A 57,096-nucleotide genomic window follows, 5' to 3' on the forward strand; every position below is an offset into this window, starting at 1 on the left:
GGCCGTTTGCTCGACCTGTTCCGCCAGAACGCACTCAAGTTCAACCAGTTGCAAACCCTGGTGCTGGACGAAGCCGATCGCATGCTCGATCTGGGCTTTTCCGAAGAGCTGGGGAACATTTACAAGGCGCTGCCTTCGAGACGTCAGACGCTGCTCTTCTCTGCGACTTTCTCCGATGCGATCCGCACGCTGGCCGGGCAAATGCTCAACGACCCGCTGAGCATCGAAGTCAGCCCGCGCAACGTGGCCGCCAACACCGTCAAGCAATGGGTGGTGACGGTGGACAAGAAGCGCAAGCCGGAGCTGTTCATCCACTTGCTGCGCAAGAACCACTGGAAGCAGGTGCTGGTGTTCGCCAAGACCCGTAACGGCGTAGACGCGTTGGTGGAAAAACTCCAGGGCCTGGGTGTCAATGCCGACGGCATCCACGGCGACAAACCTCAGGCAACGCGTCAGCGGGCGCTGGATCGTTTCAAGGCCAGTGAAGTGCAAATCCTTGTGGCCACCGACGTGGCCGCCCGTGGTCTGGATATCGAAGATTTGCCATTGGTGGTCAACTTCGACCTGCCGATCGTGGCGGAGGACTACATCCACCGCATCGGTCGTACCGGCCGCGCGGGGGCAACCGGGCAGGCGATTTCGCTGGTCTGCGCCGATGAGGTGAATCAGCTGTCAGCCATCGAGATGTTGACCCGTCAGACGTTGACCCGCCAGATGGAGCAGGACTTCGAACCCGAGCACCGCGTGCCGGATACCGATGCCAGCGGTCAGGTGATCAAGAAGCCGAAAAAACCGAAGAAGCCCAAAACCTCCGGTGGCGGCAAGCGCAACCTGGGTAAATGGGTCGAGAGCGGTGAGGTGTCGGTGCCGGAGCCTTCGATCAAGCCTGTGCGTAAAGTGCCGGTGTTTAACACCGGGCCGCGTAAGCGTAAGCCTTGATCCTCTGAAGATCGTTCCCACGCTCTGCGTGGGAGTGCAGCCCGGGACGCTCCGCGTCCCAAAAAGCGTGACGCGGAGCGTCACAAGAGGCATTCCCACGCAGAGCGTGGGAACGATCAGTGGCGGTGCTGCAACCACTCCACCATCCCCAATCCCGCCGCCCGCCCACTGGCGAAACACGCGGTCAGCAGATAGCCGCCGGTCGGCGCTTCCCAATCGAGCATTTCCCCTGCGCAGAACACGCCGGGCAGTTGCTTGAGCATCAAACGTTCATCCATCGCCTCGAACATCACGCCTCCGGCGCTGCTGATGGCTTCGTCCAATGGCCGGGTCTTCACCAGCGTCAGGGGCAATGCCTTGATCGCTTTGGCCAGCAGCGCCGGATCGGCAAAGCAGTCAGCCGGTGTCAGTTCCCGCAACAACGCTGCCTTCACGCCATCAAGCCCAAGCTGACTGTGCAAGTGTTTGGCCATGGAACGTGAGCCGCGCGGTTTGCTCAGCGCCGCTTGAACTTTATCCACAGGCTTGCCCGGCATCAGATCGAGGTGAAGGGTGGCCGAGCCGTGTTGATTGATCGTTTCGCGGATCGCTGCCGAGAGGGCGTAGATCAGGCTGCCTTCAATCCCCGTGGCGGTGATCACACATTCCCCGAGTCGCGGCACGTCGTCATTGAGGCCAATGGCGATGTTTTTCAGCGGGCTGCCGGCGAATTTGCTGACCATCAATTCGCTCCAGGCCTGCACCTCGAAGCCGCAATTACTCGGTTGCAACGGCGCCAGTCCTACACCGCGCTGTTCCAGCGGCAGCATCCAGGCGCCGTCCGACCCCAGGCGCGACCAACTGCCGCCGCCGAGGGCCAGCAGGGTCGCGTCGGGTTGAACGGTTTTTTCGCCTTCAGGGCTGTCGATGCGCAAGTCACCGTTGTCATCCCAGCCGATCCAGCGATGGCGGGTGTGGATTACTACGCCGGCATCGCGCAGGCGTTTGAGCCAGGCACGCAACAGGGGCGCGGCTTTCATGTCGGTAGGAAACACTCGGCCGGAGCTGCCGACAAAGGTTTCGATACCCAGGTCATGAATCCATTGGCACAAGGCTTCGGCGCCGAAGGTTCGCAGCAGCGGTGCAATCTGCGGCGCCCGTTCGGCATAGCGCGAGAGAAATGCCGGGTAGGCTTCGGAATGGGTGATGTTCATGCCGCCGACCCCGGCGAGGAGGAATTTTCGCCCCACTGAAGGCATGCCGTCATACAGATCGACCTTGACTCCGGCCTGGCTCAACACTTCAGCCGCCATCAAGCCGGCGGGGCCGCCGCCGATGATGGCGACGTGAGGGGGAAGGGACGTGGAGGGCTGGGTCATGGCGAGAGCTGCGGCGTGGCGGGATAGGGCGGGCATTCTAGCAGTGCATGATTGTGGAAAATACCGAACCCGTAGGAGCCGGCTTGCCGGCGAAGGCGTGTTCATGAGAACTGCAAGGCTCGAGACCGTCTTCGCCAGCAAGCCAGCTCCCACAGGGATTCTGGGTGGATTTGAGGGTTGGTTAAAAAACAACCACCGTCCTCTAGCCTATACCCCGCATGGGCTGCAGGCCCTTTCACTCAGGTTATCCACAGACGGTTCCACAGGCATTGTGGGTAAAGACCCACACATCAATGACAACCTGATGACTGCCAGACCCGTCGGGCACTGTGATGGAGGATGCCATGACGGCGCGCCAGGGCCTTGCGATCCTTGCTGTAGCCGCCGCCAATCACGCCGACCACCGGAATATCCCGGCCCAGGCAATGGTGCATCACGCGTTCATCGCGAGCGGCGACGCCTTCGTCGGTCAGCTTCAGATAACCCAGGGCGTCATCCTTATGCACGTCGACACCGGCGTCGTACAGCACCAGGTCCGGTTGGTAGAGCGGCAGCAAATAGTTGAGTGCGTCGTCCACCACCTTCAGGTAATCGGCATCGCCCATGCCCATCGGCAACGGGATGTCCCAGTCGCTTTCGGCTTTGCGTGCAGGAAAATTCTTTTCGCAATGCAGGGAAACGGTCACCGCCTCCGGGGTGTTGTGCAGGATTCGTGCAGTCCCGTCGCCCTGATGCACATCGCAGTCGAATATCAGCACCCGATTCACCCGGCCACTTTCCAGCAGGTAATGGCTAATCACTGCCAGGTCATTGAAGATGCAGAAGCCGGCGGGATGATCGTAATGCGCGTGGTGGGTGCCGCCGGCCAGGTGACAAGCCAAACCATGTTCCAGCGCCTGTTCGGCCGCCAGCAGCGAACCGCCGACCGCCCGCACGGTGCGCCGGGCCAGTGCTTCGCTCCAGGGCAGGCCGAGGCGCCGCTGGTCTTCGCGGGACAACTCGCCGCCCATGTAGCGTTCGATATACGCAGGGTCATGGGCGAGGGCGAGAATATCCGCCGGGCACAGGTCCGGGCGCAGCAGGTCGATGTCCCGGGTCAGGCCACTGTCCACCAGGTGATCGCGCAGCAGGCGAAACTTGTCCATGGGGAAGCGGTGATCCGCCGGGAACTCGGGACTGTAGTCTTCGTGGTAGATCAGAGGCAGGGGCATGGCTGATTTATCGGGGAAGGCAGGTAGGAATGAGTGAACGATCCTACCAGCGATGTAGACTTGCGGCATGGAAACAGAGGGGAGGGCACGATGGAGCCGATACTGGAACTCGAAAGCGCGCGGCTGTCGTTACGGCAGTGGCGTGATGAGGATTTGCCGGCGTTTGCGGCGATGTGCGCCGATCCACAGGTAATGCGCTATTTTCCAGCGCCCTTGAGCCGGCTGGAAAGTGCCTCGATGATCGGGCGGGTTCGCGGACATTTTGCCGAGCACGGTTTTGGCCTCTGGGCGCTGGAGCGCAAGGACACCGGGGCGTTTATCGGTTTTACCGGGTTGGGTGTGGTCGGTTTCGATGCGCCGTTCACGCCGGCCATCGAAATCGGCTGGCGCCTGGCGCGCGAGCACTGGGGCCTGGGTTATGCCAGTGAAGCGGCGTGGACCGCTCTGCGTTGCGGGTTTGATCGGTTGGCGCTGCAAGAGGTCGTGGCGTTCACCAGCGAAACCAACCTGCCTTCGCAAAAAGTCATGCAGGCGATCGGCATGCATCATGCCCCCGCCGATGACTTCGAGCACCCCAGGCTTGCAGCCGATCATCCGCTGCGCCCGCACGTGTTGTACCGGATCACCCGTGAGCAATGGCTGCAAACCTTGCATGGATAAGCAGGCGCGGATGTTTACAATGGCCCTCATGTTGAACCGGGCTATAAATTGAATCGACCGCCGCAGCCAAGACTGCGCGGCAGTGCTTTGTGTGAGGAGAGTCTGAATGAGCCAAGTGTTGGAAGATCTGGTGGACCTGCTGACCCTGGAACCGATTGAAGAAAACCTGTTCCGTGGCCGCAGCCAGGACCTGGGTTTTCGTCAGTTGTTCGGCGGCCAGGTGCTCGGCCAGTCCCTGTCGGCGGCCAGTCAGACAGTCGAAGCGGCGCGCCATGTGCACTCGATGCACGGTTACTTCCTGCGTCCGGGCGATGCGAAGTTGCCGGTGGTGTATCAGGTCGATCGGGTACGCGATGGCGGCAGTTTCAGCACGCGCCGGGTCACGGCGATCCAGAAGGGCAACCCGATTTTCACGTGTAGCGCCTCGTTCCAGTACGACGAAGAAGGCTTCCAGCATCAGAGCCAAATGCCGCAAGTGGTCGGCCCGGAGAACCTGCCGTCAGAATTGGAACTCACCCAGCAACGGGCGCACCTCATCCCAGAGCACATGCGCGAAAAGCTGCTGTGCCCGAAACCGATCGAATTCCGCCCGGTGACCGAGAAGGATCCCTACAACCCGCAGCCTGCCGATCCGGTCAAATACGTCTGGTTCCGCGCCGACGGTGCGTTGGCCGACACCCCTGCGCTGCACAAATACCTGCTGGCCTATGCGTCGGACTTCGGCCTGCTGACCACCTCGATGCTGCCCCATGGCAAATCGGTCTGGCAAAAAGACATGCAGGTCGCCAGCCTTGATCACGCATTGTGGTTCCACGCCGACCTGCGCGCCGATGACTGGTTGCTGTACGCCATGGACAGCCCGTGGGCCGGCAACTCGCGTGGATTCTCCCGTGGCAGCGTGTTCAACCGTGCCGGGCAACTGGTGGCCTCGGTCACTCAGGAAGGCCTGATTCGTCATCGCAAGGACTGGATATGAGCCTGGCCGAGGTGCGGCACTGGGTGTTCGACATGGACGGCACCCTGACCGTCGCTGTGCATGACTTCGCGGCGATCCGCGTGGCGCTGGCGATCCCCGCCGAACACGACATCCTCACCCATCTCGCGGCGCTGCCGGCCGATGAAGCCGCGGCCAAGCACGCGTGGTTGCTGGAGCATGAGCGGGATCTGGCACTGGGTTCGAAACCGGCGCCGGGTGCGGTGGAACTGGTGCGTGAGTTGGCCGGGCGCGGTTATCGGCTGGGCATTCTCACGCGCAATGCTCGCGAGCTGGCCCATGTCACGCTGGAGGCCATCGGCCTGGCCGACTGCTTTGCGGTGGAGGATGTGCTGGGCCGCGATGAAGCCCCGCCCAAACCGCATCCCGGCGGTTTGCTGAAACTGGCCGAAGCCTGGAAGGTGCCGGCGAGCGAAATGGTGATGGTCGGTGATTACCGCTTTGATCTGGATTGCGGCCGGGCGGCAGGGACGCGGACAGTGCTGGTGAATCTGCCGGATAATCCGTGGCCGGAATTGGCCGATTGGCATGCGCGCGATTGCGTGGAGTTGCGGCAGCTGCTTTCGGCTTGAGGGATTGGTCGTCTGGTTAACCGCTATCGCGGGCACCACAAAAGCTCACTGCCCGAACAACGCCTTCTGCCCCTCAGGCGAGGTAAACATCCCGTCTTCATTGTGCCCGACCCCAGGCACTTCAATGAGCTGCTGACTCAACCCTTGAGGATGGCGCCGTTTCAGATAATTGAAATAGTTGCGTCCGCGAATCAATCGAGACGCGCCCTGGGCTTTGGCCTCACAACTTTTATCCAGCGCCGGATGATTGGGGTCGGTGTCCTGCTGGCCAAGTAAATAAACCACGTCTCGTTTGACGTAGTTTTCTTCGAGTTGCGCGGGCGTTTGTCCATCGGCATAAGCGGGTAAATCCGCCAGTCCATACTTCCAGCGATTGAAATTCGTACACTTCGCGTGACTGAATGCCACTGGCCGTTGCTCATTGAAGTAGGCGTACGACGAAGCATTGGCGATCACATAGCGCACCTTCACCCCCTCCGCGTCGAGGGCTGGTTGAGGGTGGCTCAACAAGGCGTAACGCTGAACCACCTGAGCGCCGCCGGAGTGACCGGCGATGACGATTTGCTTCACGTCCGGAAACTGTTGCCGATCGCCCAGGCGAGCGACGATTTCGTCGAGCGCCGCGTAGGAACTCAGCATGAACGGCGCGGTGGACAAGCCGCCCGCCATCCAGTCATTGCCCTGCCAGCGTAAAACGCTGTCGGGTACCGGATGGCTCGCGATGTCGGTTTCATTGAGAAACTGCGGGGCGAGCACCAACGTGTTTGCGCTTTGCCCGGCCTGCTCGGCGGCGTGCTCGGCGCTCTGGCGATAGGTGTCGGCATTGCGCAAACGACCGTGGACGATGATCAGCACGCGTTCGATTTTCGCCGGGGTCGGGCCGATGCCCACCGCGATTTCGCCTGCGCTCAACAGCAGGCGCCCGGAACTGATCGCCTTGACCCCCTGCTCGGCAGCCTGGGTGCTTGTGCAGGTGATCAACAGAGCCAACAACCACTTGTGCATTACAGATTCTTCGCAGCAAAGGTATCGCACTGGCCAACCTGGCCTTGTGCAAATCCGGTTTTGAACCAGCGCACCCTTTGCGCTGACGTGCCATGAGTAAACGAGTCCGGCACCACGCGGCCCTGACCTTGCTGCTGCAAGCGGTCATCACCGATGGCGTTGGCGGCGTTCAAGGCTTCTTCGATGTCACCGGGTTCCAGCCAGTTCAGACGTTTCTGCGCATTGTTGGCCCAGACCCCGGCCAGGCAATCGGCCTGCAGTTCCTGACGCACCAGCAAACCACCGTCGCCCTCCATTTGCCGGCCCTGCTGCCGAGCGGTCTGAATCTTCGCCGAAACGCCGAGCAAGGTCTGCACGTGGTGTCCGACTTCGTGAGCGATCACGTAGGCCTGGGCGAAGTCACCCGCGGCAGAAAAGCGCTGGGACATTTCCTGGAAGAAACTCATGTCCAGATAGACCTTCTGGTCTGCCGGGCAATAGAACGGACCGGTCGCCGACGTCGCCAGGCCGCACGCCGAGTTCACCTGATTGCTGAACAACACCAGGGTCGGGTCTTTATATTGCCGACCGGCCTGCTGGAAAATATTGCCCCAGGTGTCTTCGGTGTCGCCGAGGATCGAGCGCACGAATTCGGCCCCTTCATCATTGGCCGGTGGCGCCTTGCGGGTTTGCGTGGTGGCCGGGGTCGATTGCTCGCTCATTTGCCCGGTCAGTTGACCGAGGATCTGCAACGGGTCCTGGCCGGTGATCCAGCCGATCCCGACGATCAACAGGATCGCCGTCAGGCTCAGGCCCTTGCCGCCACCGAAACGCATCCCTGCGCCCCCACCGCCGACATCATCGCCACGGGCATCGACCACGTTGTCGCTGCGTCGGCCTTTTTTCCATAGCATGGGGGCAATCCTCTGTTTGAACCTGGTGATGAGTGTTGCTGGTGAGCAGGCGTGGCGCCAGTCCGATCGTCCGTCTTTTACCTGGCCCGAAGTGTTTCAGACTGGTATTGAACATGGATCGCCCATCGAATTCCCTCAGGCGATGATTTTTTATCGATTCGGCGAGGACTTGTCTCACGGGCGACTGATCACGTCCGCTCCGCAGCGGCGATATGCCGTGCAGCGATGTAGCCGAAGGTCAGCGCCGGGCCGAGATTGATGCCGCCAGCGGGATAGTGCCCACCCATGATGCTGGCCATGTCGCCGCCCGCCGCGTACAACCCGGCGATGGCCTGCCCCGATTCGCCGAGCACCTGGGCATGTTCATTGACCTTGAGCCCGGCAAAGGTGCCGAAGCAGCCAGGCTGGACCTTCACGGCGTAGAACGGGCCTTGTTCAATCGGCGCGACGCAAGGGTTGGGCTGCTGCAACGCATCTCCCTGTTTGCGGTTGTAGGGCGTCGAACCACGACCGAACAACGGGTCTTCACCGTTGCGCGCGTGCCGATTGTATTCCTCCACCGTACTGCGCAAACCGTTCGGGTCGATGCCACAGGCCTTGGCCAATTCCTCGATCGTGTTGCCGGTTTTCAGATAACCGCTGCGGATAAAGGATGACAACGGCACCGGAAACGGCCGGGAGATTCCCAAGCCATAACGCCGCTGAAAACCATGGTTGCAGATCAGCCAGGAGGCGACTTCTTCACCCTGTGGTGCGGCGGCGACCATGGCCGTCACGTAGTCGTAGTAGCCGTTGGCTTCGTTGACGAAGCGCTGGCCATTGCTCAGTACGCCGATGATCCCCGGTTTGCCGCGCTCGATGATGTGCGGGAAGTGGCCGATGCTGCCGTCACTGTACGGCACTTGCGAAACCGGCGCCCAAGCCACGGGCGATGCCATGTCGGTGTTGACCCGCGCACCGGCGCTTTCGCCCAACCGCAAACCATCACCTGCGACGCCCAGAGGTGGCAGCGCCAGGTGTTCATGGCCGGTCGGTGTGCGAGGGAACAGCGCCTTGCGCCGTTCGATGTCATTGGCAAACCCACCGGCGGCGAGTACCACGGCCTTGCGTGCATGGAGGCGGAGTTTGCCTTTGGCGGTGCTGACTACCGCGCCTCGCACCTGATCGCCTTCGCGAAGCAACTCGGTCACCGGCGCCGATTCCCAGAGCAATACACCCAGGTCTTCGGCGGACTTTGCCAGCCGGGCGATCAGCGCAACACCGTTGACCAGTTGCATCGCCCGGCCATGAACCGCGAGGTCGAACAAGTGCCGGGTGAAGCGCCGGGTCACGTGCCACGCTGCGGGCAAAGAGCGGGTCAGGTTGAGAAATGCGCTCAGGTCCGCACCTGCCATGATCGGCATGCCCATGAACGAAGTTTCCCGCATGGTTCTGCGAAGACGCTTGAGTAGCTTGCCGACTTTTCGCCCGTCATAAGGCGCAGCGATCACCGAACGTCCGCCGGTACCGGCGCCTGGTGTGTCGCCATGAATGTCGGCAATGGCGTTGCCGTCGGCGAATTGCAGGGAGGTGTGCTGCTCGAAGAACGCGACCATTTGCGGGCCGTTTTCGAGGAACGCGTCGATCATCGCCGGATCGTAGCGCTCGCCCAGTTCGTGCTTGAGGTAAGTGCGCGGTTGTTCGACGTCTTCGACGATGCCGGCGCGACGCGCCAGGGCATTGCACGGCACCCAGGCCCAGCCGCCGGACCAGGCCGTGGCACCGCCAAATACCGGGTCTTTCTCGACCACGATCACTTTCAAGCCATGCCAGGCCGCGGTGACGGCTGCGGACAATCCGGCCGCGCCGGAGCCGACAATCAGCACATCGCATTCGATGTCCGCAAGGGGGTGAGATTCGGCAGGCATCGTCTAAAAGCTCCGGTTTGTTTTTGGAATTTGATTCCAGAAAATATAAAGACTTGATTGGCCTCGGCAACCATTCACGGTGTAAAGAGGGCGGTTATCGGACAACGGGTTCCAGATTTCGCATTACGCGGTTTGTCTTCTAGAATCGGCAAAATTTCAGGTGGAGCCTTCCATGGCCGGCAGTCAGATCGAACGTGTTTTCAGCGTGCTGGAAAGCCTCACCAGTGACCCTCGCGGCCTGCCGATGCAGACGCTGGCGGAGCAACTGGACATCCCCAAAAGTGCGACTCACCGGCTGCTCGCCGAGCTGGTTCGGCTGGGTTACGTGCGGCAGAATCCGGAGAACCTGCGCTATCACCTGTCGACCAAACTGGTGGCGATGGGTTTCCGTTACCTGTCGAGCAGCGGCGCCGATATCGTGCAGCCGGTGCTGGATCGCCTGGCCGAGGAAACCGGTGAGCTGGTGCGCCTTGGGGTGATTGAGGGCGAGCGACAGATCTGGATCGCCAAGTCGCAAGGCGCCCGCTCGGGGCTGCGTTACGACCCGGACATGGGCCGTGATGCGCCGTTGTTCTACACCGCCTCGGGCCACGCATGGCTGGCGTGCATGAGCGATGCCGAAGCGTTGTCGCTGGTGGAGCGTCAGGGGAGCGAACGGCCGAAAGACCTGGGGCCGAACGCGCCGCGTTCCAACATTGAGTTACTGGAACGCCTGCGTCTGGCGCGCGAGCAGGGGTACGCCTGGGTCGAAGAGAGTTCTGCCGTGGGCACCTCGGCGATTGCGGCGGTGGTGCGCCACCCCGGCGATGGTCGAGTGATCGGTGTGCTGAGCATTGCCGGGCCAAGCGCACGGATGCCGGGGGCGCGGTTGCATGAGTTGGCGCCGCTGTTGCTGAAGTTTACCGAAGAGCTGTCCGACGCGAGTCTGGCTTCTGAGTTGTTCAGCTGACGCTTTAAAAGATCGTGTGCGCTGTTCGCACACTTTTTCGGTTCGCTTGTGTAAGAATCTGGAACCAGGTTCTAAATTATTGGAATTCATCCTTCCAACAATAATCACAAGAGGACCGCACCATGACTTCGCCCCTTCGCATCGCCCTGATCGGTGCCGGCAACATGGGCCAGCAGCATTACCAGCATCTGAAAACCCTGGCGCAAGCGACGTTGTGTGCGGTCGCCGATCCTGGCCCACAAGCGGCAGGCCTCGCGGCCGAATGGGGCGTGGGGTATTTTGCCGATCACCGTCAGATGCTGGAGCAGGCGAAGCCAGACGCAGTGATCGTCGCCAACCCGAACACGCTCCATGTCAGCACTGCGCTCGATTGCCTCGCCGTCGGCGTGCCGGTGCTGCTGGAAAAACCGGTCGGGGTGCACCTGGATGAAGCGCGCGAACTGGTGGCCGCCTCGAAAGCCACTGGTGTTCCCGTGCTGGTCGGCCATCACCGCCGGCACAATCCGTTGATCGTCCGTGCCCATGAACTGGTGCAGGGCGGTGCTTTGGGTCAACTGACGACGGTGACGGCACTTTGGCAGTTGCGCAAACCTGACAGCTATTTCGAAACGCCGTGGCGCCGCGAGCCCGGTGCGGGGATGTTGCTGACCAACCTGATTCACGACCTCGATCTGCTGCGGCACTTGTGCGGCGAAGTGCGTCAGGTTCAGGCGATCACCAGCAATGCGGTGCGCCGGTTTGCCAACGAAGATTGCGCGGCGGTGTTACTGCAATTCGACAATGGCGCACTGGGCAGCCTGACCGGGTCCGATGCTGTCGCAGCGCCGTGGAGCTGGGAGCTGGATTCCGGGGAGAACCCGGTCTATTCGCGCCAGGCCGATCAGCCGTGTTACCTGCTGGCCGGGACGGGCGGTGCGCTGAGCATTCCGCAGCTCAAGCGCTGGCACTACGCCGACGTCGATGGAGGATGGCATCAACCATTGCTGGCGGTGCAGGAACGCTTCAGCGCCGATGAAGCGTTGCGTTTGCAGTTGCAGCATTTCGTGCGTGTTGCGCGCCGGGAAGTCGAACCCTTGGTGAGCGCTGCCGATGCTGCGCGGACCCTGGCGCTGGTTGAAGCGATTCGCGAGGCCGCTGAAACCGGTCGCGCCTGCACCCCGATGTTGATCGAGGAATGAATATGAGTGAGCGGATCTTTTCCCTGGCCAGCCTGACCGTGCTGGAATTGTCTCCGCCGGAGATGGTGGACGTTGCGGCGCGTGCCGGTTACAGCCATGTCGGACTACGCCTTGAACCTGCGACCCCCGAAGAACATCACTTTGCGCTGGTAGCCGATGTCGGTCTGCGGCGTGAGACGCTGGCGCGGCTGCGCGACACCGGCATTCGTGTGTTGGATGTTGAAATCCTGCGTCTTAAACCGCAAACCGTCGTCGCCGACTTCGAAAAGATTCTGGCGGTCGGAGCGGAGTTTGGTGCCAGTGAATTGCTGGTGGCCGGTAACGATTCTGACGAGCAGCGACTCACCGAGAACTTCGCCCGATTGTGCGATCTGGCGGCACCTTACGGGTTGCATCCGCACCTGGAGTTCATGCCGTGGACCGATGCGCGCAATCTCGAACAAGCGGTGCGCATCGTCGAAAACGCTGACCGTGAAAACGGCGCGGTGTTGGTGGACGCATTCCATTTCGACCGATCGGGTTCGCGGCTGGAAGACCTGGCCAAAGTTGCCCCGTCACGGTTACGGTACACACAGTTATGCGATGTCGCGGGGCCACGGTCGACGGACATGGCGGAGATTTTGCGTCAGGCGCGTAACGAGCGGCGTTTTCCGGGTGATGGCGATTGTGATCTGGCGGGGTTGTTGCAGTGTTTGCCGACCGATATCGCGTTAAGCCTGGAGATTCCCACCGTGAAGCTGCTGGAGCAGGGCGTGAGCGGGTTGCAGCGGGCGCAGATGGCATTGGATAAGACCCGGGAATTGTTGGCGCGGCGCTAAGCGGTGCTGCGCACCAATCGCGGGCAAGCCTTTGACTTTCGATGTAAAAAAGGATCGCTAATGACCGTCAGCACCCCGCTCTCCGGCGTTAACCAACCCTTCAAAGGGATTCTACTGATCGTCGTCGCGACCTTCCTGTTTTCCAGTCACGACGCTTTGTCGAAATATCTATCGGGGCTCTATCCGATCGTCATGGTGGTCTGGGCGCGCTATGTGGTTCACACCTTGCTGATGGCCGGGATTTTCCTGCCGCAATCCGGGCTGCGAGTCCTGCGTACCAAACGGCCGTTGCTGCAGTTGCTGAGGGCGTTGTGCCTGTTGGGCACCAGTTTGTTTTTCACCACCGGTTTGCAGTACATCCCGCTGGCCGAAGCCACGGCAGTCAACTTTCTCGCCCCGGTTCTGGTCACCGCGCTGTCGGTGCCACTGCTGCGTGAGCGGGTCACCCGCGGCCAATGGGTCGCGGTGATTTGCGGATTTATCGGCGTATTGATCATCGTCCACCCCGGCGGTGATCTGTTCACGCCAGCGGTCTTACTGCCGCTCTGCTCGGCGCTGTTTTTCTGCTTCTATCAATTACTCACCCGCAAGCTCAGTGAAGTCGACAGCCCGACCACCAGCAACTTCTTCGCCGGCCTGTGTAACACCCTAGTGATGAGCGCGCTGGTGCCGTTCTTCTGGCAAGTGCCAAGCCTTGGGCATGGATTGATGATGGTTGCACTGGGCGCCTGCGGGATGACGGCGCACCTGTTTCTGACCCAGGCGTTCCGCCACGCCGCCCCCGCGCTGCTGGCGCCGTTCGGCTATTGCCAGATTGTCTTTGCCGGATTGCTGGGCTGGTTGCTGTTTTCTCACACGCCGACCCTGACCACGGTGGTCGGGATCGCCGTGATTTGCTGCAGCGGGTTGGCGGCGGCGTGGCAACAGAGTCGTCGGTAGGAAGGTGCTGTCGGCAGGAAGCTGCTAAGGCAGGCCTGGAATCAGGCCTGCCGGGGGAGGAAGTTTTACTCGGTGACAGTAGGAATCTTGCGCGGCGCCATGAAGTACATCCAGGTCAGCGCGATGAAGTACATCGCCGGAATCATGGTGAACAGCACGGTGTAGTTGTTGTTGGTGATGGTCAGGATGTGGCCGACCAACTGGGTCATGAACATCCCGCCGATCGCCGCGCACATCCCGCCGAAGCCGAACACCGTACTCATCATGTGCTTGGGCGTGTAGTCCATCACCAGGCTCCAGATGTTCGCGGTCCAGGCCTGGTGCGCGCCGATGGCCAGGGAGATGGCGAACACCGCGAGCCACAGGCTGCTCGAGCCGGCGGCCATGACCACACCAATGATGCAGCAGGCGAACAGGAACATGGACATCAGTCGCGCCTTGATCGGGTTGATCCCGCGACCGATCAGGAACGAAGACAGAATCCCGCCGCCGACACTGCCGAAGTCAGCCGTGAGGTAGATGATGATCAGCGGGATACCCATCTGGGTCACGTTGATCCCCAGGTTGTATTGCTGATTGAGGAACGGCGGCAGCCAGTACAAGTAGAACCAGAACACCGGCGCGGTGATCGAGTAGGCGAGGGCGAAGGCCCAGGTGCCACGCATGCGCAGGATTCTCGAGAACGGTACGCGGGATTGTTCCGGTTCGACTTCCTTCTGGATGTAGTCCAGTTCCGATTGTTTGACGCTCGGGTGATCTTCCGGGTTGAAGTACTTCAGACCCCAGAACAGCAACCAGATGCCGCCCAGCGCCGCCATGCACAGGAACGCGGCTTGCCAGCCCCAGGCGTGAAGGATCAGCGGCAGCAGCATCGGTGTGAACATCGCACCGACGTTGGTCCCGGCGTTGAAGATACCGGTGGCCACGGCGCGTTCGCCAGCGGGGAACCACAACCGCGTGGTTTTCACACAGGCCGGGTAGTTGGCGGCTTCGGTCAGGCCGAGAATGAACCGGCAGACCATGAAACCCACCGCCGAAGTGGCCAGGCCATGAGCGCCGGTGGCCAGGCTCCAGAGCAGTACCGCGAAGAAGAACACGCGCTTCACGCCGACCCGGTCGATCAACCGGCCTTGCAGCACGAAACCGACGGCGTAGCCGACCTGAAACCAGAAGTTGATGTTGGCGTAGTCCATCGCCGTCCAGCTCATTTCCTTGGCCAGAATCGGTTGCATCACGCCCAGGGCGGCGCGATCGATGTAGTTGAGGGTGGTGGCGAAAAACACCAGCGCCAGCATTCCCCAACGGGTTTTGCCGACGGCCATGGCGCCGCGGATTTTGTCGCCGATGCCGCCAGTGGCGACGCTTTGGGCCGAAGCCACGCGAGAGCTTTGAGAAGGAAACATGTGTGTGCCATCCGTTCAATGACTGACAAGCGAGGCTTGTCGGGACTTCAAGGGCGCGTGATCAATCAGCGGGCCAAAGGCGCGGGTGTGATTGATCGGCTGAGGTGTTTTCGTCAGGTGACGACAACGTTTTATTCAGCGAGCGGCACGGTTCGGCCGAGGGGGCGCAAGGTTCGGATGGACGCCAGGCCAGGCGTGAGATCGGTGGAGCAAGCAAACGAGGCGTTGAATGAGCGCATGAGCGTGTACCCGTTTTTTGAAATTGTTATGTGGTGTTCAGGGTCTTTGGTAACCGAGTCCATGGGTTCATGACCGGACTCAATGTGGTGTCGATGGTGCGCAGTGGACGAAAAATCGTCAATTCGCCAACCGCCATTTTGTTCGATAATCGCCCGCAAAACTAACTGGGTAGTACACTTTGAATTGCTGTGCGGATTCGTCAAGCCAATAATTTACCCAACAAGAATGTCCCCACCACCGGGAGTCGCCACATGCAGCGTTCCATTGCCACCGTTTCCTTGAGCGGTACCCTGCCGGAAAAACTCGAAGCCATCGCCGCCGCCGGTTTTGACGGGGTAGAAATTTTCGAGAACGACCTTCTCTACTATGACGGCAGTCCGCGGGAAATCAGACAGATGTGCGCCGATCTCGGGATCGCCATCACGCTGTTCCAACCCTTTCGGGATTTCGAAGGCTGCCGCCGCGATCGCCTGCCGCGCAATCTGGAGCGGGCCGAGCGCAAGTTCGATTTGATGCAGGAACTGGGCACCGATCTGGTGCTGGTATGCAGCAACGCCTCCGTCGACTCCATCGGCGATGAACAGATTCTGGTCGACGACTTGCGTCTGCTCGCCGAACGGGCCGGCGCTCGCGGCCTGCGGATTGGCTACGAAGCACTGGCCTGGGGCCGGCACGTGAACACCTGGCAGCAGGTGTGGAACATTGTTCGCCAGGCCGACCATCCGAGCCTCGGCGTGTTGCTGGACAGTTTTCATACACTGTCGCTCAAAGGCGACCCGAGCGCCATTGCCGACATTCCCGGCGACAAGATCTTCTTCGTACAAATGGCCGATGCGCCGATCCTGGCCATGGACGTGTTGGAGTGGAGCCGGCATTTCCGCTGTTTCCCAGGTCAAGGCGAATTCGATCTGCCGGGGTTCCTCGCGCCGATCATCAAGAGTGGCTACACCGGCCCGCTGTCGCTGGAGATCTTCAACGACGGCTTCCGCGCCGCGCCGCCACGGGCCAATGCCGCCGACGGTTTGCGCTCGTTGCTGTACCTGGAAGAGAAGACCCGTCAGCGTCTGGAGCAGGAGGCCACGCCTGCGGCCAACCTCGACATTCTGTTCGACACACCAGGCGCCAGCGAATACAACGGCATCGAGTTTCTGGAATTCGCGGTGGACGAAAGCCTCGGCGCCAAGCTGTCCCATTGGCTGGAGCGGCTGGGTTTCGTCAAGGCCGGGCAGCACCGTTCCAAGAGCGTCAGCCTGTTGCGTCAGGGCGATATCAACCTGATCCTCAACTCCGAACCTTATTCCTTCGCCCACAGTTTTTTCGAGGCTCACGGGCCGTCGTTGTGCGCCACTGCCGTGCGGGTCAAGGACAGCAACAGTGCGCAGGCCCGCGCCGTGGCTTATAAAGGCCAGCCCTATCGCGGGCTCGTGGGTCCCAATGAGCTGGAACTGGCAGCGGTGCGTGCGCCGGATGGCAGTCTGATTTACCTGGTGGACCAGAACGCCGACGTCTACGGCACCGACTTCAATCTGCAACCGACGGCCGTGGCCAGCGGCGGCCTCAAGCGCATCGACCACATGGCCATGGCGTTGCCCGCCGACAGCCTCGACAGTTGGGTCCTGTTCTATAAAAGCCTGCTGGATTTCGAAGCCGACGATGAAGTGGTGCTGCCCGACCCCTATGGTCTGGTGAAGAGCCGCGCCTTGCGCAGTCGTTGCAGTTCGATCCGTCTGCCGCTGAACATTTCCGAGAACCGCAACACTGCCATCTCACACGCACTGTCGAGTTATCGCGGTTCCGGCGTGCATCACATCGCTTTCGATTGCGATGACATCTTTGCCGAAGTCAGCCGCGCCAAGGAGGCGGGGGTGCCGCTGCTGGATATCCCGCTCAACTACTATGACGACCTCGCCGCCCGGTTCGATTTCGACGATGAGTTCCTCAGCGAGCTGGCGTATTACAACGTGCTCTACGACCGCGATGCCCAAGGTGGCGAGCTGTTTCACGTGTACACCGAACCGTTCGAAGGGCGGTTCTTCTTTGAGATCATCCAGCGCAAAAACGGCTATGCGGGTTACGGCGCGGCCAACGTGGCAGTGCGATTGGCGGCCATGGCCAAATCCCGAAGTGGTGGCGTACGTCAGGCAAAGTTGTAGGAAAATCGTAAACACGGGTACAAAACCGCTGCCGCACGGCTTCCTTCACTGTGCGCAGCGGCCCATAATCGCCCACTTGTGCAGTGATGGCCGTGAGCCCGCAATGACAATAATTCCAGAACTATCCGTAGCGCCCGAAAAGCCAATGGCCGAGCCTCGCAAGAGTCGCAAGAACAACCCGGAAAAAACCCGCGAGAACATCCTTCAAGAGGCCATTGTCGAGTTCGTCCAGCAGGGGCTTTCCGGTGCGCGCGTCGATGCGATCGCCGAGCGCATCCATACCTCAAAACGCATGATCTATTACTACTTCGGCAGTAAGGAACAGCTCTACGTCGAGGTGCTGGAAAAACTCTACGGGGATATCCGCAGCACCGAAAGTCGCTTGCACCTGGCCGAACTGGCGCCAGTGGAGGCGATTCGGCGGTTGGTGGAGTTCACCTTCGATCACCATGATCGCAACGTCGATTTCGTACGTATCGTCTGCATCGAGAATATTCACAACGCCGAGTACGTGAAGCGCTCCGATGCGATCAAGGCGATGAACAACACCATCCTCGATTCACTGGGCGAGATTCTGCGTCGCGGGGCCGAAGAGGGTGTATTCCGCGGCGGCCTTGATCCGCTGGATGTGCATTTGCTGATCAGTTCTTTCTGCTTTTATCGCGTGTCGAACCGTCATACCTTCGGTGAGATCTTTCAGATCGACTTGCCGGACGAAAGCATCAAGCAGCGTCATCGGGAGATGATTTGCGAGTCGGTTTTGCGCTATCTGCAGGCCTGACGCCTTCGCGGGCAAGTCGGCGATCCGACTTGCCCGCGAAGCTTTTCAACCATTCATGCTCTGAAAATGTGCCAGCATCCGCTGGGCATCCGGCACCACGCCGCTGAACAATTCAAACGCCTTTACCGCCTGAAACACTGCCATGTTGCCGCCATCCAGGGTTCGGCAACCCAGCGCGCGAGCGTGGCGCAGCAGTTCGGTTTCCAGCGGGAAGTAAACGATCTCCGCCACCCACAACTGTGCCCGAAGCAGCTCCACCGGCACCGGCATGCCCGGCAGTTTTTTCATGCCCATGGGCGTGGTATTTACCAGCCCGTCAGCCTGGCCCAGCGTGCCTGGCAAGTCATGACCGGCCACGGCGCGGCCAGCACCGAAATGCTGATTGAGGTTGTTCGCCAGCGACTGAGCCCGGCTGTGATCCACATCGAAAATACTCAGCAGTTGTACGCCTTCGCTCAATAGTGCGTGGGCCACCGCCGCGCCTGCGCCACCGGCGCCCATTTGCACCACACGCTCACGGGCAACGTCCTTCAGGCCGCGACGAAACCCTTCGGCAAAACCCAGGCAATCGGTGTTGTGGCCGATGCGTTTACCGTCCTTCAGCACCACCGTGTTCACTGCGCCAATGCCGCGGGCTTCCGGCGACAACTCGTCGAGCAACGGGATAATCGTTTGCTTGCACGGGAAGGTGATGTTCAGCCCGGTGAAATTCATCCGCTCGGCGGCCATCAGCAGGTCGGGCAGGGCGCCGCTGTCGAGTTTCAACTGATCCAGATCGATCAACCGATACAGGTAGCGCAAACCCTGCGCATCGCCTTCGTGCTCGTGCAGCGCCGGGGTGCGGGAAGCCTGAATGCCGGCGCCGATCAGCCCGGCCAGTACCACGGTGTTCTGTGTCATGACGCTTAACCTTTCAAACGTTGGCTGAAATGCTCCAGCGCCAAACGATAGCCGTGGCTGCCGAAACCGCACATCACCGCCGTGGCGATGGACGAGACAAAAGAGTGATGCCGGAAAGGTTCGCGGGCATGGACGTTGGACAGGTGCACTTCGATCACCGGCAGTTCGCTGGCGACCAGGGCATCGCGAATGGCGACCGAGGTGTGAGTCCAGGCGGCAGGGTTGATGATGATCCCGGCGCAGCGGCCACGGGCGGCGTGAATCCAGTCGAGCAGTTCGCCTTCATGGTTGGTCTGGCGAAACTCGACCTTCAGGCCGAACTCTTCGGCGGCGCGACCGCACAGCGCTGAAATATCCGCCAGGGTTTCGTGGCCATAAGTCGCCGGTTCGCGGGTGCCAAGCAGGTTCAGGTTCGGGCCGTTGAGCACCAGAACGATAGGGGACATCGGGTCTCTCCACTTATTATTTTTGGCATTGGCCGAGGGTCTCAGCCTGTGGAGATAAATTGTACTAACTGGTTAATAACGTCAATTAAAGAGGCGTCTGCCTCGGATTATTTGTGCGGTGATCGGACATTCAGCGCGGCAGACGCTCAACCAGAAAATCGATAAACGCCCTTAGCCGCAACGGCACATGGCGGCTTTGCGGATACAGCAAAGTGAAGGGGCGGGAGCGTCCGCCATAGGGCTTGAGCACTTCCACCAGCGAGCCGTCGGCCAGTTCGTTTTCGACGATGAAGCGATAGGTTTGAAACAACCCGGCGCCGTGTTTCGCCAGCGTCACCCCGCCCAATACGTCATCGGAACAGCAGTAATTACCCTCGGCCAGAATCTCCAGCGGGACGCCATTGTCGTTGAACAGCCAGGCAATCCGCCGTCCGCTGCTGGGCAGCTCGAACTGGATGCATTCGTGGCGCGTCAGGTCATCCAGGGTCTGCGGGGTGCCGGCACGCTTCAGGTAATCAGGGCTGGCAATCATCACCAGCGCCGCGTCCTCCAACGGCCGGGCAATCAGCCCGGAGTCGGGAATGGCCCGCACACGGATTGCCATGTCATAGCCTTCGCCGACGAAATCGATGTTGCGATTGCTGATGTGCGTCTCGACTTTCACGGCGGGAAAGCGCGCCCGAAACGCAGGCAGCAAAGGCAGGATTCGATGATGGGCATAGGTCGTCGGAATGCTGATGCGCAAGGTGCCGGAAGGTGCTTGCTGCTGCCCCATGACTTCGCGCTGGGCCTCGACCAGTTGTGCGAGAGCCTCTTGACACTCCTCGAAATAACGCCGGCCACTGTCGGTCAGCTTGACGCTGCGAGTGGTACGCGCAAACAGCCGCACACCCAAACGTTCTTCCATGCGCGACACCGAGCGGCTGACGGCGGCCGGGGTCACGCCCGCCACCAAAGCCGCGGCGGTAAAACTGCCGGCTTCGGCGGCCAGGCAAAACAGTTCGATGCTGCCCAGCTGAAGGTCGTCGAAATGTCGCTGCATGATTGATTACACCGGGAATCAAATGAAGGGCCTGAGTCGGTATTTATCAAATAAGGGCGCACAAATACAGGGCGTTGCAATCGCCCACAAAAAAGCCGTCCCGGGGACGGCTGATTTGTGTGGAGTCTGCAATCAACGACGGGTCAGCAACACGCCGGATTCCATGTGATGGGTCCACGGAAACTGGTCGAACATTGCGCATTGAGTGATGCGGTGGGTGTCGTGCAGTTGGGCGATGTTGGCCGCGAGGGTTTGCGGGTTGCAGGAAATGTAGAGGATGTTGTCGAAGCGCCGGGTCAATTCGCACGTGTCCGGGTCCATGCCGGCGCGGGGTGGATCGACGAACACGCTACCGAATTCGTAGCTCTTGAGGTCGATGCCATGCAAGCGACGGAACGGGCGAACCTCATTCAGGGCTTCGGTCAGCTCTTCGGCGGACAAACGCACCAGCGTGACGTTATCCACCGCGTTTTCGCTCAGGTTGCTGAGCGCCGCGTTGACCGAGGTCTTGCTGATTTCAGTGGCCAGCACTTTGCGCACACGGGTAGCCAGTGGCAGGGTGAAGTTGCCGTTGCCGCAATACAGCTCCAGCAAATCGTCGGAACGATCGCCGAGGGCGTCATACGCCCAGTTGAGCATCTTCTGGTTCACCGTGCCGTTGGGCTGGGTGAACGCACCTTCCGGCTGCCGATAGCTGAAGGTGCGGCCGCCGACTTCAAGTTTCTCGACCACGTAATCGTGGCCGATCACTTCGCGCTTGCCCTTGGAGCGGCCGATGATGCTGACATTCAGCTCGGCAGCCAGTTTCGACGCCGCCACGTGCCAGTGCTCGTCCAGCGGACGGTGATAACACAGGGTGATCATCGCATCGCCGGCCAGGGTGGTCAGAAACTCCACCTGAAACAGCTTATGACTCAGCGGTGCGCTCGCCTGCCATGCGGCCTTGAGCTGCGGCATCAGCTGGTTGATGCGCAGGCTGGCGATCGGGAACTCTTCGATCAGGATTGGCGTGCGTTTGTCTTCCTGGGAAAACATCGCGTAATGGCGCTCGCCGGCTTCACGCCACAAGCGGAATTCGGCACGCAGGCGGAAGTTTTTCAGCGGCGAATCAAACACCACAGGTTCGGGCGCATCGAACGGGGCCAGCAGGTCACGCAGGCGCGTGACCTTTTCTTCGAGCTGAACGGCGTAGGCCTGGGAATCAAAAGTCATGCGTTGAACCAACCTAACTTGATCACGAACAGAATCGACAGAATCACCAGCGCCGAATTCAGTTCACGGCCGCGACCGGACAACAACTTGGTGGCGGTCCAGGCGATGAAACCGAAGGCGATGCCATTGGCGATGGAATAAGTGAACGGCATGGCCAGGGCGGTGACCACGACCGGTGCGGCGACGGTGATGTCGTCCCAGTCTATTTCCGCCAGGCCGGATGTCATCAGTACGGCGACGAACAGCAATGCAGGCGCCGTGGCGAAGGCCGGAACGCTGGCCGCCAATGGCGAGAAGAACAGCGCCAGCAGGAACAGAATCGCCACCACGATGGCGGTCAGGCCGGTGCGGCCACCGGCACTCACGCCGGCTGCGGATTCGATGTAACTGGTGGTGGTCGAGGTGCCCAGCAGCGAACCGGCCATGGCCGCGGTGCTGTCGGCGATCAGGGCGCGGCCCATTTTCGGCATGTGGCCGTCCTTGCCCATCAGGCCGGCACGCTTGGCGACGCCGATCAGGGTGCCGGAGTTGTCGAACAGGTCGACGAACAGGAAGGCGAAGATCACGCTGACCAGACCGATGTCCAGCGCGCCCATGATGTCCAGTTGCAGGAAGGTTGGTGCCAGGGACGGCGGCATCGACATCACGCCGCCGAACGGGGTGAAGCCCAACAGGATGGAGACGATGGTCACCGACAGAATGCCGATCAGTACCGCTCCACGGATTTTCAGGGCCTCCAGGGCGACGATCAGGGCAAAGCCCAGGGTCGCGAGGATCGGTGCCGGTTGCTTCAGGTCGCCGAGGCCGACCATGGTCGCCGGGTTGCTGACCACGATGCCGGCGTTGTGCAGGGCGATCAGGGCCAGGAACAGGCCGATACCGGCGGCAATCGCCGAGCGCAGCGCCAGCGGGATGCTGTTGATGATCCATTCACGGATGCGGAAGATCGACAGCAGGAAAAACATCACCGCCGAGAGGAACACCGCCCCCAGCGCCACTTGCCAGGTGTGGCCCATGTGCAGGACCACGGTGTAGGTGAAGAAGGCGTTCAAGCCCATGCCCGGCGCGAGGGCGATCGGGTAGTTGGCGATCAGGCCCATGGTCGTCGAGCCAATGGCGGCTGCCAGACAGGTGGCGACAAACACCGCGCCCTTGTCCATGCCGGTCTCGCCGAGGATGCTCGGGTTGACGAACAGAATATAGGCCATGGCCAAAAAGGTCGTGACGCCCGCCAGAATCTCGGTCCGCACGTTGGTGTTGTGTGCCTTGAGTTGAAACAGCCTTTCCAGCATGTCTGCTCCCCGTGGCGCGCCCGGCGCCGTGAATGTATCGACCTCAACAGCAAAGCACAGACCACCGTAGGCGCCTGGGAATTTTCTGTGGGTCGGAAAAAGCCGCGCATCATACCAGCAGCGTGGGGCTATGGCTGCTTATGGCTGCGATCGTCGTCGATGTTTTGCCAAAAAGGGAACTGGGCCATACTGCGCGCTGCTTTTTTGGGGGCAGGCGAGGTGAATATGAAGTACATGAACAGGCGTGTGGTTGCCGCATTCGCAATAGGGGGCGCGTTGCTCTTCGGCGCACAAACCGTCTCGGCAGCGACGGCGCCACCGTTGAGTCAGGTCAAGGTGCTCAAGGTCGAGTCACCCAGCTGTGGCTTTGAAGATATTGCGGACAAGCAGGAGCAGACCCGTTGCGATCATAAGGGGCCGAACATCAAGGTTTACGTGCTGGAAGTCGGTTATGGTCGTGAGGCCCATGTCGCGCTGGACGGTTTCGAAGTGGATGGCACCCGGACCAAGGTCTGCGCCTTCGATAATGGCAACCTGACCGATTGCTCTGAACGGAGCAAAGTGGTCGGCTACTTGTACATCTTCGATCTGAAGGGCAAGCAGGACGGCATCTTCACGTTCAGCAACACCTCGATCAACGCGCCGGGCAATACGATGTCGACGCAGCTTTACATCAAGTAACGGCTGGGCTCGAACAAGGGTCAGGAAAGCTGACTACGCTTTAAGGATCATCCTGTGGACCGCGCCCATGACCTTTAGAGCCCTGATTACCCTCGCCGAGGGCATCGACGATCTGCAAACCGTGACCCTGATCGATGTATTGCGCCGCGCCAAGGTTGAAGTGGTGGTGGCCAGCATCGAGTCGCGACGCATGCTCACCTGCGCCCGCGGCACCCGCCTGACCGCCGATGCGATGTTGGTGGATTTGCTGGCCCAGCCCTTCGACCTGATCGTTCTGCCCGGCGGCGCCGTGGGGGCGCAGCATCTGGCAGCCCACCAACCCCTGCAACAATTGATCAAGGACCAGGTCGCCGCCGGGCGCCTGTTCGCCGGTATCGCCGAGTCTCCGGCGCTGGCGCTGCAAACTTTTGGCGTGCTGCGTCAGCGGCGCATGACCTGCCTGCCCACCGTCAGCCATCAACTGTCGGGCTGTAACTTCATCGATCAACCGGTGGTGGTCGATGGCAATTGCATCACCGCTCAGGGTTCAGGCGCCGCGTTGGAGTTTGCGCTGGCGCTGGTGGAGCACCTCTGTGGCAAAGCCACGCGGTCGACGGTGGCGGGGGAGTTGCTGGTTTAAAGTGCCCTGGACAACACGTCAGGCCCTGACCTCTTCCACCGGCACATGCATGCGGTCGCGGCTGGCCAGAGTCGGGAACAGTTTGACCCAGACCCCGGTCACCAGCAGCGTGCCGATACCGCCCATCACCACGGCCGGCACGGTGCCGAACCAGTGGGCCGTCAGGCCGGATTCGAATTCGCCGAGCTGATTCGAAGCGCCGATGAACAAGCCATTCACTGCACTGACCCGACCGCGCATCTCGTCGGGGGTTTCCAGCTGCACGAACGAGGCGCGGATCACCATGCTGATCATGTCCGCCGCGCCCAATACCACCAGTACGGCGAGGGAGAACCAGAACGAAGTCGACAGGCCGAACGCGATGGTCGCCACGCCGAATACGCCCACGGCCGTGAACATCACCCGCCCGACGTTGCGCTCCACGGCAAATCGCGCCAGAAACAGCGACATCAGCAGTGCACCCACCGCCGGGGCCGAACGCAACAGGCCCAGGCCCCAAGGGCCGGTCAGCAGAATATCTTTGGCGAACACCGGCAGCAGCGCGGTCGCGCCACCCAGCAAAACGGCAAACAGATCCAGGGAAATCGCCCCGAGAATGTCCGGGCGGCTGCGAATGAAGCGAATGCCGGCCAGCAGCGAATCCAGGGTGGCCTTGCCCTTGTTCAGCGGCGTCTGCCGGGCCGGTAGGTTGAGCATCAGCGCACAGGCGATGAGGTAGAGGATGACTGTCGGACCGTACACCCAGACGCTGCCGAAGGCATAAAGCAAACCGCCGAGGGCCGGGGCGACGATGGTGGCCGACTGTTGCGCGGATTGCGCGGCGGCCACCGCGCGGGGGAACAGTGCGCTGGGCACGATGCTCGGCAGCAAGGCCTGGGTGGTCGGCATTTCGAAGGAGCGGGCGCCGCCGAGCAGGAAGGCGAGGATGAAGATCATCTCTCGGGTGACATGGTTGGTTGCGCTGCCGATGGCCAGCGACAGGGCGATCAGCGCTTGCAGGGACTGACAGATTGCCGCGACTTTGCGCCGATCGTAGCGGTCCGCGACATGCCCGGTGTGCAGCATGAACAATACCCGCGGAGCAAATTCCACCAGACCCAGGTCGAGCACGTTGCCGGTCAGCTGATACAGATTCCAGCCGATGGCCACGGTCAGCATTTGAAAGCCGCTGGCGGTAAATACCCGAGCCAGCCAGAACGCGATAAACGGACGGTGATGACGTAACAGCAGGGGCGCTTGGCTGGGCATCTGAAGGCAGGTCTTGAGCGAGGGGAAGGGCGAGATTATCACCAACCTGTAACCAGAAGTTGCGAGCGCAAAAAAATAGTTAGCTAGACACTGATCTTCAGTCATGACCCCTCTGGCAGGGTGTGAGGCAACCTGTCACGCGGCAATAGACCACACCGTCCATCGGCAAAAATGCGACTACTCTTTCAACGTTGCTTGATCCAGATCAAGACCCCTCGTGGAATTGATCCGGCGGCCAGATGGCCAGATTCCCTACGTTGTGATGATGGTAGAAAAAGAACGAATTCAATTCGCCACACTCCATTTTCGTGGGGGCAGTGGGTGTAGGCCGCAAGCCTTCAGCCGGTATTACCTGACAGAGGAAAACTTATGTTCGGTTTGGAGGCACTTGATCTCGCCCGGATTCAGTTCGCGTTCACCATTTCGTTCCACATCCTGTTCCCGGCCATCACCATTGGCCTGGCGAGTTACCTGGCGGTACTCGAAGGCTTGTGGCTCAAGACGCACAACGATACTTACCGCGATCTGTACCATTTCTGGTCGAAGATCTTTGCCGTCAACTTCGGCATGGGCGTGGTGTCCGGTTTGGTCATGGCCTATCAGTTCGGCACCAACTGGAGCCGTTTCTCCGATTTCGCCGGTTCCGTGACCGGGCCATTGCTGACTTATGAAGTGCTCACCGCGTTCTTCCTCGAAGCCGGTTTCCTCGGTGTCATGTTGTTCGGCTGGAACAGGGTTGGGCGCAACCTGCACTTCTTCGCTACGGTCATGGTCGCCATCGGCACCTTGATCTCGACCTTCTGGATTCTGGCTTCCAACAGCTGGATGCAGACCCCGCAGGGTTACGAAATCGTCAACGGACAAGTCATTCCGGTGGACTGGCTGGCAGTGATTTTCAACCCGTCGTTCCCCTACCGCCTGATGCACATGGCCACGGCGGCGTTCGTGGCTACCGCCTTCTTCGTCGGCTCCTCGGCGGCCTGGCACTTGCTGCGCGGCAAGGACAACCCGGCGATCCGCACCATGCTCTCGATGGCCATGTGGATGGCCTTGATCGTGGCGCCAATTCAGGCCGTCATCGGTGACTTCCACGGCCTCAATACCCTCAAGCACCAGCCGGCGAAAATCGCCGCGATTGAAGGTCACTGGGAAAACCACGGGGATGAACCGACCCCGTTGATCCTGTTCGGCTGGCCGGACATGAAAGCCGAGAAAACGAAATTCGCCGTCGAGGTTCCCTATCTGGGCAGCCTGATCCTGACCCACACCCTGGACAAGCAAGTACCGGCGCTCAAGGAGTTTCCGCCTGAAGACCGGCCGAATTCGAGCATCGTCTTCTGGTCGTTCCGGGTCATGGTGGGGCTGGGCATGCTGATGATCTTCACCGGTTTGTGGAGCCTGTGGCTGCGCAAGCGCGACACGCTGTACACCTCGCGTCCGTTTCTGTACCTGGCGCTGTGGATGGGGCCGTCCGGCCTGATCGCGATCCTCGCCGGCTGGTTCACCACTGAAATCGGCCGTCAGCCGTGGGTGGTCTATGGCTTGATGCGCACGGCGGATGCGTCCTCCGGGCACAGCTTCATGCAAATGAGCATCACGTTGATCATGTTCGTTGTGGTGTATTTCGCGCTGTTCGGTGCCGGTCTTGGCTACATGATGCGCCTGGTGCGCAAAGGGCCGAAGATCGATGAAGGCAAGGAAACCAACGAAGGCGGTCCTGGCCAGAAACGCACGCCGGCCCGTCCGCTGTCCGCCGCCGACGACAACGGTGACGGCGATCACAACCACAGCCTGAACAAGGAGATTTGAGATGGGTATTGATCTTCCGCTGATCTGGGCCGTGATCATCATCTTTGGCATCATGATGTACGTGGTCATGGACGGCTTCGACCTGGGGATCGGGATTCTTTTTCCGTTCATCAAGGGCAAGAGCGACCGTGACGTCATGATGAACACCGTCGCCCCGGTCTGGGACGGCAACGAAACCTGGCTGGTACTGGGCGGTGCGGCCTTGTTCGGTGCCTTCCCACTGGCCTATTCGGTGGTGCTCTCGGCGTTGTACCTGCCGCTGATTTTCATGCTGATCGGGCTGATTTTCCGTGGCGTGGCCTTTGAGTTCCGCTTCAAGGCCAAGGACGCCAAGCGCCATCTCTGGGACAAGGCATTCATCGGTGGCTCGATCGCCGCCACCTTCTTCCAGGGCGTGGCATTGGGTGCGTTCATCGATGGGCTGCCGGTGGTCAATCGTCAGTTTGCCGGTGGCTCACTCGACTGGCTGACGCCGTTCACGATGTTCTGTGGCGCGGCGCTGGTGGTGGCTTATGCGTTGCTCGGTTGCACCTGGCTGATCATGAAGACCGAAGGCAAGCTGCAGGAACAGATGCATGACCTGGCGCGGCCATTGGCCTTCGTGTTGCTGGCGGTGATTGGCATCGTCAGCATCTGGACGCCATTGGCCCATGCCGAGATCGCCGCACGCTGGTTCACCCTGCCGAATCTGTTCTGGTTCCTGCCGGTGCCGATTCTGGTGCTGGTGACCCTGTACGGTCTGATTCGCGCGGTGGCCCGCAATGCGCACTACACGCCATTCCTGCTGACCCTGGTGCTGATCTTCCTCGGTTACAGCGGTCTGGGTATCAGCCTGTGGCCGAACATCGTGCCGCCGTCGATCTCGATCTGGGACGCTGCCGCACCGCCGCAAAGCCAGGGCTTCATGCTGGTGGGTACGCTGTTCATCATCCCGTTCATCCTGGGTTACACCTTCTGGAGCTACTACGTGTTCCGGGGCAAGGTCACCCACGAAGATGGTTACCACTAGCCCATACGACTACGGTGCAGAGGAGAACGCGATGATGGCTGGCAAACCTGATTTGCAGAAAATCGAAGCGGCCGAGAAAAAACCGCTCTGGCAGCGACTCGGCTGGCTGGCGATGATCTGGGCCGGCAGCGTCCTGGCCCTGTTCATCGTGGCCATGCTGATGCGCATGTTCATGAGTGCCGCCGGTTTGAGCACTCACTGAAATTCCCATCCCGTTGCCGTGTGGCACGGATTTATAACCCTCCTGCGATGGAGGGTTTTTTTTGCGCGTATTTATTTGCGTGCTTTGAGAATCACGAACTTGGGAGTGGACGCGACTTGCTCGACGCCGCGGAACAACCGCGCAAGCTTGCTGTGATAACCCAGATGACGGTTGCCGACGATGTACAGCGCGCCGCCCACCACCAACGCTTCGCGCGCCTGCTGGAACATCCGCCAGGCGAGGAAGTCGCCGACCACTTGCTGTTGGTGAAACGGTGGATTGCACAGCACCACGTCCAAAGATTGAGGTTCCTGCCCCGCCAAACCATCGCCGGCGCGCACGGTCACGTCACGATCACCCAACGCCGCGCGCCAGTTTTGCGCGGCCGATTGCACGGCCATGAACGACTCGTCCACCAGGGTGTAATGGGCCTCAGGGTTTTGCAGGGCACTGGCGATTGCAAGCACGCCATTGCCACACCCCAGGTCGGCGACCCGCGCTGCGCCGAGGTTCTTTGGCAAGTGCGGCAAAAAGGCCCGCGTGCCGATATCCAGCCCTTCGCGGCAGAACACATTGGCGTGATTGAGCAGTTCGATGGCAGGCGTGTCGAGTCGATAGCGGGTCGGGTAGGGCGAGACAGCGGGGGCTTTGGCTTCGGGGGTGGCGATCAGCAGTCGCGCCTTCTTTACGGCCAGCGAGGCTTGCACCGGGCCGATGTAACGCTCCAGCAGATCGCCCGCGGCGCGTGGCAGATGCTTGACCATCGCCGCCGCAATCACCTGAGCGCCGGGAGCCAATTGACCCTGCAGCCGGATCAGTTGCTCCTCCAGCAACGCCAGGGTTTTCGGTACCCGGATCAGTACCCGGTCAAACGGCCCGATGAATGCTTCGCTGGCAGGCACCTTCGGCACCGCATCGAACGCCTGGCCGTTGCGGATCAGGTTCTTTTCCAGCCCCTGAAAGGCCAGAAACGAATCGCCGCTGCTGGTCACCCGAACCTTGCCCACCAGGCTGGCGGCCAATGCGCCGAAGCTGTCATTGAGCACCAGCACTCGGGTATCGACCGCCGGTTGTTGTTCGGCCAGTTGATTGAGCAGGTATTCGTCTGCGGCATCGAACGCTTGCAGCGGTTCGTTCTGCTGTTCTGGCTGGCGGATCAGATCGAGTTGGGCGAAGGGGGTTTCGAGCAGAGGCATGAGGCGGGGGCTCTGGGTAATCAACGTAGGATAATCAACGAGTGGTCCGCCGCTCAGGGGCGTTGTTGCGGGCGCAACCATCTGAGCGGACGGCGTCGTGGAATTTCACACGGCATCACTCAGGATGGATCGCAGATGGTACGTTTTTTTGCTCTGAATTACTCGCAGGGATTGCCTGATTCGAACAGTTTCAGATAACGCCCGCTTTCGCTGCCTTGATCACCGCCGCAATCTTGTTGTTCACGCCGAGTTTACGAATCGCGCCCCGGATATGGAACTGCACCGTGCTTTCACTCAGGCTGAGGATTCTCGCGATTTCCCCTGCCGTCTTGCCGATGGATGAGTATTTCAACACCTCGATTTCTCGGAATGATAAATGCTCTGTGTCCGGCTTCGCGGGCGCAGGCAGGTCTTTCGCAACAAGCCCGTGCAGGTGGCGGGCAATGAACATCGTGTAGCCCAGATTTTTATACAGGTCGTACGCGGTTACCTCGCAGTGGCTTCGGGCCACGCTCAGCATGCTGCAGAGCCCGTTCTTGTCATGAACGGACAGGGACCAGCCATAACGCAAGCCCTGCTCTTGTTGGGCTTGCCACAGTGTCGGTGTCTTTGAGAAGACCTCTTTGGCCCAAAGAATCGGCCATTCGGATTGATTGCAATGGGCTCGTATTGGGTCGACCTCACTGAAATGCTCTTTTTCATATTCTTCGTTCCATTGGCAGGGATAATTATTCAGGTTGACCTTATGGCAATGTTTCCCTCTCGCTTGAGATGTTATTGAAAATGCACAGAAATTAAAGCCCAGGTTTTTAACGAAACTGAGAGACATTTCGTACGCGGTGTCTATTTTCTGAGCGTCAGAAAGCTGCGTTAACTGTGACTCCTTCCACACTTTCATCGGATAACTCCATGCGGACGTTTCTTGAGGTGGCGTTGATTGGATCCAAAATCTTGGCACGTCCGATAGTGTAGGAGAGCTCCTACATAAGTGCTGAATTTTTTTGCTCTTGAAAATGCCACTTAACTGAATAACTGGTTCTTAGCTCTGTTTTTATGCAGAGACAGAATCAATGCCCATGTATCTATTGTTGTTATTGTACCGTTTGCTCCTTTTGCGAAAGCCATTACAAATCACCGGTGTTTACGCCGCCTGCTTTGCGGGACACTGGCATCATCTGTTGAATGGAGCGACCCATGACTGCCAGTGCAGAAAAATTCACTCGCCAGACCCTGCTCGAGGTCCAGCCATTGACTCCAAACCTGTTTACCCTGCGGACCACCAGGGATCCGGGTTTTCGTTTTCGCGGGGGCCAATTCGCCCGGTTAGGCGTGACCAAGCCAGACGGCAGCACAGTATGGCGGGCCTATTCCATGGTCTCGTCACCCCACGACGAGTTCCTTGAATTCTTCTCTATTGTCGTGCCGGGAGGGGAGTTCACCAGTGAGCTGAGTCGGCTGGAAGTCGGCGATACGCTGCTGGTCGACCGGCAGGCCTTCGGTTATCTGACGCTGGATCGCTTCGTCGACGGCCGTGACCTTTGGTTGTTATCCACAGGCACGGGCCTGGCGCCGTTTCTGTCGATCCTTCAGGACTTTGAGGTCTGGGAAAAGTTCGAACGCATCATCCTGGTCTACAGCGTGCGCGAAGCGCGGGAGCTGGCGTACCAGAAGCTGATTGCGGGGCTGGCGCAGCGCGATTACCTGGCCGAGTACGCGCACAAGCTGCAGTTCATTGCCACCGTCACCCGCGAGCAGCATTCGGGGGCCTTGAATGGGCGAATCACCAGGCTTATAGAAAGTGGCGAGCTGGAACAGGCGGCCGGTGTGGCGCTAACGGCCGAGCATTCGCGGGTGATGCTCTGCGGTAATCCACAGATGATCGATGACACGCGCAAGTTACTGAAACAAAGGGACATGCACCTGAGCCTCAGTCGCCGACCCGGCCAAGTGGCAGTGGAAAACTACTGGTAAACAAACGGCGCCCGAAGGCGCCGGTTCTGTGGGTAATCAGCTATCAGGGCCGATTGTTCTGGGCCTTGAGCAGATCGCGGATCTCGCTCAGCAGCTCTTCTTCCTTGGTTGGAACCGGCGGCAGGGTTGGTGCGACGGCCTCTTCGCGTTTCAGACGGTTGATGGCCTTGACGCCCATGAAGATCGCGAAGGCGACGATGATGAAGTCGATCATGCTCTGGATGAACTTGCCGTACGCCAGCACCACAGCCGGGATGTCACCGTTGGCGGCCTTGAGCGTAATGGCCAGGTCGCTGAAGTCCACCCCACCGATCAACAAGCCAATGGGCGGCATCACCACATCGCCGACAAACGACGAAACGATTTTGCCGAAGGCGGCACCGATGATGATACCGACAGCCATGTCGACCACATTACCTTTGACCGCGAAGGCCTTGAACTCACTTATCACGCCCATAGGTTATTTCCTTGTTACAGATGAGGTTGGTGAACGCAGTGTAAATCAGCAAAACGTCCCTTGCTTGAAACGCCTTCTTACAATGCCCGTGTCTATCGACACATCTTCTGGTAATTAGTTTACAAAATGCCACCACTCGCGCGCGATTACCCGCTCTAGACCGGGCTTTCCAGAACCTTTTCGCTATCGCCCCGGTGCGGGATTTCTATTTATGTTTTGGCCTTCGGGTCACTAGCCTCTGTGGGGCGCACCAGGATGCGCCTTATAAAACCAGAGGAAACTTCCATGACAACTCCCCTTGGCCTCGGGGCTTTTCCCCTCCGTCGTACCTTCGGCGTTCTGACCGCCAGCTTGCTGTCCTTTTCCGTCAACGCTGCGACGTTGACCCGTGATAACGGCGCCGCCGTGGGCGACAACCAGAACTCGCAAACCGCCGGCGCGACCGGGCCGGTGCTGTTGCAAGACGTGCAACTGATCCAGAAACTCCAGCGTTTTGACCGCGAACGCATTCCCGAACGTGTGGTGCATGCCCGTGGCACGGGCGCACATGGCACCTTCACGGTGACCGATGACCTCAGTGACCTGACCAAGGCCAAGGTATTCGCCGGCGGCCAGAGCACACCGGTATTTGTGCGCTTTTCCGCGGTGGTCCATGGCAACCATTCGCCGGAAACCCTGCGTGATCCGCGGGGGTTCGCCACCAAGTTCTACACCGCAGATGGCAACTGGGACCTGGTCGGCAACAATTTTCCGACCTTTTTCATCCGTGACGCGATCAAGTTTCCAGACATGGTCCATGCCTTCAAGCCAGACCCGCGCACCAACCTTGACGACGACTCCCGTCGTTTCGATTTCTTCTCCCATGTTCCGGAAGCCACTCGCACCTTGACCGAGTTGTATTCCAACTCCGGCACGCCAGCCAGTTATCGGGAGATGGATGGCAACGGTGTACATGCCTACAAGTTGGTTAACGCCAAAGGCGATGTTCACTATGTGAAGTTTCACTGGAAAAGTTTGCAGGGAATAAAAAATCTCGACCCCAAAGAAGTTACCCATGTTCAAGGTCAAGACTACAGTCATATGACCAATGACTTGGTTACCCACATTAATAAGGGGGACTTTCCGAAGTGGGACTTGTACGTTCAGGTTATAAAACCGCAAGATTTGTCCAAGTTTGATTTCGATCCACTGGACGCGACCAAGATCTGGCCCGGTATACCTGAGCGAAAAGTTGGACAAATGGTGTTGAACCGTAATCCGGCGAATGTATTCCAGGAAACCGAACAAGTGGCCATGGCGCCAGCCAATCTGGTGCCCGGTATCGAACCTTCGGAAGATCGCTTATTGCAGGGGAGAGTGTTCTCGTATGCCGATACCCAACTGTATCGCCTGGGGGCTAACGCGCTGCAGTTGCCGATCAACGCACCCAAAATCGCCGTGAACAACGGTAACCAGGATGGCGCGATGAACCTCGGCGCCAGCAGCACGGGGGTGAATTACCAGCCGAGCCGTCTGCTATCCCGTGAAGAGCCGCAAACCGCGCGTTACAGCCAGGCGACCCTGTCGGGCAGCACGCAGCAGGCGAAGATTCAGCGTGAGCAGAACTTCAAGCAGGCCGGCGATCTGTATCGCTCGTTCAACCAGAAGGAACGTCAGGATCTGATCGACAGCTTCGGCGGCTCCCTGGCCACCACCGATGACGAGAGCAAGCACATCATCCTGTCCTTCCTCTACAAGGCCGACCCGGAATACGGGACCGGGGTGACCAAAGTAGCCAAGGGTGATCTGGCACGGGTCAAGGCGCAGGCGGCCAAACTGCTCGACTGATCCATCTGCCTGAAGCGGGACCTCATGCGAGGTCCCGTCTGATCAAGGAGTTCCACCATGCGTTTTTATCTGTCTGTGTTTCTGGCGTGCTGGTCGCTCAGTGTGCTCGCCGGGCCTGATGCGCAAGTCTCGAAGGACCCCGAAGCGCTGAAAGCCCAATTGCAGGATTACTATTTCGATGCCGCTCGACGGGGTGATGTGCCGATGCTCGAGACCTTCATCGACGCCGGCTATTCCCTTGATACCCGCGACAGCAAGGGGTACACCGCCCTGATTCTGGCCGCCTATCACGGCCAGAGCGCCGCCGTGGAGCGTTTGCTCGCGGCCGGGGCGGATGCCTGCGCCCAGGATCAACGCGGCAATACGGCGCTGATGGGGGCGATTTTCAAGGGAGAACTGCAAATCGCTCGAACCCTGCTGGCCACCCATTGCAGCCCCGACCAACGCAACGGCGCCGGGCAGACTGCCGCGATGTATGCCGGGTTGTTCAAACGCGTCGAGTTGCTCGACGCACTCAAGGCCAAAGGGGCAGACATGAACGCCGAGGATCCGTTGGGCAACAGCGCCGCGCGTCTGGCCAGCGGTGAAATCCGCACGGCGGCGCCGCGCTGATCCGCGCCAGCTGAGCTATCATCGCGGTTTTTGCCGGGAGTTCAGATGGCCAAGGCCAAGCGCATGTACGGCTGCACCGAGTGCGGTTCAACCTTCCCCAAGTGGGCCGGCCAGTGCGGCGAATGCGGGGCCTGGAACACACTGACCGAAACCATGGTGGAGAGTGGCGGCGCCGCAGCCCCCAGCGGTCGCACCGGTTGGACCGGCCAGCAGGCGCAGATCAAGACCCTGGCCGAAGTCAGTGTCGAAGAGATTCCGCGTTTTTCCACGGCGTCCGGCGAGCTGGATCGCGTTCTGGGCGGCGGCTTGGTCGATGGCTCGGTGGTGTTGATCGGTGGTGATCCGGGTATCGGCAAGTCAACTATTTTGCTGCAAACCTTGTGCAACCTCGCCAAGAGCATGCCGGCACTGTATGTCACCGGCGAAGAATCCCAGCAGCAGGTGGCCATGCGCGCCCGGCGCTTGGGCTTGCCTCAGGATCAGCTGCGGGTGATGACTGAAACCTGCATCGAAACCATCATTGCCACCGCCCGGGTCGAAAAGCCCAAGGTGATGGTGATCGACTCGATCCAGACGATTTTCACCGAGCAACTGCAATCGGCACCGGGCGGCGTGTCGCAGGTTCGGGAAAGCGCAGCGTTGTTGGTGCGTTATGCCAAGCAGAGCGGCACCGCGATTTTCCTGGTCGGTCACGTGACAAAAGAAGGCGCCTTGGCCGGGCCGCGCGTGCTGGAGCACATGGTCGATACGGTTCTGTATTTCGAAGGCGAATCCGATGGGCGCCTGCGTTTGCTGCGGGCGGTGAAAAACCGTTTCGGCGCGGTGAATGAATTGGGCGTGTTCGGCATGACCGACAAAGGCCTGAAAGAAGTCTCCAACCCTTCGGCGATTTTTCTGACCCGCGCCCAGGAAGAAGTCCCGGGCAGCGTGGTCATGGCTACGTGGGAAGGCACCCGGCCGATGCTGGTGGAAGTCCAGGCGTTGGTGGACGACAGCCATCTGGCCAACCCGCGCCGGGTGACGCTCGGTCTGGATCAGAATCGCCTGGCCATGTTGTTGGCGGTTTTGCACCGCCATGGCGGCATCCCGACCCACGATCAGGACGTGTTCCTCAACGTGGTCGGCGGGGTGAAGGTCCTGGAAACCGCTTCCGACCTGGCCTTGATGGCAGCGGTCATGTCCAGTTTGCGCAACCGGCCGCTGCCCCATGATCTGCTGGTGTTCGGCGAAGTCGGGTTATCGGGTGAAGTGCGCCCGGTGCCGAGTGGCCAAGAGCGCTTGAAAGAGGCGGCCAAGCACGGCTTCAAGCGCGCCATCGTGCCCAAGGGCAACGCGCCGAAAGAGCCGCCGCCGGGGTTGCAGATCATTGCCGTGACGCGGCTGGAACAGGCCCTCGACGCACTGTTCGAATAAGCATGTGAGCGCAATCCCTGTAGAAAGCAATCAGGCTTCGATCAGCGCTCCCAACTCCCGCTCCAGTTCCTCGGGATCGCCGAGGTTCAGCTCGACCAGCCGCCTCAGGTGTTCGATCGATTCGAGCCCGATATTCAGGCAGACAAAACCCAGCTGGCCGTGGTCATCATGGGCCAGCTGCACGTCCATTCGGATCTCGGCCTCGTTGTTTAAATGGACATCGGCTGCGAAGGGCTGGCTGGCGTCGCCTGACCAGGACTCGGGACGCTGGATCAGCAGGCCCTTGAGCGACAGGTCGAGCAATTGCACCGACCAACGCTGCCCGTTCTGGCTCAGCTCGGTTCGGGCATCGAAAGCAATACGCTTGAAACGGCGGCGATCGGAATGCTGTTCGCTCATGGTCTGACCCCTGTGCATGGTGCAATGACTATAGACCGGGCTTGGCGTCAGCCGCCACGGACATTGCGCCAGACCAACGTTGGGGGTGGCCTTTGAGGCCAGTAGCGCTAAACTCCGGATGGCTGTCTTTCTTGTCCACTCTGGCTGGAATCATAAAATGAAAAATAATAATAGCCTGCTACGCCACTTACCCTGGCTGCTGGTGGCAGTCTTGGGAGCGTGCGCCCTGGGCGTAGTGGCATTGCGCCGAGGCGAGGCGATCAACGCCTTGTGGATCGTGGTTGCTGCCGTGGCCATTTATCTGGTTGCGTATCGCTATTACAGCCTGTTCATCGCTAACAATGTGATGCAACTTGATTCGCGTCGGGCTACCCCCGCCGTGCTCAACAATGACGGTCTGGACTATGTGCCGACCAACAAACACATTCTCTTCGGTCACCACTTTGCGGCCATCGCCGGCGCGGGGCCGCTGGTTGGTCCGGTGTTGGCGGCGCAGATGGGCTATCTCCCCGGCACGCTATGGCTGATTGCCGGCGTGGTGCTGGCCGGTGCAGTTCAGGATTTCATGGTCCTGTTCATGTCCACCCGCCGCAACGGCCGTTCCCTGGGCGACATGGTCCGTGAAGAGATGGGCCGCATCCCCGGGACCATCGCGCTGTTCGGTTGTTTCCTGATCATGATCATCATCCTCGCGGTGCTGGCGCTGATCGTGGTCAAGGCCCTGGCCGAAAGCCCGTGGGGTATTTTCACCGTAATGGCGACGATCCCGATCGCGATGTTCATGGGCATCTACATGCGCTACATCCGTCCGGGCCGCATCGGTGAAATCTCGGTGATCGGCGTGGCGTTGCTGCTGGGTTCGATCTGGCTGGGTGGGCAGATTGCCGCTGACCCGGTGTGGGCCAAGGCGTTCAGCTTTACCGGGGTTCAGATCACCTGGATGCTGATCGGCTACGGGTTCGTGGCGGCGGTATTGCCGGTGTGGCTGATCCTCGCCCCTCGCGATTACCTGTCCACCTTCCTCAAGATCGGCACCATCGTTGCGCTCGCGATCGGCATCCTGATCACCATGCCCGAGCTGAAAATGCCGGCACTGACCCAGTTCATCGACGGCACCGGGCCGGTATGGAAGGGAGGGTTGTTCCCGTTCCTGTTCATCACCATCGCCTGTGGCGCGGTGTCCGGTTTCCATGCGCTGATCTCCTCCGGCACCACGCCGAAGTTGCTGGATAACGAAGTCAACGCCCGCTATATCGGTTACGGCGGCATGCTGATGGAGTCCTTCGTGGCGATCATGGCGATGGTGGCCGCTTCGGTGATCGAGCCAGGCGTCTACTTCGCCATGAACAGCCCGCCAGCGGTCGTCGGCGGTGACGTGGTGGCTGTGGCCCAAGCCGTCAGCGGCTGGGGGTTTGCGATCACCCCGGAAGCGCTGCAAGCGGTGGCCAAGGACATCGGTGAAACCACCATCCTGGCCCGTGCCGGCGGTGCGCCGACCCTGGCGGTGGGTATCGCGCAGATCCTGCACAGTGTGCTGCCGGGCGAAAACACCATGGCGTTCTGGTACCACTTCGCGATCCTGTTCGAAGCGCTGTTCATCCTGACCGCGGTGGACGCCGGCACCCGTGCCGGGCGTTTCATGCTGCAGGACTTGCTCGGCTCCTTCGTCCCGGCGCTCAAACGCACCGAGTCCTGGACCGCCAACCTGATCGCCACCGCCGGCTGTGTGGCGATGTGGGGCTGGTTGTTGTATCAGGGCGTGATCGATCCGCTGGGTGGCATCAACACCTTGTGGCCACTGTTCGGTATCTCCAACCAGATGCTGGCCGGTATCGCGCTGATGCTCGGCACCGTCGTGCTGATCAAAATGAAACGCCAACGCTACGTCTGGGTGACCATGCTGCCGGCGCTGTGGCTGCTGATCTGCACCACCACCGCAGGCTTCATCAAGCTGTTCGACGCCAACCCGGCGATCGGTTTCCTGGCGCTGGCGAAGAAATACAGCGATGCGTTGGCCAACGGGCAGATCCTGGCCCCGGCCAAGAGCATCGAGCAGATGCAGCATGTGATTTTCAACGCCTACACCAACGCAACGCTGACCGCGCTGTTCCTGTTCGTGGTGTTCAGCATCCTGTTCTATGCGCTCAAGGTCGGCACTGCCGCCTGGGGTAAAAAAGAACGCACGGATAAAGAATCGCCATTCCAGGCCCAACCGGATGCGTAACCTGAGGATTGCACCATGTTCAATGACCTGAGTCGCCTCGGTAAATACCTCGGTCAGGCCGCACGCCTGATGGTCGGCATGCCCGACTACGACACCTACGTCGAGCATATGCAAACCAAACACCCGGACAAACCGGTGATGAGCTACGAGATGTTCTTTCGCGAACGTCAGGAGGCCCGCTACGGTGGCAAGGGTGGACCGAAGTGCTGTTGATGCACGCGGTTTAGGCAACACTCCACTGTAGGAGCACGGCTTGCCGGCAAAGGTGATCTTCAGGACGCTTTCGCCGGCAAACCTGGCTCCTACAGCTTTTTTGCGTCCGGGAGACCTTATTTTGTTAGCACCAATCCCTGTCACGATCCTCAGCGGCTTCCTCGGCGCGGGTAAAACCACCTTGCTGCGCCACCTGCTCAAAGCCGAGCACGGCCTGAAAATCGCGGTGATCGAAAACGAATTCAGTGATGCCGGCATCGACACCCAACTGTTGGGCGACGAGCCGGTGCAAGTGATGACGCTGTCCAACGGCTGTGTCTGTTGCACCATCCACACCGATTTGACCAAAGCGCTGTATCTGCTGCTGGAGCGCCTGGACAGCGGCGAAATCGCCTTCGACCGCCTGGTGATCGAATGCACCGGTCTGGCCGACCCAGCCCCGGTGGCGCAAACCTTTTTCATCGACGAAGAGCTGCGCGAGCGTTACCTCCTCGACGGCATCATCACCTTGGTGGACGCGGCTCACGCCGACCTGCACCTGACCCAGACCATCGCCCAGGCGCAGATCGGTTTTGCCGACCGCTTGCTGGTGAGCAAACGGGATCTGGTGGATGAGCCGACCTTCACCGCCCTCAGCGAGCGACTGACCCGCATCAACCGTCGCGCGCCGATTCGCGTGGTCGAGCACGGCAAGATCGATCTGGCCGAACTGCTCGACGTGCGCGGCTTCAACCTCAATGCCGACCTCGGTGGCGGTGTGAGTTTGCGCCCGGTGAGCAAAGCACCGTCCATCGACCGCATCTCCAGCCTGGTGCTGCGTACCGACAAGCCGCTGGATATCGACAAACTCAGCGAGTTCATGAACGAACTGCTGGAAGACCATGGCAAGCAACTGCTGCGCTACAAAGGTGTTTTGAACATCCTTGGCGAGCCACGGCGCATGGTGTTTCAGGGCGTGCTGAAACTCTACGGCTTCGACTGGGACACCGAGTGGGCAGACGATGACACGCGCGAAAGCGTGATCGTGTTCATTGCCGATGATTTGCCGCAAGAGAAGATTCGCGAAGGTTTTGCGCGGGTCGCGGCGGATTGAATAGGTGTTCGTCGGTGATGACACCTTCGCGGGCAAGCCTCGCCCGCGATGGCGATTTAACCGGCAACACAACAATCCAGGCGGGGGACATAACCGGAGTTCAGCAATATTTGCTCAAGATGATCCAGGTGCCGGTTCATCAGTATTTCGGCCATCGCAACATCCCCACGTTCCACGGCATCGACAATCTCCGCATGCTCCTGCCATCCGCAATAATCACTTGTCTGAGCGTCATACTGCGCAATCGCCAGCGAAATCAGCGGCACCAGGCTGCCAAGAAAATGCGCCAGCGGTGCATTTCCTGCCATTTCGGCCAGTTGCAAGTGGAACTCTCCCGATAACCGAATCGATGGACCACGCTCCTTACATTGGCGTTCGCTGTCGATCAAGGCACGCAGGCGTTTCAGGTTTTGCGCACGAGGCTGCCGGCAGGCAAGTTTCACCAGCGTGATTTCGGTCAGTCGCCGTGCGTGAAGGGTCTGACGGGTTTGCTCGGCATCTGGTGCGGCAACCCGGGGACGATGATTGGTCCGCAGGATGATGATTTGCTGATGGGACAGCTGCGTCAGCACACTACGAATGTCACTGCGCCTGGCACCGAACATCTGCGCCAGACTATCTTCGGTAAAGCGACTGGCCGCATTGATGCGCTGTTCGAGAATGGCGTCGAAGATCCGCGAATGGAGATTTTCCACCGACGGGCGAAAGGGCAGGGCAACAAGAGTTTGTGGCGAGGCGAAGCTGTTCATGGCCTTTCTCCAGTTCGAAGAGGGGGTCAACTGCCGAGGTGATCGTCCGGAATATTCAATTCGATGCCCATCCGCTGGCCTTCGCGAAGGATGTGCCGACGCATCTCGGCGCTGGCCTGGGCGCTGTTTTTGCTGCGTATCGCTCGCACCACGGCTTCGTTTTCTTCAAGGCGTTCAGCCAGATGCTCCGGAGAATTGCGCAGCACGTCGGCGCTTTGCTTGAGGGCATTGCTGGTCTGCTGCACCACGCTCTGGAAAATCGGGTTCGAGGTCAGGGCGAACAACTCTTCGTGGAACGCGATGTAGGCGTTCACGCCGGCCTCGCTGTCGTTGGCCTCCAAGGCTTCGCGCATGTCCATCAGGGTCAGGCGCAGTTGCCCGACTTCCTTGCTGCTGATGGACTGCGCCACCAGGCCGACAATGAACGGTTCGAGGGTGTAGCGCAGTTGCAGCACGTCTTCCAGGCTGGCCCCGGCTACCGCGCTGTCGTGGCTTTGGCTGTCGTTGAGATTGGCCTCCAGCACCACCACGCCTTTGCCCGGCATGGAACGCACCAGGCCGAGGGTTTCCAGCACGATCACCGCTTCGCGCAGGCTCGGGCGGCTGATGCCCAGTTGTTCGGCCAGTTCGCGCTGGCCCGGCAGCATTTCGCCGGAACGCCACTGACCACGGGCCAGCGCGGCCCGAAGTTTTTCTACCACCGAATTTACAACGGTTGACGAGGTAATCACTGTTCGCTCCAGGTCGTGATGAATGTGCCTGCCCGTGGGCAGGCACACGTTGTTTAAAATTCCTGCTGATGCGCCGGGGTAACCGGTTTTCTCGGCTGGAAGGTATATCCCACCTGGCCGGAAAGCACTTTGTTTGCCCGTTGGATATCGATGTCCTTTTCCCAGCGGGCAATGGCCACCGTGGCTACGCAGTTACCAATCAAATTGGTCAGCGCCCGCCCGATGCCCATGAACCAGTCCACCGCCAGCACCAGCACCAGGCCCACCACCGGAATCGCCGGGATCGCCGTCAGGGTGGCGGCGAGAATCACCAGCGCCGAGCCGGGAATCCCGTGGGCACCTTTGGAGGTGATCAGCGAGACCAGCAGAATCGTCAGCAGATCAGTCATGGCCAGCGGCGTTCCGGTGGCATTGGCGATGAACACAATGGCCAGGGTCAGGTAGATCGAAAAACCATCAAGGTTGAACGAGTACCCGGTCGGAATCACCAGCCCGACCGTGGAGCTGCCAATGCCCAGATGCTCAAGCTTGCGCATGATTTGTGGCAACACGGCGTCGGAAGAGGCGGTGCCCATGACGATCAACAGTTCTTCGCGCAGGTACTTGAGCAGCGGCCACATCTTCAGGCCCGAGAGGCGCATCACCAGGCCGAGAATCAGCGCCACGAATGCCACGCAGGTCATGTAGAAAAGGCCGATCAGGCTGCCCAGGTGTTGCAGCGAATCCAGGCCATATTTGCTGGTGGTGAAGGCGATAGCGCCGAACACGCCGATCGGCGCCAGGCGCACGATCATGCCCATGATGCGGAAGATCACATGGCTCAGCTCGTTGATCAGCCGGGAAATACCCGACGCCGCTTCGCCCACCAGGTTCAGCGCGCTGCCGAACAGCACCGAAAACAGCAGGACTTGCAGGATGTTGTTGTCCGCGAAGGCGCCGATCACCGAGCTCGGGATCAGGTTCAGCAGGAACTGGGTGGTGGTTTGCATGTGCTGACCGCGTTGGGCGATGTCGCCCATGTCGGCGGCGGAGAGCTGCTCCAGATGAATGTTCGCGCCGCTGCCGATGCCGGTCGTGAAGGCGAACACCAGGCCGATTACCAGGGCGATGGTGGTCAATATTTCGAAGTAGATCACCGATTTCAGGCCGATGCGTCCGACCTTCTTCAGGTCACCGGCACCGCTGATGCCGCTGACCACCACGCAGAACACGATCAGACCAATGAGCATCTTGATCAGTTTGATGAAACCGTCGCCAAGGGGTTTGAGTTGGGCGGAATATTCGGGAAGGGTCAGCCCGCAGACGATGCCGAGCATCAGTCCGAGAACCACTTGAAGGAAGATTGAACGCGAGCACCATCTGAGCATGGGAGGAATCCTGGTCGGTGTCCTGGCTGCCGTGCGCTAAGCGCATCAGATTCAGGACTTAATTATTGTGGTCTTACCGGTATGTCCAGTGCAGGCGCAGTCTAGGCGCTGTTTTCGGGTGATCGCAAGCAGAAAGTGCAAAATTGGCATGACCGGTCTTACCAGTTGGGCGCAATGCCCCGACCTTGAGCCTTTTCTCCGTTTGAAAAAAAGCGGACGAAAAAAAACCGGCCATCGCTGGCCGGTTTTTTCATCACTGCGGTTTAGCGGTGCAATTAAGCGCCGTACACCGGCAGTTTCTTGCAGATGGCTTTGACCTTCTCACGAACGGCATCGATCACCGCTTCGTTGTTCAGATCAGCCAGGATGTCGCAAATCCAGCCGGCCAGTTCTTTGCACTCTGCTTCCTTGAAGCCACGAGTGGTCACAGCCGGGGTGCCGAAGCGCAGGCCGGAGGTGACGAACGGGGAGCGTGGATCGTTTGGTACCGAGTTCTTGTTCACGGTGATGAACGCTTTGCCCAGCGCGGCATCGGCGTCTTTACCGGAGATTTCCTGCTTGATCAGCGACAGCAGGAACAGGTGATTCTGAGTACCGCCCGACACTACGTCGAAACCGCGCTCGATGAACACGCCGGCCATGGCCTGGGCGTTTTTCACCACTTGTTGCTGGTAGGCCTTGAACTCAGGCTGCAGCGCTTCCTTGAAGCAGATCGCCTTGGCCGCGATCACGTGCTCCAGCGGGCCGCCCTGGGCACCCGGGAATACCGCGGAGTTCAGCTTCTTCTCGATGTCGGCGTTGGCGCGAGCCAGGATCAGGCCGCCACGTGGACCGCGCAGGGTCTTGTGGGTGGTGGTGGTCACCACGTCAGCGAAAGGCACCGGGTTCGGGTAGACGCCAGCGGCGACCAGACCGGCCACGTGGGCCATGTCGACGAACAGGTAGGCACCGACCTTGTCAGCGATTTCGCGAAAGCGTGGGAAATCCAGAACCTGCGAGTAGGCAGAGAAACCGGCCACGATCATTTTCGGCTTGTGCTCGACCGCCAGACGCTCGACTTCGTCGTAGTCGATCAGGCCATTGGCGTCGATGCCGTATTGAACGGCGTTGTACAGCTTGCCGGAGGACGAAACGCTGGCGCCGTGGGTCAGGTGACCGCCGTGGGCCAGGCTCATGCCCAGAATGGTGTCGCCTGCTTGCAGCAGCGCCAGGTAAACGGCGCTGTTGGCTTGCGAACCGGCGTGTGGCTGAACGTTGGCGTAATCGGCGCCGAACAGTTCCTTGGCTCGATCAATTGCAAGCTGCTCGACGATGTCGACGTACTCGCAGCCACCGTAGTAGCGCTTGCCCGGGTAACCTTCGGCGTACTTGTTGGTCAGTACCGAGCCTTGAGCTTCCATCACCGCAGGGCTGGTGTAGTTTTCCGAAGCGATCAGCTCAATGTGTTCTTCCTGGCGCTGAGCTTCTTGCTCCATGGCGGCAAAAAGGTCGGCGTCGAACTTGGCAATAGTCAAATCACGGCTGAACATGGCGGTCCTCAAGGATCGGGGCAGAAAAGGGAGGCATTCTAACCCAACCGCTTTTAGATGGCATATGAAAGGACATCATGTCGCAGACAAGTGGTGTTCATGCGCGGGATTTGCGGTGTTTGTGCGGGCCTCTTCGCGGGCAAGCCTCGCTCCTACGGATATCACCGTCTGTAGGAGCGAGGCTTGCCCGCGAAGGGGCCGCCCGCCCAACACGCAAAACTTCAGTCGAGCATGAACAACGCATCATTGCTGAACTGCGCCTCAAACCGGCTGGCCGGCATCGGATGACCGAACAGGTAGCCCTGAACCTCATCGCAACCGTGTTCGCGCAGGAAGTCGAGCTGCTCGTGGGTTTCCACGCCCTCGGCGATCACCGCCAGATTGAGGCTGTGGGCCATGGCGATGATCGCCCGGGCAATCTGCGCATCCTGTTCGCCCGAGGGCAGGCCATCGACGAAGGTGCGGTCGATTTTCAGCACGTCGATCGGGAATTGCTTGAGGTAGTTGAGCGATGAATAACCGGTGCCGAAGTCGTCGACCGCAATGCTCAGGCCGAGGTTTTTCAACCCGGCCAGGATCTGCATTGCCTCGCTGACTTCGCGCATCAGGATACTTTCGGTCAGTTCCAGCTCCAGGCATGCCGGCGGCAGGCCGGTTTCCTTGAGGATCGTCGCGATCCGCATGCCGAGCTGCCCATCGGAGAACTGCCGGGCCGAAATATTCACCGAAACCTTCGGCACCCGCACCTTGGCCTGATGCCAGGTCTTGAGCTGGCGGCAGGCTTCGCTGATCACCCAGTCGCCGACATCCACCACCAGCCCGAGCTCCTCGAGTACCGGAATGAAATCCCCCGGTGGCACCAGGCCGCGACGCGGATGACGCCAGCGCAACAGGGCTTCGGCACCGGTCAGGCGTTTGCCGTCGCCACTGAATTGCGGTTGGTAATACAACACGAACTCGTTTTGCTCCAGGGCATGGCGCAAGTCGCTTTCCAGCTCCAGACGCTCCAGGGCGCTGGCGTTCATGTCGGCCTGATAGAACTGGAAGTTGTTCTTGCCGCGCTCCTTGGCGTGGTACATCGCGGTGTCGGCGTTTTTCATCAACTGACTGAGTTCGCTGCCGTCCTGAGGGCTCAGGGCGATGCCGATACTGGCGGTGACGAAGAACTCGCGGCCTTCGAGGACGAATGGCGTCACGAGGCTGGCAAGAATCTGTTCAGCCACATGAATCGCCCGGTTCAGCGCGATCTCCCGATTGACCCGCGGTTGTAGCAGCAATGTGAATTCATCGCCGCCCATGCGCGCCACGGTGTCGTCATCGTCGACGCAACCAAGCAGGCGCGTGGCCATTTCCTTGAGCATGCGGTCGCCGGCGGCGTGGCCCAGGGAGTCGTTGATCGGCTTGAAACGGTCCAGGTCGAGGAACATCAGCACCACCCAGGATTTTTGCCGCTCGGCCGATTGCAGCGCGGTGTGCAGGCGATCCTGGAACAGCGTGCGGTTGGGCAGGTGGGTCAGGGCGTCGTAATAGGCGAGGCGGTGAATCCGTTGCTCACTGGCCTTGCGTTCGCTGATGTCGCTGAAGAAACACACGTAGCTGGCCAGGTCGCCTTCGTCGTCGAGCACCGCGGTAATCCCGACCCAGGCCGGGTAATGCTCGCCATTGCGGCGCTTGAGCCAGACTTCGCCTTCCCAGGTGCTGTGCTGATGCAATTGCTTGAGTACATAACGCAGATGGGCTTCCTGCTGCTCATCGACGGTGAGCATGTTTGGCAACTGGTCGAGCACTTGGGACATCGCATAGCCGCTGACGCGACTGAAGGCCTCGTTGGCCTGGACGATATAGCCCGCCGGGTCAGTGATCAGAATCGCGGAGGTCGAGTGCTCGAATACCGTGGCCGCCATGCGCAGGTCTTTCTCGGCCCGACGCTGCTGGCTGATATCGCGACCGACCCCGAGCACGCCTTCGAAGGCGCCGTGTTCGTCCCAGACCAGCACCAGACGCAACTCGATGGGGATCTTGCGCCCGTCGGCCCGCAGGCAGTCGAACAAAAACAGTTGGGTCTGCACCTGACTGCGCAGCAGCGCCAGTTGTTCGGGCTTGTCCAGCGCTTTACTGACCCGGTCCATCAGGCTGTAGATGCCGCTCAGTTGTTGCGGGTTGGCGATGGTCGATTGCCAGCCGTTCTGGAATATCCAGTCGGCGTCGAAACCCAGCACGGCTTGTACCGAGGGGCTGACGTAATTGAGCGCCAGCTTGCTGTCGGTGGAGAAAATCACATCGCTGATGCTTTCGGCGAGCATCCGGTAGCGCTGCTCGCTGTCGCGCAGGGACTCGCTGGCTTCAATCTGTTCGGTGATGTCCTTGGCCACGCCGATGATGCGGGTGACCTGATCGTACTTGTCCCGTGCCAGGGCCTGTTCGCGAATATCGAAACGTCGCCATTTGCCATTGCGATGACGGAAGCGCAGCTGGCATTGCAGCAATTGAGTGTAACCGGCGTGGCGCTGGGACTGGCGCGAGCGGTGGTAGTAGTCGGCATCCTCGGGATGCAAGAGGATTTCCCAGAAATACTCGCCCATCTGGTGCAGTTCAGTGCGGTTGTAACCCAGCGTCTGCCCCAGGTGATGGTTACTGAAGATCATCCGCTGGCTGATCACGTCTTGCACATACAGGTGATCCGGCACGGTGCGCACCACATCGGACCAGAACCCTTCACGCTCCAGCAGCGACAACTCGATGAGTTTGCGGCTGGTGATGTCGCTGATGCTCAGGATCACCGCTTTGTAATCGGCCTGCTCTTCGGGCAGGCGCAGCACCAGCCACAAGTGCTGGTCGCGGCCATTGGCGTCCTGGAGTTTGATTTCCAGCTCAAGCTGTTTCTGCTGGTGGAGCACCGCTTCGAGTACTTGATTGCCGATGGCCGTGCGCTCCAGCGGACAACCATCGACCAGCAGTTTCCAGGCCTGGTCGCAGGAATTGACATTGAGCAATTGCAGGGCGACCTGGTTGACCTCGGTGATGCGCAGTTCCTGCAGCAGTTGCTGGCGTTGCTGCGGTGTCTCGAGCCAGGCCCGCAACTGCTCGCTGCTATTGAGTTGAGCCTTGTCGAAAATGCTTTTGAGCCCGGACAGGTCGAGCACGCACAGCGCAACGCCGGTGCCCTCGAAAATGTCCTGATAACGTCGGCGGCCTTCGTGCAGCTGGCGTTGACGGCGACGAACGTTCAGCAGGGCGATGAACGGCAACAGGGACAGGGCCAGGCCCAGCAGGCACTTGCCGATGAACGCCGGCAACAGTTGTTCGAGCGCGCGCTGGCGGTCGAACAATCCGCGCAGTTGCCAGTCGCTGCTGCTCAGGGGAACGGTCAGCACGCTGTTGGCCAGTTCGTCGGGTGTCAGCACCGCGGGTTTGGCTGAGGGCAGGGTGTCATCGCGGCTGATGATCTGATGATTGATGCGGTTTTCCACCAGCCACTGGGGGCGGATGCCGACGTCGCCCTGTTTGATCAGAGAGGAGAAAAAGGTGGGTGTCAGGCGCAGGGCCCAATAGCCGCGGGTGCTGCCGCTGGCCTGATGCAAAAGCAGGTGCACCACCGAGCCGTCGTCGGCATTGCTGAAATAGTGGGCCTGGGCGCGGCTGCGCTGGACCAGTTCGCTCAGGTAGTTGGCGTCCTGGCTGTCGGCGGCGCTGTCGCAGAGGATTTTTCCGGAGGGACTGAGCAGCGCCAGGCTGCGCAAGTCGGGCAGCGATTGCTGCAGTTTGCGCAGTAACGCCTGCTGTTCGTCGGCGCTTTGCGGTTGTTCGATGATCGGTAGCAGATTAAGGGCGATCTGGGCGTTGAGCGCCATGTTGAGGCTGACTTGCGAAGCCAGATCGGCGGAATAGTCGATGCTGTACTGGCGCTGGCTTTTCTGGGTTTCGCGCAGTTGATCCACCCATTGCCAGAACAGCAGTGCGAGCAGCAACAGCACAAGGGTCGCCAGCGCGCCCTTCAAGGTTCCGCGCAGGGGCGAGCCGGGCCCAGGATTGAGCGCACTCGCGGACGATGGCACAGAGACATTGGACAAACTGTAATCCTGCGGTTTGGCTGGACTGGCGCGACGTGCACTATAAGCCGGACGCCCGAAGGGCGGCTAGCATGCCTTGAGTTGTGGCGAAGTGCCAGCCCCCGCTCGGCTGGACTGCCTCCTATCAATCAGGTAGCTTTGCCGGTTACGCGGGAGCGTTCCAGCTCTTAGAGGTTTTTTCAGCGCGCACGCCTTGATACCCATCAAACGAACGACGCGCATGGCTTGGCCGGGCATCGCCTGTGCTCCAATCATTCATCAGTCACTGACCCTAGGTTCTCCATGGCTCAATACGTCTTCACCATGCATCGGCTGGGCAAAGTTGTTCCGCCGAAGCGGGAAATCCTGAAAAACATTTCGCTGTCGTTCTTCCCCGGCGCCAAGATCGGTGTCCTCGGCCTCAACGGTTCGGGTAAATCCACGTTGCTGAAAATCATGGCGGGCGTCGACACTGAGTTCGACGGCGAAGCCCGTCCGATGCCGGACCTGAACGTTGGCTACCTGCCACAAGAACCCGTGCTGGACCCGACCAAGACCGTGCGTGAAGTGGTCGAGGAAGCGGTCAGCGTGATCAAGGACGCCCAGGCGCGTCTGGACGAGGTTTACGCGGCCTACGCCGAACCGGATGCCGACTTCGACAAGCTGGCCGCCGAACAGGCCAAGCTCGAAGCCATTCTGCAGGCCGCCGACGGTCACAACCTGGATCGCCAGCTGGAAGTCGCCGCCGATGCGCTGCGTCTGCCGGCCTGGGACGCGAAGGTCGAGCACTTGTCCGGTGGTGAAAAGCGCCGTGTGGCCCTGTGCCGCCTGCTGCTGTCCGCACCGGACATGCTGCTGCTCGACGAACCGACCAACCACCTGGACGCCGATTCCGTCGCCTGGCTGGAGCACTTCCTGCACGATTTCCCGGGCACCGTGGTTGCGATCACGCACGACCGTTACTTCCTGGATAACGTTGCCGGCTGGATCCTCGAACTCGACCGCGGTGCTGGTATCCCGTACGAGGGCAACTATTCGGGTTGGCTCGAAGCCAAGTCCGATCGTCTGGCCCAGGAATCCAAGCAGCAGTCGGCCCACGAAAAGGCCATGAAGGAAGAACTGGAGTGGGTGCGCAAAGGCGCCAAGGCCCGCCAGTCCAAATCCAAGGCTCGTCTGCAACGCTTCGAAGAAATGCAATCGCAGGAATTCCAGAAGCGCAGCGAAACCAACGAAATCTACATCCCGGCCGGTCCGCGCCTGGGCGACAAGGTCATCGAATTCAAGAACGTCACCAAGGGCTACGGCGATCGCGTGCTGATCGATAACCTGTCGTTCTCCATGCCTAAAGGCGCCATCGTTGGCGTGATCGGCGGTAACGGTGCCGGTAAATCGACCCTGTTCCGCATGCTGATGGGCAAGGAAACCCCGGATTCGGGCAGCATCGAAGTCGGCGAAACCGTGCAGTTGGCGTGCGTCGATCAGAGCCGTGAAGACCTGGATGGCAGCAAGACCGTGTTCCAGCAGATCTCCGACGGTTCCGACCAGATTCGCATCGGCAACTACGAGATCCCGTCGCGTACCTACGTCGGCCGCTTCAACTTCAAGGGCGGTGATCAGCAGAAGTTCGTCAAGGACTTGTCCGGTGGTGAGCGCGGTCGCTTGCACCTGGCCCTGACCCTGAAAGAGGGCGGCAACGTCCTGCTGCTCGACGAACCGTCCAACGATCTCGACGTTGAAACCCTGCGTTCCCTGGAAGAAGCCTTGCTGGACTTCCCGGGCGCCGCCATTGTGATCTCCCACGATCGGTGGTTCCTTGACCGCGTCGCGACTCACATCCTGGCGTACGAAGACGACTCGCAAGCGGTGTTCTTCGAAGGCAACTACACCGAGTACGAAGCCGATCGCAAGAAACGCCTCGGCGAAGCGGCCTCCCAGCCACACCGGGTACGGCACAAGAAGCTGGCCTGATTTCAGGTTGGTGGCATAAAAAACGGAGCCTTTCGGGGCTCCGTTTTTTATGGGCGTTGTAGGAGCGGGCTTGCCCGCGAAGGCGTCATCGAACTCACTCGATCTCTATGGTCAGTACCTCAATCACCAAATCCCCCGCCGGTCGCTTCCACAGCACCTCATCGCCCACCCGCGCCCCAAGCAACGCCCGCCCCAGCGGTGAACTCCAATTGATCAACCCGTGTGCGGCATCCGCCTGGTCTTCCCCGACCAACTGCACACGCTGCTGATGGTCGTGTTCGTCGGCAAAGGTCACCCAATTGCCGATTTGCACTTTGTCGGTCGAGGGGGCCAGTGCGACCACCTGGGCGCTTTGCAGGCGATGCTTGAAGTAGCGCCAGTCGCGATCGAGGTCGGCCTGGCGCTGCTTGTCGGCCAGGTCACCTTTGGCGCTTTCCTCATCGAGCAGGTTTTGCAGCTCGGCGACTTTCGCCTGAAGCTGCGCAAGGCCGGCTGGCGTGACGTAATTGGGCTGCGCGCTGACCTGCCGTTCGACTGGCAGATCGGCTTGCGCGGCGGCGTTATCTTCATTGACGAAGGCGCGACTCATGTTGTTCTCCCGTTATAGGGTTTGGGCCATGGTCGCGTGCTTTAAGTTTCGACGAATGTCTGTAAACGACTTATTGCGAGCGATAGGCTCGCGCGGCGTCCCGGTCTTTCTGTTGTTGCCAGGCCCGTTCGCGCTCATCCCAATGGCGATCCCTGTACTCGTTGCGATCCTCGCTTTCCCGCATGGCCTGGCACTGGCGAAAGCCATCGGTCCAGCCTTCGGCGCATTGCTTGTCCTTGAGGTAGCGCGGGACGTTTTAAACGCCACATCTCGGACTCCAGGGCCGTTCAACAGCCTATAAGGGAAGTCTAGAAGCGGATTTGTCGGGTGGGGTGAAAGAAAGGTCAAAAGATCGCAGCGATCAGTAGTGATACCACTTCACCTCAAGCATCACTTCGTTTTCCGGTGAAGCCAGGTGGCTGAATTCGCGCTGGGCGCTCAGACGCAAACCGAGGTTGCGCGACAATTCCCACTGCTGGTTCAGGCTCACGCTACGGCGCACTTCGCCATTGGTGAAGTAATCGCCCTTGGCTTCCAGGCTGAAATTGCCCAGCGGATTTTTCCATAGCAGGCCGCTGTTGAAGCCCGCCGCCGGGGCGATGAAGCCCGCGAAGTCGTTGTTATGCTCCACACGTACGGTGCCCAGGGCGAAACCGAGCATGTCGTCGCCCAGTTGCCAGGTTCCGCCGCCGCCACCGTTGACATGGCTGACCAGGGTTTCGTCATCATGTTTACCCGGTACACGCTCCAGGCCGCCGGTGACTTGCCACGACAATGGCTGCAACAGCGCGTTGCGCGGGGTCAGGGAGCGGATGGTCGCCAGGTCCAGTTGCTGCAACTGCCAGTCATTGCCTTCGTACTGACGCAGTTTCATCTGCAGAATTTCGATCTGTGCGCCGAGGGGGAAGCTTTCGGCGTTGTCGTTGAGGTCGTGATAGGCCATGCGCAGGCCATATTCGCCGAAGACCTTGTCACCCCGGGTGCCGATGGCGGCCTGCCAGGTGCGGGATTGGTGACCATCCTCGGGCAAGCCAGGTTGTGCAATGTCCAGTTCCGGAGGCGGGTTTTGATTGATCGCGCGCAGCAATTCGAAACTGCGCTGAGCCCGTCGGGGGTCACGTTCCTGACCGTTGGCACGATAGCGCTCCAGCCGATAAGCCGCATCGATGATCAACGCCTGGCGGTCGCGCGGTTGCGCCTTGAACGCCGGCTCCTGCAATTGTTTCTGGTCGGCGCTGACTTTCAGCACCCACTCCTGTTCTTCAGCGGTCAGCGGTTCTGCGCGGCTCAGCAGTTCACGCTCACGGGACGGGCGATATTCGATCGACTCCACCAGCCCGGCCTGTTTCACTGCTTTGACCGTGTCGGTGGGGATGGCGGTCAGCGGGAATTGCTCGGTCAGCTTCAGGCTCGGTCGCGCCACTTGCAGCAGCTCAAGCAGGCGATAGGAGCAGTTTTCGTCGAAGAAAAAGTAGTCGAACCGGATCTGCTTGAGTTCCCAGACATGCTCGACCATGCGTTCGGTTTCCTGCTGCGTCAGGTTCAGGCGGTATTCCCACAGGTCGCGGTTCTCGAGGCTACGGTATTCCGAGAGCTTTTCCTGGTACGGCACCAGGGCAAACAGCCCCGGATAACCGCCCATCAAGCCCTTCCAGGCGTACAGAATGCTGTTGTCCGACCCTTCGATGTAGGCACCGAAGTTGATCGCGTAACTGAGCAGCGAGGTCTTGTCGCGCTGCACATCGGCCTGATCGATGCGCAGCAAGGTATGGCCGAACATTGATGAGGGGCTGTTCAGGTAGGCCGCCGGGAAAATCATCACCGCGCTGTGGGGCGATACGTCCTTGAACCATTGCTCGAACTCGGCGCAATCCGGCGTCGGCAGACCGGTCAGCCCAAGCTGCGCCTTCAGCCAGCGGGTGCGGGCCGGATAGACGCATTGCGCATGCTGCTCGCCGGCACTGGCCGGGGCATACAGTGCCTGTACGGTTGCCGCCAGTTCACGGTCGGGGTGTTCGTTGCCGTCAGGGGCGAGAAAGAACTTCTTGTCGCTGACATAGCTGCGCCAGCCACCGAGTTTGGCGCTTTCATAATGACCCAGGGAAATCCAGAAAGGGTCGTTGGCCAGTTGCTGCAAACGTTGATTGTCGATGTGGGGCGCGGCGGACAGCGGGGCGCAGACACAGAGCGCCAGCCAGGCAAGGCGTTTGAGCATAGTGAGCAACTTAAGTCGAAAGAAACAAAGACCCAAAGGGGCAGGCCAAAAAGGGCCAGGATCAAAAATAAAACCCGCTCCCCAAAGAGAGCGGGAGGGGTCGAGCTTAAGCTTGAGTGGCGTACTTGGCCAGACGAGGATCGTTCTTCAATACGGCCAGGGTATTGGTATGCACATCTTCAGCGGTCACGTCAGCTTTGCTGAAAATTTGCTGGAAGTGCTGATGAGTCACCGCGGCGAAATACGCACGGTCTTGCGGCGCCACGCCCAGTACCACGGCGTAAGTGGTCAGCGCTTCGCCCTGACCTTTAGCCATGTCTTCGGACAGCTCGTTCATCATGCCATTCATGGTGATCCAGGATTTGCCGCCATAGGTCAGCGACGCATTGGTTGAGCAGCCGTTGGTACCGGAGGTCATGCCGAAGGTTGCGTTACCGGAAGTGCCGTTGGTGGTGGATGCCAGGAAGTGTGCCGGGGTGCCACGCTGACCTTCGAACAGCATATTGCCCCAACCGCAGTCCGGACCGCCTGGCGCCTGAGCCATGGCGTTGATGGATACAGCGGTGAAGAGAGTACCGAGAAGAATCCGTTTCATAGCTATGTTCTCTTGTGTGCATACCAATGGACAGGGTGCTGGCCCCTAATGGTGCCAGTGGGCCGGTTATTCGTTTATTCGTTCCAGCCGCGCAGCTTGGAGTTTAGGCACGTTCCGGGGGATGCGTGATTTTTTGCCAAACATTCCTCGAAACATTGATTTTGACGCGCCCGGCCCGGGGTTGACGGTTTGTCTATGCTTTGGCTTGAGGCGCGCCTTGCCAGTGAGGTACGGGCGGCGCCAGAATGCCGCTATCTGCCCCGCCTGATGTAAGGAAGCCCGATGCCTGATCCTGTTGCTGCCAGCTTGCGTCTAGCGCCTGAAGCGCTGACCCGTCCGTTTTCCGCTGAACAGTTCAGCTTCTCTACCACCAATGATCTGGAGCCCTTCCGCGGTGTGCTTGGCCAGGAACGTGCGGTCGAAGCCTTGCAGTTCGGTGTGGCCATGCCACGCCCCGGTTACAACGTATTCGTCATGGGCGAGCCCGGCACCGGCCGGTTCTCGTTCGTCAAACGCTACCTCAAGGCCGAAGGCAAACGCCTGCAGACTCCGGCGGACTGGGTCTACGTCAATAATTTCGATGAGCCGCGCGAGCCTCGTGCGCTGGAATTGCCGTCGGGCACCGCCGGCGCTTTCATCGGCGACATCAATGGCTTGATCGACAACTTGCTGGCGACCTTTCCGGCGGTGTTCGAGCACCCGTCCTATCAGCAGAAGAAAAGCGCCATAGACCGCGCCTTTAACCAGCGTTATGACCGTGCGCTGGATGTGATCGAACGTCTGGCGCTGGAGAAAGAAGTCGCGCTCTACCGCGACAGCAGCAACATCGCCTTCACGCCGATGAGCGAAGGCAAGGCCCTGGATGAGGCGGAATTCGCCCAGTTGCCGGAAGCCGAGCGCGAACGCTTTCATGACGACATTTCCGCGCTCGAAGAGCGCTTGAACGAAGAACTCGCCAGCCTGCCGCAATGGAAGCGTGAGTCGAGCAATCAACTGCGTCAGCTCAACGAAGAAACCATCACCCTGGCTTTGCAGCCATTGCTCGCTCCGCTGTCGGAAAAGTACGCGGAAAACGCAGGCGTTTGCGGTTACCTGCAAGCGATGCAGGTGTACCTGCTCAAGACAGTCGTCGAGCAACTGGTGGACGACAGCAAGACCGACGCCGTCGCCCGCAAATTGCTTGAAGAGCAATATGCCCCGAGTCTGGTGGTCGGTCATCCGTTCAGCGGCGGTGCGCCGGTGGTGTTCGAGCCGCACCCGACCTATGACAACCTGTTCGGCCGCATTGAATACAGCACCGATCAAGGCGCGCTGTACACCACCTATCGGCAGCTGCGACCGGGTGCCTTTCACCGGGCCAACGGCGGCTTCCTGATCCTCGAAGCGGAAAAAATGCTCAGCGAGCCATTCGTCTGGGATGCGCTCAAGCGCGCCTTGCAATCGCGCAAGCTGAAAATGGAGTCGCCACTGGGTGAACTGGGCCGTCTGGCCACCGTGACGCTGACACCGCAACACATTCCGTTGCAGGTCAAAGTCGTCATCATTGGCGCCCGGCAGCTCTATTACACGCTGCAGGATCTCGATCCGGACTTCCAGGAGATGTTCCGTGTCCTGGTGGATTTCGACGAAGACATCCCGATGGTCGACGAGAGCCTGGAGCAGTTCGCCCAGTTGCTCAAAACCCGTACGTCCGAGGAAGGCATGGCACCGTTGACCGCCGATGCGGTGGCGCGTCTGGCCACTTACAGCGCACGGCTGGCCGAGCATCAGGGGCGACTGTCGGCGCGGATCGGCGATCTGTTCCAACTGGTCAGCGAGGCGGATTTCATTCGCGACCTGGCGGGTGACGAGATGACCGACGCCGGGCACATCGAACGTGCGCTCAAGGCCAAGGCCACCCGTACCGGGCGTGTTTCGGCACGGATTCTCGATGACATGCTGGCCGGGATCATTCTGATCGACACCGATGGCGCGGCGGTCGGCAAGTGTAACGGGCTGACCGTGCTGGAAGTCGGCGATTCGGCCTTCGGGATACCGGCGCGGATTTCCGCCACGGTGTATCCGGGCGGCAGCGGCATCGTCGATATCGAGCGCGAGGTCAACCTCGGCCAGCCGATTCACTCCAAGGGCGTGATGATCCTCACCGGTTATCTGGGCAGCCGATATGCCCAGGAATTCCCGTTGGCGATTTCCGCGAGCATCGCCCTGGAGCAGTCCTACGGTTACGTCGATGGCGACAGCGCATCGTTGGGCGAGGCGTGCACGCTGATCTCGGCCTTGTCGAAAACTCCACTCAAGCAGTGCTTTGCGATTACCGGTTCGATCAACCAGTTCGGTGAAGTGCAGGCGGTAGGCGGGGTCAACGAGAAGATCGAAGGTTTCTTCCGACTCTGCGAAGCCCGCGGTCTGACGGGCGAGCAAGGGGCGATCATTCCTCAGGCCAACGTTGCCACGCTGATGCTCGACGAGAAGGTGCTGGCGGCGGTGCGTGCGGGACAGTTCCATGTCTACGCGGTGCGCCAGGCTGACGAGGCGTTGAGCCTGCTGGTCGGCGAGCCGGCCGGTACGCCGGATGAGAATGGCGAATTTCCCGAGGGCAGTGTCAACGCGCGGGTGGTGGAACGCTTGCGGGTGATCGCGGAAATGGTCAGCGACGAAGACCTCAAGGAGGCCGAAAGAGAGCAGGCGCAGGAAGCGTTGCTGGAAGTCAAACCGGCTTGATGTGAAGCAAAAGATCGCAGCCTGCGCCGAATGCATTTCCCTGTAGGGGCTGCCGCAGGCTGCGATCTTTTCGGTGATCATCGCCACAAATCTGGCGTCAATATTCGCGCGCCGACCACTCGGCGCCTTATGTTTCCCGGTTCGCGTGCGAGCCGGACTTTTCTTCTATTCTCTGCTCAAGGATATCGACAGTTATCACTGGATCGAGACAGCCTTCCCGTGGAGGCTGAATACCGGATCTACCGAGGGTCGCCGCCATGTCGCGCAACCTCTGCCTCACCCGTCAATGCCTGGGCCTTGTGACCCGTATCGAATGTGCCATCCGCCCGCTGGCGGGAGATACGGGCATGTGGACCTTGCTCTTCGCCGCCGGAATGGCTGGCGAGCAGCCTTCAGCCATCAAGGCCCAAGGCCCGTTCCGTGGGCCGGTCGTGGCTGAATCGATCCTCGACACCATCGTTGAAAGTCTGACCCTGCATGGCTACGAGCTGGCCGATGACCCGCAAATCTGGTGCCTGCATCTGCAAGCCCAGTTGCGAGAGATCAACGGTGGTCGTTACCGCAACCTTGCAGGTCCCGGATTCCGGCCCGAGGGCTGAACCAGGCTACTGATCCAGGTCGCCTGGCTCGGTCTTGTCGAGTTTGACCTCGAAACCGTATTGCACGGTGGTGAGGTGGGTTCGCTGATAAGTTTCCAGACGTGTGGGCTGGCCATAGA

At 60.2% G+C, this 57,096-nt stretch carries 50 protein-coding genes and 1 pseudogene (2 of these 51 cut by a window edge); 25 read left to right on the forward strand and 26 right to left on the reverse strand.

The features are described 5' to 3' along the window. Nucleotides 1-939, forward strand: partial view of an RNA helicase RhlE1 gene (locus HCU66_RS00855; protein ID WP_205886584.1) — the 3' portion only. 396 nt of this gene lie to the left of the window's left edge; only the last 939 of its 1,335 coding nucleotides appear in the window; its start codon lies off the left edge, out of view; it ends in the stop codon at nt 937-939. 116 nt (nt 940-1,055) lie between these two features. On the opposite strand, the gene HCU66_RS00860 is transcribed toward HCU66_RS00855, so the two are convergent. Both HCU66_RS00860 and HCU66_RS00865 read right to left on the reverse strand, forming a co-directional pair. Then, nucleotides 1,056-2,297, reverse strand: a complete 1,242-nt coding sequence (locus tag HCU66_RS00860) for a TIGR03862 family flavoprotein (protein ID WP_205886585.1) — start codon at nt 2,295-2,297, stop codon at nt 1,056-1,058. A gap of 290 nt (nt 2,298-2,587) precedes the next feature. Beyond that, nucleotides 2,588-3,508, reverse strand: coding sequence for a histone deacetylase family protein (locus HCU66_RS00865; protein WP_205886586.1), 921 nt, complete (start codon nt 3,506-3,508; stop codon nt 2,588-2,590). A 90-nt stretch (nt 3,509-3,598) separates the two neighbouring features. On the opposite strand from HCU66_RS00865, the gene HCU66_RS00870 reads away from it, so the two are divergent. The 3 genes from HCU66_RS00870 (at nt 3,599) to HCU66_RS00880 (ending at nt 5,734) form a co-directional block, all read left to right on the forward strand. Beyond that, complete coding sequence (locus tag HCU66_RS00870; RefSeq protein ID WP_205886587.1) at nt 3,599-4,168, forward strand: GNAT family N-acetyltransferase; 570 nt, start codon at nt 3,599-3,601, stop codon at nt 4,166-4,168. A gap of 106 nt (nt 4,169-4,274) precedes the next feature. Beyond that, complete coding sequence (tesB, locus tag HCU66_RS00875) at nt 4,275-5,144, forward strand: acyl-CoA thioesterase II (protein ID WP_205886588.1); 870 nt, start codon at nt 4,275-4,277, stop codon at nt 5,142-5,144. Next, on the forward strand, nt 5,141-5,734 hold the full coding sequence (locus HCU66_RS00880; RefSeq protein WP_205886589.1) for an HAD family hydrolase: 594 nt from the start codon (nt 5,141-5,143) through the stop codon (nt 5,732-5,734). The genes tesB and HCU66_RS00880 overlap by 4 nt, the downstream gene beginning before the upstream one ends. A 45-nt stretch (nt 5,735-5,779) precedes the next feature. Here the strand turns inward: HCU66_RS00880 and HCU66_RS00885 are convergent, their stop codons facing one another. The 3 genes from HCU66_RS00885 to HCU66_RS00895 all read right to left on the reverse strand — a co-directional run bounded on the left by HCU66_RS00885 (nt 5,780) and on the right by HCU66_RS00895 (nt 9,539). Then, nucleotides 5,780-6,739: an alpha/beta fold hydrolase gene (locus HCU66_RS00885; RefSeq protein WP_205886590.1), complete on the reverse strand. Its 960-nt coding sequence runs from the start codon at nt 6,737-6,739 to the stop codon at nt 5,780-5,782. Continuing rightward, complete coding sequence (gene ypfJ / locus HCU66_RS00890) at nt 6,739-7,632, reverse strand: KPN_02809 family neutral zinc metallopeptidase (protein WP_205886591.1); 894 nt, start codon at nt 7,630-7,632, stop codon at nt 6,739-6,741. Before ypfJ ends, HCU66_RS00885 begins: the two co-directional genes overlap by 1 nt. A gap of 188 nt (nt 7,633-7,820) precedes the next feature. Then, nucleotides 7,821-9,539 (reverse strand): FAD-dependent oxidoreductase, encoded by a 1,719-nt coding sequence (locus tag HCU66_RS00895; protein ID WP_205886592.1) that lies wholly within the window; start codon nt 9,537-9,539, stop codon nt 7,821-7,823. Nucleotides 9,540-9,711: 172 nt separating this feature from the next. Between HCU66_RS00895 and HCU66_RS00900 the strand changes: the two genes are divergently transcribed. From HCU66_RS00900 to HCU66_RS00915, 4 genes are all read left to right on the forward strand, one after another. Beyond that, complete coding sequence (locus HCU66_RS00900) at nt 9,712-10,488, forward strand: IclR family transcriptional regulator (protein WP_205886593.1); 777 nt, start codon at nt 9,712-9,714, stop codon at nt 10,486-10,488. A 122-nt stretch (nt 10,489-10,610) separates the two neighbouring features. Continuing rightward, nucleotides 10,611-11,666, forward strand: coding sequence for a Gfo/Idh/MocA family protein (locus HCU66_RS00905; RefSeq protein WP_205886594.1), 1,056 nt, complete (start codon nt 10,611-10,613; stop codon nt 11,664-11,666). Nucleotides 11,667-11,668: 2 nt separating this feature from the next. After that, a complete protein-coding gene (locus tag HCU66_RS00910; protein ID WP_205886595.1) occupies nt 11,669-12,484 on the forward strand; it encodes a sugar phosphate isomerase/epimerase family protein in 816 nt (271 codons plus the stop codon). Between the two features lie 60 nt (nt 12,485-12,544). After that, nucleotides 12,545-13,423 carry a DMT family transporter gene (locus tag HCU66_RS00915; protein ID WP_205886596.1) on the forward strand — a complete coding sequence of 293 codons (879 nt, stop codon included), beginning with the start codon at nt 12,545-12,547 and terminating at the stop codon, nt 13,421-13,423. A 65-nt stretch (nt 13,424-13,488) separates the two neighbouring features. On the opposite strand, the gene HCU66_RS00920 is transcribed toward HCU66_RS00915, so the two are convergent. Further along, nucleotides 13,489-14,826 carry an MFS transporter gene (locus HCU66_RS00920; RefSeq protein WP_205886597.1) on the reverse strand — a complete coding sequence of 446 codons (1,338 nt, stop codon included), beginning with the start codon at nt 14,824-14,826 and terminating at the stop codon, nt 13,489-13,491. Nucleotides 14,827-15,317: 491 nt separating this feature from the next. Here HCU66_RS00920 and quiC point away from each other — a divergent pair, with 491 nt between their 5' ends. Next, complete coding sequence (gene quiC / locus HCU66_RS00925) at nt 15,318-17,219, forward strand: 3-dehydroshikimate dehydratase QuiC (protein ID WP_205886598.1); 1,902 nt, start codon at nt 15,318-15,320, stop codon at nt 17,217-17,219. A 103-nt stretch (nt 17,220-17,322) separates the two neighbouring features. Further along, complete coding sequence (locus tag HCU66_RS00930) at nt 17,323-18,000, forward strand: TetR/AcrR family transcriptional regulator (RefSeq protein ID WP_205886599.1); 678 nt, start codon at nt 17,323-17,325, stop codon at nt 17,998-18,000. Nucleotides 18,001-18,045: 45 nt separating this feature from the next. Here HCU66_RS00930 and HCU66_RS00935 read toward each other — a convergent pair whose 3' ends face one another. From HCU66_RS00935 to HCU66_RS00955, 5 genes are all read right to left on the reverse strand, one after another. Beyond that, nucleotides 18,046-18,900 carry a shikimate dehydrogenase gene (locus HCU66_RS00935; RefSeq protein WP_205886600.1) on the reverse strand — a complete coding sequence of 285 codons (855 nt, stop codon included), beginning with the start codon at nt 18,898-18,900 and terminating at the stop codon, nt 18,046-18,048. Between the two features lie 5 nt (nt 18,901-18,905). After that, the gene (aroQ, locus tag HCU66_RS00940) at nt 18,906-19,346 is read right to left on the reverse strand and encodes a type II 3-dehydroquinate dehydratase (RefSeq protein WP_205886601.1); all 441 of its coding nucleotides are present in this window, start codon (nt 19,344-19,346) and stop codon (nt 18,906-18,908) included. 130 nt (nt 19,347-19,476) lie between these two features. Then, the gene (locus HCU66_RS00945; RefSeq protein ID WP_205886602.1) at nt 19,477-20,388 is read right to left on the reverse strand and encodes a LysR family transcriptional regulator; all 912 of its coding nucleotides are present in this window, start codon (nt 20,386-20,388) and stop codon (nt 19,477-19,479) included. A gap of 132 nt (nt 20,389-20,520) precedes the next feature. Next, entirely contained in the window at nt 20,521-21,600 is a 1,080-nt protein-coding gene (trmA, locus tag HCU66_RS00950; RefSeq protein WP_205886603.1) for a tRNA (uridine(54)-C5)-methyltransferase TrmA, read from the reverse strand. Next, on the reverse strand, nt 21,597-22,892 hold the full coding sequence (locus tag HCU66_RS00955; RefSeq protein ID WP_205886604.1) for an NCS2 family permease: 1,296 nt from the start codon (nt 22,890-22,892) through the stop codon (nt 21,597-21,599). The genes trmA and HCU66_RS00955 overlap by 4 nt, the downstream gene beginning before the upstream one ends. Before the next feature lie 225 nt (nt 22,893-23,117). Between HCU66_RS00955 and HCU66_RS00960 the strand changes: the two genes are divergently transcribed. Both HCU66_RS00960 and HCU66_RS00965 read left to right on the forward strand, forming a co-directional pair. Continuing rightward, the gene (locus HCU66_RS00960) at nt 23,118-23,573 is read left to right on the forward strand and encodes a DUF4879 domain-containing protein (RefSeq protein ID WP_205886605.1); all 456 of its coding nucleotides are present in this window, start codon (nt 23,118-23,120) and stop codon (nt 23,571-23,573) included. Between the two features lie 67 nt (nt 23,574-23,640). Beyond that, a complete protein-coding gene (locus tag HCU66_RS00965) occupies nt 23,641-24,192 on the forward strand; it encodes a DJ-1 family glyoxalase III (protein ID WP_205886606.1) in 552 nt (183 codons plus the stop codon). Nucleotides 24,193-24,210: 18 nt separating this feature from the next. On the opposite strand, the gene HCU66_RS00970 is transcribed toward HCU66_RS00965, so the two are convergent. Further along, a complete protein-coding gene (locus HCU66_RS00970; RefSeq protein WP_205886607.1) occupies nt 24,211-25,440 on the reverse strand; it encodes an MFS transporter in 1,230 nt (409 codons plus the stop codon). A 369-nt stretch (nt 25,441-25,809) separates the two neighbouring features. Between HCU66_RS00970 and HCU66_RS00975 the strand changes: the two genes are divergently transcribed. From HCU66_RS00975 to HCU66_RS00985, 3 genes are read left to right on the forward strand one after another with little or no spacing between them, the layout of a single operon-like run. Further along, nucleotides 25,810-27,249 carry a cytochrome ubiquinol oxidase subunit I gene (locus HCU66_RS00975; protein ID WP_205886608.1) on the forward strand — a complete coding sequence of 480 codons (1,440 nt, stop codon included), beginning with the start codon at nt 25,810-25,812 and terminating at the stop codon, nt 27,247-27,249. Nucleotide 27,250: 1 nt separating this feature from the next. Then, nucleotides 27,251-28,258 carry a cytochrome d ubiquinol oxidase subunit II gene (gene cydB / locus HCU66_RS00980; RefSeq protein WP_205886609.1) on the forward strand — a complete coding sequence of 336 codons (1,008 nt, stop codon included), beginning with the start codon at nt 27,251-27,253 and terminating at the stop codon, nt 28,256-28,258. A 34-nt stretch (nt 28,259-28,292) separates the two neighbouring features. Further along, complete coding sequence (locus HCU66_RS00985; RefSeq protein WP_205886610.1) at nt 28,293-28,460, forward strand: DUF2474 domain-containing protein; 168 nt, start codon at nt 28,293-28,295, stop codon at nt 28,458-28,460. A gap of 71 nt (nt 28,461-28,531) precedes the next feature. On the opposite strand, the gene HCU66_RS00990 is transcribed toward HCU66_RS00985, so the two are convergent. Together HCU66_RS00990 and HCU66_RS00995 are read right to left on the reverse strand one after the other, a co-directional pair. Beyond that, nucleotides 28,532-29,656, reverse strand: a complete 1,125-nt coding sequence (locus tag HCU66_RS00990) for a methyltransferase (protein ID WP_205886611.1) — start codon at nt 29,654-29,656, stop codon at nt 28,532-28,534. A 190-nt stretch (nt 29,657-29,846) separates the two neighbouring features. Further along, nucleotides 29,847-30,554: an autoinducer binding domain-containing protein gene (locus HCU66_RS00995; RefSeq protein ID WP_205886612.1), complete on the reverse strand. Its 708-nt coding sequence runs from the start codon at nt 30,552-30,554 to the stop codon at nt 29,847-29,849. 296 nt (nt 30,555-30,850) lie between these two features. On the opposite strand from HCU66_RS00995, the gene HCU66_RS01000 reads away from it, so the two are divergent. Then, nucleotides 30,851-31,627, forward strand: a complete 777-nt coding sequence (locus HCU66_RS01000) for a ferredoxin--NADP reductase (RefSeq protein ID WP_205886613.1) — start codon at nt 30,851-30,853, stop codon at nt 31,625-31,627. A gap of 43 nt (nt 31,628-31,670) precedes the next feature. Here HCU66_RS01000 and mscL read toward each other — a convergent pair whose 3' ends face one another. Beyond that, nucleotides 31,671-32,084 (reverse strand): large-conductance mechanosensitive channel protein MscL, encoded by a 414-nt coding sequence (gene mscL, locus HCU66_RS01005; protein ID WP_205886614.1) that lies wholly within the window; start codon nt 32,082-32,084, stop codon nt 31,671-31,673. Between the two features lie 285 nt (nt 32,085-32,369). Between mscL and katB the strand changes: the two genes are divergently transcribed. From katB to radA, 3 genes are read left to right on the forward strand one after another with little or no spacing between them, the layout of a single operon-like run. Continuing rightward, nucleotides 32,370-33,911, forward strand: coding sequence for a catalase KatB (gene katB, locus HCU66_RS01010; RefSeq protein ID WP_205886615.1), 1,542 nt, complete (start codon nt 32,370-32,372; stop codon nt 33,909-33,911). 57 nt (nt 33,912-33,968) lie between these two features. After that, nucleotides 33,969-34,523, forward strand: coding sequence for an ankyrin repeat domain-containing protein (locus HCU66_RS01015; RefSeq protein ID WP_205886616.1), 555 nt, complete (start codon nt 33,969-33,971; stop codon nt 34,521-34,523). A gap of 45 nt (nt 34,524-34,568) precedes the next feature. After that, nucleotides 34,569-35,936 carry a DNA repair protein RadA gene (gene radA, locus HCU66_RS01020; protein WP_205886617.1) on the forward strand — a complete coding sequence of 456 codons (1,368 nt, stop codon included), beginning with the start codon at nt 34,569-34,571 and terminating at the stop codon, nt 35,934-35,936. Nucleotides 35,937-35,966: 30 nt separating this feature from the next. On the opposite strand, the gene HCU66_RS01025 is transcribed toward radA, so the two are convergent. Continuing rightward, nucleotides 35,967-36,335, reverse strand: a complete 369-nt coding sequence (locus tag HCU66_RS01025) for a PilZ domain-containing protein (RefSeq protein WP_205886618.1) — start codon at nt 36,333-36,335, stop codon at nt 35,967-35,969. 157 nt (nt 36,336-36,492) lie between these two features. Here HCU66_RS01025 and HCU66_RS01030 point away from each other — a divergent pair, with 157 nt between their 5' ends. The 3 genes from HCU66_RS01030 to yjiA all read left to right on the forward strand — a co-directional run bounded on the left by HCU66_RS01030 (nt 36,493) and on the right by yjiA (nt 39,865). Next, entirely contained in the window at nt 36,493-38,559 is a 2,067-nt protein-coding gene (locus HCU66_RS01030) for a carbon starvation CstA family protein (RefSeq protein ID WP_205886619.1), read from the forward strand. 15 nt (nt 38,560-38,574) lie between these two features. Further along, nucleotides 38,575-38,772 (forward strand): YbdD/YjiX family protein, encoded by a 198-nt coding sequence (locus HCU66_RS01035; protein WP_003228401.1) that lies wholly within the window; start codon nt 38,575-38,577, stop codon nt 38,770-38,772. 121 nt (nt 38,773-38,893) lie between these two features. Further along, nucleotides 38,894-39,865: a GTPase gene (yjiA, locus tag HCU66_RS01040; protein ID WP_205886620.1), complete on the forward strand. Its 972-nt coding sequence runs from the start codon at nt 38,894-38,896 to the stop codon at nt 39,863-39,865. A gap of 56 nt (nt 39,866-39,921) precedes the next feature. Here the strand turns inward: yjiA and HCU66_RS01045 are convergent, their stop codons facing one another. From HCU66_RS01045 to HCU66_RS01065, 5 genes are all read right to left on the reverse strand, one after another. Continuing rightward, entirely contained in the window at nt 39,922-40,614 is a 693-nt protein-coding gene (locus tag HCU66_RS01045) for a GntR family transcriptional regulator (RefSeq protein WP_205886621.1), read from the reverse strand. 26 nt (nt 40,615-40,640) lie between these two features. After that, the gene (locus HCU66_RS01050; protein ID WP_205886622.1) at nt 40,641-41,345 is read right to left on the reverse strand and encodes an FCD domain-containing protein; all 705 of its coding nucleotides are present in this window, start codon (nt 41,343-41,345) and stop codon (nt 40,641-40,643) included. Between the two features lie 53 nt (nt 41,346-41,398). Next, nucleotides 41,399-42,712, reverse strand: a complete 1,314-nt coding sequence (locus HCU66_RS01055) for a C4-dicarboxylate transporter DctA (RefSeq protein WP_205886623.1) — start codon at nt 42,710-42,712, stop codon at nt 41,399-41,401. 275 nt (nt 42,713-42,987) lie between these two features. Next, a complete protein-coding gene (gene glyA, locus HCU66_RS01060) occupies nt 42,988-44,241 on the reverse strand; it encodes a serine hydroxymethyltransferase (RefSeq protein ID WP_205886624.1) in 1,254 nt (417 codons plus the stop codon). A gap of 221 nt (nt 44,242-44,462) precedes the next feature. After that, nucleotides 44,463-48,311: a sensor domain-containing protein gene (locus HCU66_RS01065; protein ID WP_205886625.1), complete on the reverse strand. Its 3,849-nt coding sequence runs from the start codon at nt 48,309-48,311 to the stop codon at nt 44,463-44,465. Nucleotides 48,312-48,593: 282 nt separating this feature from the next. Between HCU66_RS01065 and ettA the strand changes: the two genes are divergently transcribed. Then, nucleotides 48,594-50,258, forward strand: a complete 1,665-nt coding sequence (gene ettA, locus HCU66_RS01070) for an energy-dependent translational throttle protein EttA (RefSeq protein ID WP_205886626.1) — start codon at nt 48,594-48,596, stop codon at nt 50,256-50,258. Between the two features lie 94 nt (nt 50,259-50,352). On the opposite strand, the gene HCU66_RS01075 is transcribed toward ettA, so the two are convergent. The 4 genes and pseudogenes from HCU66_RS01075 to HCU66_RS01090 all read right to left on the reverse strand — a co-directional run bounded on the left by HCU66_RS01075 (nt 50,353) and on the right by HCU66_RS01090 (nt 53,657). Further along, a complete protein-coding gene (locus tag HCU66_RS01075) occupies nt 50,353-50,847 on the reverse strand; it encodes a GreA/GreB family elongation factor (protein ID WP_205886627.1) in 495 nt (164 codons plus the stop codon). 70 nt (nt 50,848-50,917) lie between these two features. Beyond that, nucleotides 50,918-51,103 (reverse strand): annotated as a pseudogene (locus HCU66_RS01080) (hypothetical protein); the annotation flags it as partial. A 105-nt stretch (nt 51,104-51,208) separates the two neighbouring features. Further along, nucleotides 51,209-53,062 carry an Lnb N-terminal periplasmic domain-containing protein gene (locus HCU66_RS01085; RefSeq protein ID WP_205886628.1) on the reverse strand — a complete coding sequence of 618 codons (1,854 nt, stop codon included), beginning with the start codon at nt 53,060-53,062 and terminating at the stop codon, nt 51,209-51,211. Nucleotides 53,063-53,168: 106 nt separating this feature from the next. Further along, entirely contained in the window at nt 53,169-53,657 is a 489-nt protein-coding gene (locus HCU66_RS01090; RefSeq protein ID WP_205886629.1) for a DUF3015 domain-containing protein, read from the reverse strand. 282 nt (nt 53,658-53,939) lie between these two features. Between HCU66_RS01090 and HCU66_RS01095 the strand changes: the two genes are divergently transcribed. Beyond that, nucleotides 53,940-56,378 (forward strand): Lon protease family protein, encoded by a 2,439-nt coding sequence (locus HCU66_RS01095; RefSeq protein ID WP_205886630.1) that lies wholly within the window; start codon nt 53,940-53,942, stop codon nt 56,376-56,378. 257 nt (nt 56,379-56,635) lie between these two features. Continuing rightward, nucleotides 56,636-56,977 (forward strand): PA4575 family protein, encoded by a 342-nt coding sequence (locus HCU66_RS01100; protein ID WP_205886631.1) that lies wholly within the window; start codon nt 56,636-56,638, stop codon nt 56,975-56,977. 6 nt (nt 56,978-56,983) lie between these two features. On the opposite strand, the gene HCU66_RS01105 is transcribed toward HCU66_RS01100, so the two are convergent. Beyond that, nucleotides 56,984-57,096, reverse strand: partial view of a hypothetical protein gene (locus tag HCU66_RS01105; RefSeq protein ID WP_205886632.1) — the end only. 1,717 nt of this gene lie beyond the right edge of the window; 113 of the gene's 1,830 nt are visible here — the last part of the coding sequence; the start codon falls outside the window, past its right edge; it ends in the stop codon at nt 56,984-56,986.

The sequence above is a fragment of the Pseudomonas frederiksbergensis genome (assembly GCF_017114915.1).
Lineage (GTDB): Bacteria > Pseudomonadota > Gammaproteobacteria > Pseudomonadales > Pseudomonadaceae > Aquipseudomonas > Aquipseudomonas frederiksbergensis_I.

Bases quoted from the DNA above. Each gene is read 5' to 3' on its own strand.
- HCU66_RS00860 (WP_205886585.1), bottom strand. From the start codon at position 2,297: ATGACCCAGCCCTCCACGTCCCTTCCCCCTCACGTCGCCATCATCGGC.
- HCU66_RS00865 (WP_205886586.1), bottom strand. From the start codon at position 3,508: ATGCCCCTGCCTCTGATCTACCACGAAGACTACAGTCCCGAGTTCCCG.
- HCU66_RS00870 (WP_205886587.1), top strand. From the start codon at position 3,599: ATGGAGCCGATACTGGAACTCGAAAGCGCGCGGCTGTCGTTACGGCAG.
- tesB (WP_205886588.1), top strand. From the start codon at position 4,275: ATGAGCCAAGTGTTGGAAGATCTGGTGGACCTGCTGACCCTGGAACCG.
- HCU66_RS00880 (WP_205886589.1), top strand. From the start codon at position 5,141: ATGAGCCTGGCCGAGGTGCGGCACTGGGTGTTCGACATGGACGGCACC.
- HCU66_RS00885 (WP_205886590.1), bottom strand. From the start codon at position 6,739: ATGCACAAGTGGTTGTTGGCTCTGTTGATCACCTGCACAAGCACCCAG.
- ypfJ (WP_205886591.1), bottom strand. From the start codon at position 7,632: ATGCTATGGAAAAAAGGCCGACGCAGCGACAACGTGGTCGATGCCCGT.
- HCU66_RS00895 (WP_205886592.1), bottom strand. From the start codon at position 9,539: ATGCCTGCCGAATCTCACCCCCTTGCGGACATCGAATGCGATGTGCTG.
- HCU66_RS00900 (WP_205886593.1), top strand. From the start codon at position 9,712: ATGGCCGGCAGTCAGATCGAACGTGTTTTCAGCGTGCTGGAAAGCCTC.
- HCU66_RS00905 (WP_205886594.1), top strand. From the start codon at position 10,611: ATGACTTCGCCCCTTCGCATCGCCCTGATCGGTGCCGGCAACATGGGC.
- HCU66_RS00910 (WP_205886595.1), top strand. From the start codon at position 11,669: ATGAGTGAGCGGATCTTTTCCCTGGCCAGCCTGACCGTGCTGGAATTG.
- HCU66_RS00915 (WP_205886596.1), top strand. From the start codon at position 12,545: ATGACCGTCAGCACCCCGCTCTCCGGCGTTAACCAACCCTTCAAAGGG.
- HCU66_RS00920 (WP_205886597.1), bottom strand. From the start codon at position 14,826: ATGTTTCCTTCTCAAAGCTCTCGCGTGGCTTCGGCCCAAAGCGTCGCC.
- quiC (WP_205886598.1), top strand. From the start codon at position 15,318: ATGCAGCGTTCCATTGCCACCGTTTCCTTGAGCGGTACCCTGCCGGAA.
- HCU66_RS00930 (WP_205886599.1), top strand. From the start codon at position 17,323: ATGACAATAATTCCAGAACTATCCGTAGCGCCCGAAAAGCCAATGGCC.
- HCU66_RS00935 (WP_205886600.1), bottom strand. From the start codon at position 18,900: ATGACACAGAACACCGTGGTACTGGCCGGGCTGATCGGCGCCGGCATT.
- aroQ (WP_205886601.1), bottom strand. From the start codon at position 19,346: ATGTCCCCTATCGTTCTGGTGCTCAACGGCCCGAACCTGAACCTGCTT.
- HCU66_RS00945 (WP_205886602.1), bottom strand. From the start codon at position 20,388: ATGCAGCGACATTTCGACGACCTTCAGCTGGGCAGCATCGAACTGTTT.
- trmA (WP_205886603.1), bottom strand. From the start codon at position 21,600: ATGACTTTTGATTCCCAGGCCTACGCCGTTCAGCTCGAAGAAAAGGTC.
- HCU66_RS00955 (WP_205886604.1), bottom strand. From the start codon at position 22,892: ATGCTGGAAAGGCTGTTTCAACTCAAGGCACACAACACCAACGTGCGG.
- HCU66_RS00960 (WP_205886605.1), top strand. From the start codon at position 23,118: ATGAAGTACATGAACAGGCGTGTGGTTGCCGCATTCGCAATAGGGGGC.
- HCU66_RS00965 (WP_205886606.1), top strand. From the start codon at position 23,641: ATGACCTTTAGAGCCCTGATTACCCTCGCCGAGGGCATCGACGATCTG.
- HCU66_RS00970 (WP_205886607.1), bottom strand. From the start codon at position 25,440: ATGCCCAGCCAAGCGCCCCTGCTGTTACGTCATCACCGTCCGTTTATC.
- HCU66_RS00975 (WP_205886608.1), top strand. From the start codon at position 25,810: ATGTTCGGTTTGGAGGCACTTGATCTCGCCCGGATTCAGTTCGCGTTC.
- cydB (WP_205886609.1), top strand. From the start codon at position 27,251: ATGGGTATTGATCTTCCGCTGATCTGGGCCGTGATCATCATCTTTGGC.
- HCU66_RS00985 (WP_205886610.1), top strand. From the start codon at position 28,293: ATGGCTGGCAAACCTGATTTGCAGAAAATCGAAGCGGCCGAGAAAAAA.
- HCU66_RS00990 (WP_205886611.1), bottom strand. From the start codon at position 29,656: ATGCCTCTGCTCGAAACCCCCTTCGCCCAACTCGATCTGATCCGCCAG.
- HCU66_RS00995 (WP_205886612.1), bottom strand. From the start codon at position 30,554: ATGAAAGTGTGGAAGGAGTCACAGTTAACGCAGCTTTCTGACGCTCAG.
- HCU66_RS01000 (WP_205886613.1), top strand. From the start codon at position 30,851: ATGACTGCCAGTGCAGAAAAATTCACTCGCCAGACCCTGCTCGAGGTC.
- mscL (WP_205886614.1), bottom strand. From the start codon at position 32,084: ATGGGCGTGATAAGTGAGTTCAAGGCCTTCGCGGTCAAAGGTAATGTG.
- katB (WP_205886615.1), top strand. From the start codon at position 32,370: ATGACAACTCCCCTTGGCCTCGGGGCTTTTCCCCTCCGTCGTACCTTC.
- HCU66_RS01015 (WP_205886616.1), top strand. From the start codon at position 33,969: ATGCGTTTTTATCTGTCTGTGTTTCTGGCGTGCTGGTCGCTCAGTGTG.
- radA (WP_205886617.1), top strand. From the start codon at position 34,569: ATGGCCAAGGCCAAGCGCATGTACGGCTGCACCGAGTGCGGTTCAACC.
- HCU66_RS01025 (WP_205886618.1), bottom strand. From the start codon at position 36,335: ATGAGCGAACAGCATTCCGATCGCCGCCGTTTCAAGCGTATTGCTTTC.
- HCU66_RS01030 (WP_205886619.1), top strand. From the start codon at position 36,493: ATGAAAAATAATAATAGCCTGCTACGCCACTTACCCTGGCTGCTGGTG.
- HCU66_RS01035 (WP_003228401.1), top strand. From the start codon at position 38,575: ATGTTCAATGACCTGAGTCGCCTCGGTAAATACCTCGGTCAGGCCGCA.
- HCU66_RS01045 (WP_205886621.1), bottom strand. From the start codon at position 40,614: ATGAACAGCTTCGCCTCGCCACAAACTCTTGTTGCCCTGCCCTTTCGC.
- HCU66_RS01055 (WP_205886623.1), bottom strand. From the start codon at position 42,712: ATGCTCAGATGGTGCTCGCGTTCAATCTTCCTTCAAGTGGTTCTCGGA.
- glyA (WP_205886624.1), bottom strand. From the start codon at position 44,241: ATGTTCAGCCGTGATTTGACTATTGCCAAGTTCGACGCCGACCTTTTT.
- ettA (WP_205886626.1), top strand. From the start codon at position 48,594: ATGGCTCAATACGTCTTCACCATGCATCGGCTGGGCAAAGTTGTTCCG.
- HCU66_RS01075 (WP_205886627.1), bottom strand. From the start codon at position 50,847: ATGAGTCGCGCCTTCGTCAATGAAGATAACGCCGCCGCGCAAGCCGAT.
- HCU66_RS01085 (WP_205886628.1), bottom strand. From the start codon at position 53,062: ATGCTCAAACGCCTTGCCTGGCTGGCGCTCTGTGTCTGCGCCCCGCTG.
- HCU66_RS01090 (WP_205886629.1), bottom strand. From the start codon at position 53,657: ATGAAACGGATTCTTCTCGGTACTCTCTTCACCGCTGTATCCATCAAC.
- HCU66_RS01095 (WP_205886630.1), top strand. From the start codon at position 53,940: ATGCCTGATCCTGTTGCTGCCAGCTTGCGTCTAGCGCCTGAAGCGCTG.
- HCU66_RS01100 (WP_205886631.1), top strand. From the start codon at position 56,636: ATGTCGCGCAACCTCTGCCTCACCCGTCAATGCCTGGGCCTTGTGACC.